Origin of the sequence: Paenibacillus oralis (assembly GCF_003863965.1) — a bacterium.
Lineage (GTDB): Bacteria > Bacillota > Bacilli > Paenibacillales > Paenibacillaceae > Fontibacillus > Fontibacillus oralis.
Genome location: NZ_RRCN01000001.1, coordinates 561,923 through 619,593, shown reverse-complemented (window position 1 = coordinate 619,593; position 57,671 = coordinate 561,923). Strand labels below are relative to the sequence as shown.

Here is a 57,671-nt window from a genome sequence, read left to right as displayed (position 1 = left end):
TTTCCGTCTCGGCCGGGGCCGACTTCGTCAAGACGTCCACCGGGTTTTCGACGGGCGGAGCCACGGTGGAAGCGGTGGCGCTCATGCGCAAAACGGTCGGACCGGACGTGGGCGTGAAAGCTTCCGGCGGCGTCCGCACGCTGGCCGACGCGGAGGCGATGATTCAGGCCGGAGCCACGCGCCTCGGCACGAGCGCAGGCGTGGCGATCGCCCAGGGCCAAAGCGGCGCGAGCGACTATTAAGCAAGGCGGCTGCTGACGAGAGTGTGCAGGGCAACAAACGATAATGCAGGGTGCTATTCCCAAGCGAACGCGGGAATTAGCGCCCTTTTTGCGTATGCACTCAGAAAATTATCAACTTTTCCTTCGCGGATTAAACTTTTTTGCAGCGCACATCGTTACAGGTACAGAAGATTACCTGCGGAGCGATCCGAACTTAACTCGCTGGAAAGAGGAAGGTTATGATTCAAATCGATCATTTATCAAAAAAATATCTGTGGAGCCGCTGGGCGCTTGACGACGTGTCGCTGACGCTGCGGGAAGGCATGGTCGGACTGCTCGGGCCGAACGGAGCCGGAAAGTCGACGTTGATGCGGATTTTGGCCGCGCTGACGGCCCCCACCTCCGGCAAGGCAACCGTGTTTGGCATACCGCTGACCCGCGCGGAAGAGATCCGCCGCATGATCGGATATTTGCCGCAGCAGTTTCAGGCCTATCCCGGACTGACCGGAACGGAATATCTCGATTACGTCGGGGCGTTGAAAGGGATCAAGGACAAGAAACGGAGGAATGCGGAAATCGATGTTTTGCTGGAGCAGGTGAACCTGCAGGATCAAGCCGGAAAAAGAGTGCGGACCTACTCCGGCGGCATGAAGCGCCGCCTCGGCATCGCCCAGGCGCTGCTCGGTTCGCCGCGGGTGCTGATCGTCGATGAACCCACGGCCGGGCTCGACCCGGAAGAACGCGTCCGTTTCCGCAATTTGCTGACCCGGTTCAGCCTCGGGCGGATCGTGCTGCTGTCGACCCACATCGTTGCCGATATCGAGCGCAACTGCCGGCAAATCGCCGTCCTGAACCAAGGCAAGGTTTGCTTGTCCGGCGTACTTGACGACCTGCAGGAGTGCGGGCGCGGCAAAGTGTGGGAGGCGCGTTTGTCCGAGCGGGAGTTCGCCCGGCTTGATCCGCTGTCCGTCGTTTCGACCCGGCCGGCGGCGGGCGGGCTGCTGTGCCGGATCATCGGCGAGGCGCCTCCGGCCGCGGCCGACGTTTCGCCGGTTCAGCCGTCGCTGGAAGACGGTTATTTGGCGCTGCTGCGGACGGGCCTGCCGGAAGGAGCGGCCGGGCGATGAGCCAATGGCGGATGTTGTTTAGGTTTGAGCTACGGATGATTTTCCGTAATCCGTGGTTTTTGACCATGCCGATGCTGTTCGCTTTGCTGCTGGTCTGGTTCGTCGGGCGGGTCTCGGTGCGGGAGGCTGATTTTTACCAGGAAGCCTACACGTATATGGCGCTTTTTCACACGATGACGTTAGGTCTCGTCATGCTGCTCGGCGTGCTCACGGTCCGCCGGGATATCCGGCGCCCTTCCTATGAATGGAGCTCGGCATTGCCGGTAACGTATGCGGCCAAAATTTCCGCGAAGTATGCCGCCGGCTTGCTCTATTTTTCGCTATTTACTTTACTGGCCGGGGCGGTTTACGCCTGGGCGTCCGCGCAAGTCGGCGCAGCTTCCGGGGTGACGCTGGAGTTTACGGGCTATTTCGCCGCCAGCTACGAAGTGTCTTATATCGTTACGCTGGCGCTGGGGATGCTGCTGGCGATTTGCATTCCGAACCGTGCCTGCTACTTGATCGCGTTTTGCGCCTGGATGTTCGGGACCTTTTTTATGGATATATTCCTGCTGGACCGGAATCATTGGTACGTGCTGCGCGCCTTCCATCTCAGTCAATTGGTGATGAACGGCGATTTGGGAATCGATACATGGGGCATACGTTTGATTGCCGATGAGCAGGCCGTCTCCCGCCGTTTTGTGCTGGCTTTTGCGTTGCTGCTGCTTGCGGCCGGAACGGTGATCCTCAACCGGCTGCGGCCGACCGGACGCCGGGCGTATTCCTGGACTGCGGCCGGTATCGCGCTGCTGCTGGCGGCGGGCGCGTTTGTTCCCTACGGATCGATCTGGCAGGAACGGTATGCCGAGTACGAGGCGAAGCTGCTCGACCCTACCATTCCAACGGATAATGAATTTCTTTTCGCCCAAGCTTCCTCCGCTGCCAAGAGTGCCGGGTTTTTGGCAATTACCGATTATGACATTGACCTGAAAAGAACCGCTGACGACCGCCTTCATGTCAACGTCCGGCTGCAAATCCCCGCTGAGCGGCTGCAAGGAAGCCGGGAACTGGCCTTTACATTAAACCGGACTTTCCGCGTTCAGGACGTCCAGGTGGCCGGGGCTGCCGCAACGTTTACGCAGCAAGGGGAGCGGCTGACCGTTAAGCCTGCGGAACCCGTAACCGGGGGACTGCTTCCAGTGGAGATGAAATATAGCGGAGCGATGATAGACTATATGCCCCGGAACCAGGCCCAGGGAGCCTACAATGCTTTTGTCCAAGGAAAAAACGTTGATTTGCCGTGGTATATGGCCTGGTATCCGCTGCCCGGAGACTATCCGGTGTACCTTAAGCTTAAGAAGGGCAAGGCATTTACGCTGCGGCTGGCGGAAGAATTCAGGCTGACGGAGGAATATAGAGAACGCGGATTTTCGCCGATTCATTTCCGCCTGAACGTTTCCGGTTTTGAAACCCCGCTGTTTTCCAACCTGACGGAATCCGCGCGCCGCCGGGACGGGCAAATGTTTGAAAGCGACGTTTTGACCGGCGTCCGCTTAGTCGGTGGGGAATTTGCCGAGCTGGAGCATTCCGGGCTGCCGGTTCGCTTGGTCACGACGCCTTATTCCGTTCGCAGAGCGGAGAAGATGTTCGCTGACCTTAACGAGATGTACCGATATTTTACTTCCTGGATCCCCGATTTCCGGCCCAAGCTGGAACAAGTGCTGGTGCTGCCCATGTACATTCCCTATAACCGTATGAACTTGGAAGACCGGACCTTGCTGATGAACTGGTTGAGCAGGGACCGGGAAGAAGATTCCGAAACGGACGCCGAAATGTTGATGTATCGGATGCTCCTGGGAACGGATGACGGCAAATTTGAGATTACGGATTCGTCCAAGGATGTGCGTCCGCAGATTCGCGCCTTGATGTGGTATGTGTATTGCCTTGAGCAAACGGATTATACGGAAGAGGATATGAAGAAAGGATCCCAGAGCAAAATCCTGTCCGATCTTTTTCAGAATCGCGTGGGACTGCAGATGGTGCGGGAGGTGGAAACCGCCCTGGATGAAGGCAAATCTAATCAGGTCAAGGAAATGCTGAACTATTTTTATAGCCTGGGTTTGGAAATCCCGGGCACGGAATTTGACGCGGACAAGGGCGGTATTACTTATGGGGAATGGCTGCGGGAATGGAAAAAGGTGATGCAGATGAAGGGGGAGGGATGATATGATTTCGGACCAGCTGCTGGTGCAGCGGATGGCGGCGGGGGACCGGGAAGCGTTCGAGCTGCTGGTCATGAGGTATCACGGTCCGCTGCTCAGTTACGTGACCAACCGGCTCAAGGACCGAAGCAAGGCGGAGGACATCGTCCAGGAGACTTTTATCCGGCTGATCCGCCACCTGAAAAGGCAAGGAGAGATGGAACATCTCCGTCCCTGGCTGTATACGGTGGCGCTGAATTTGTGCCGGGATTACTGGCGGAGTGCCGCCTACCGTTCGGAGTACGCCGGTACGGACGAACTCCCGGACGATTTGGATCCTTCGCCGCAGGCGGAAGAACTGGTCGAACGGCAGGAGACGGCCCAGCAGCTTGCCGAATCCTTGGCCTGGCTGCCGCAGGTGCAGCAGGAGGTCGTGCGCATGCGTTTTTTTCACGAACTGAAACTGCATGAAATCGCCGAAATGCTGGAAATGCCGCTAAGTTCGGTGAAATCGAACCTATACAGTGCGTTGCGGAAGCTGAAACGCGTGCTAAGCAGGCCGAAGGGCTCTTCCTCCGCCGGGCCCGGCGAGCAAATGGATACAATTAAGGAAAGCGAGGTGCCGATTCATGGAACACTCCATTGATAAAGAACTGGAACGCTTGGAGCAGGAACTGCGCGAACCGCTGCGGCAGGCTGTGCAGAATGCTCCGACGCCGTCGGAAACGGCGGCGCTGATCGCGGCCTTACAGCCGGAATTTGCCGAACTTCAGGCGCAAAACGCCGCAAAAACGCTCGATTTCAACCCGCACGTCGAAGCGCCTTCGCTGCGCAGATTGCTGCTTAGCCAATTCCGCCTCAACCGCAAAGCGCTCGTTTTGGCCGGCGCGGCCGTATTTTTGATGCTGATTTTGCTGGTTGATCCCAAGCGCCCATTCGCCAATTATTTACTGGGTGAAAATATGCCAAGTTTATTCCCGATGATTACGCCCCTGATGTTGATCGCCTCTATGCTGTACAGCTACCGCTCCTGGGACCCGGGCATGCGCGCGGTCGAGAGCATTACGCCTTATCCGCCGGCCCTTGTCGTCTACAGCCGGATGCTTATGGTAATCGCTCTGGTGCTCGGCTGGGCGCTGATCAGCTCCGTCGTCGTGGGCATCCGCGTGGAGGCGGCTGGTGAGGCAGGGATGCCCTTTGTGCCGTTTTTGCTGCAATGGCTGGGCATTTCGCTGCTGACCGGCGGGACGGCGATGTACGCGCTGTTCCGTTACGGCATGAAACTGGCGCTGTTTTCCGCTTCTGCGATTTACGTGCTTTGGTTCATGCTGGAGATCCAGGCCCAGGCGGGAGGCTGGGCCGCCGGTACGCGGACGGCGCTCGACGCGTTGCTGCTGCTCATCGGGGCGCTGCTGTTGTTCCGCTCGTATTACCGCAGCCGAAGCCTGAAAATAGGCGGAGTGAAGGACGGAGATTACACATGATTACCGTTGAAAATATCGCTGAGCCGTTGGACGGCTTCTCCCTGCACATCGATGCCTTGCGGCTGTATCCGGGCCTAACGCTGCTGGTTGGCGCCAACGGGGCGGGCAAAACGACGCTGCTGGAGCTGCTGGCGTCCGTCAGGATGCCGCGCAGGGGGAGAATTTTGTACCAGCAGCGCTCCGCGCTTGACGACTTGCCGCTGGTGCGCAGTCAAATCGGTTATGTACCCGCGGAAATCGAATTGTACGAAGAAATGACGCCGTTCAAGCTGCTGGCTTATTTGTCCGAACTGAAAGGCGTGACCGGCCTGGACCGGGCGAAAGAGCTGCTTGGCGATTTTAATCTGGAATTCTGCCGGAACACCAAGATCAGACGGTTATCGCTGGGGGTTCAGCGGCGAATTGCCCTTGCCCAATCCCTCTTGGCGGCCCCGAGTTTCCTCTTCCTTGACGAGCCGTTAAACGCGCTGGATTCCGCGGAGCGCAAGCTGGCGATCAACTATTTAAACCGGTACGCCGAAGGGCGGACCGTCATCGCGGCGGTGCACGAAATGAATGAATGGGCGGCCGTGGCCGATTACGTGCTTTGGCTCGATCGGGGCGAGGTTCATTTTTACGACAGGAAATCGTTATGGACGGAAGACCTGCCTTACCCGATCTGGGAAGGGGTCATTCCCCGCGAACGGTTAGGCGAGCTGCCGCCCGAGCGCCTGATCGATATTCGGGAGGTCCGGGAGGGGGTATACGTCAAAATGGTCGCGGAATCTTCCCCGTTTCCCGGCCTCGCCGAAGGGGAACCGCTGCTGGAGGATGCCTATTTCGTGCGGAAATTCAAGGGACGCAAATAAAATATATAATTCGGATAAAAATAATCGGATTTCCTATTTTCAAACGGCATGAGATGTGAGAGAATATGAAAAAACATCGTCATCTCATCATTATCGAGCGATTTGAAGGAGGAATTGTCCATGTCTGAAGAGCGTCAATACGCCCCCGAAACTCTGGCGATCCATGCCGGGCAGGAAATCGATCCGACTACGTATTCCCGGGCGGTGCCGTTGTATCAAACGACTTCCTACGGTTTTCGCGACACCGAGCACGCCGCCAATTTGTTCGGCTTGCAAGAATTCGGAAACATCTACACCCGCATTATGAATCCGACGACCGATGTGTTCGAGAAAAGGGTGGCGGCGCTCGAAGGAGGTGCCGGTGCGCTGGCGACGGCTTCCGGTCAGGCGGCGATCACATTCTCCATTTTGAATATCGCCGGCGCCGGGGATGAGATCGTGTCATCGACTACGCTGTACGGCGGCACCTACAATTTGTTCTCGACGACGCTGCCGAAGCTTGGCATCAAGGTCAAGTTCGTCGATTCCTCGAATCCCGACAATTTCCGCGCGGCCATCACGGACAAGACGAAAGCGCTTTATGCCGAAACGCTCGGCAACCCGAAAGGCGATGTGCTCGATATCGAGGCGGTGGCGGCGATCGCCCATGAGCACGGGATTCCGCTGATCGTCGACAATACGTTCCCAAGCCCTTATCTGCTGCGCCCGATCGATTTTGGCGCGGACGTTGTCGTACATTCGGCCACGAAGTTCATCGGCGGGCACGGCACGTCCATCGGCGGGATCATCGTCGACAGCGGCAACTTCGACTGGTCGGCGAGCGGCAAATTCCCGGGACTGACGGAGCCGGACCCAAGCTATCACGGCATCGTCTACACGGAGGCCGTCGGCCCGCTGGCGTACATCATCAAAGCACGCGTTCAATTGCAGCGCGACCTCGGCGCTCCGCTGTCGCCGTTTAACGCCTGGCTGCTGCTGCAGGGGCTGGAGACGCTGCATTTGCGTGTTGAACGCCACAGCCAAAACGCGCTGAAGGTGGCGCAGTATTTGGAAGCCCACGACAAGGTGGAATGGGTCAGCTACGCCGGGCTGCCGAGCCACGAATCTTACCCGTTGGCGCAAAAATATTTGCCGAAAGGACAGGGGGCGATCCTCACCTTCGGCATTAAGGGCGGCGTAGAAGCCGGGCGCAAGCTGATCGAAAACGTGAAGCTGTTCTCGCACCTGGCCAATGTCGGGGATTCGAAATCGCTGATCATCCATCCGGCCAGCACGACGCACCAGCAGCTTTCGGAAGAGGAACAACTGGCTGCCGGCGTCAATCCGGAACTGGTCCGCCTGTCCGTCGGCACCGAGTCGATCGATGACATCCTGTACGACCTGGAGCAGGCGATTGCCGCCAGCCAGGGATGATCGGACATTTTTATCAATAAAGCGAAAAGCCGCTGTTTCGGGATCGGGTTCACCTCCGGCCGGGCAGCGGTTTTTTGACATTATTTATAAAATTTCGGGTATGGTAGAGGGCGGAACGCAGGTAGAGAGGGGAGGAGAAGAGGAATCAGGGGGCTAAGGGACACCAGAGCCGTTATTTGAGGAAAAACGGAGGTTTGCAAAATGTAACGGACACAGATGTCCTTATTTACCTCAAATCGGCCTGGATGAACGGGTTTAGAGCGAAATAGGGGCGCCTGTGTCCGTTAGCCTGGGAAATACCCGGGAAATGGGCGGATAAGGTCGCTGGTGTCCGTTAGAGCAGCGTCCAAAGTAGAAGTTAGAGCCACATCCTTATTATGAAACAATTGGCAGCGCAGCCGCGTTTAAAATGTAGACAGCTTAGAGTTCATCGAATCCTTGAGGTTGATTGCACATGTTTTGAGGAGGTTGTTTTTTTGAAAAAGATGAAATGGCTGCTCCCGGCCGCGGCTGCCGCCGGACTGCTGCTAGTGAGCTGCTCGCCGGCAAACCGTCCGGTTAACGGGGGAGAAAACGCTGCGCGGGACGCGTCCCGGCAGGTGCCAGGGAATGCGTCGTTGCCGGCTAGTCAGGGAGAGGCAGCACCCGTAAAAGTAGCTGAGCAAGGTGGAGCGCAGGAAACGATGTCGGCACAGAGCGTTAAGCTGGCAAAAGGAGAATTTAGCACAAGCCGGAATGCGAAGGGAGAACTTGTCGCGGTTCCGGCCGGCCTGACGGATTACAGCATCGACTACGGGGCGGTGGTTGAGCTGGAGGGGCAAACGTTGGTTTTGGCCAGTGTGTTTTATGGGGACGATGATGCGATCAAAGTTCTGCTGTCCCATAAAACGGGCGAAGACCAGGTGAAGACCGTCTGGAGCGAGGGGATCACGGACACGAACAACCGTTGGTATAACTCATTTAGCGGACAACTGCTCGTCAAAGTGGATGAGGAACGGGTGCTGTTTTTGGAGCCGGAAATCATAGGTCAAGGCGGAAAGTATCATCTTTCCGAGTATAGTGTGCGGACGGGGGGAATTACGCGGATCAGGGAAGATTTCTGGCCGCTGGCGGAAGATTATGACAATATTTATCAATACCATTGGGACGGCGAGCGGAAGAAATTGTTTTTGCAGAGCTACTTGGGTTTGGTGAGAGTGTTTGATTTGCAGGGCGGGAAAGATGATACTCCGGACCGGTTGTTTCGGGTTATTCCGCACTCGACAAGCGGGGCTCCGTCCCTGTTCCTGTCGCCTGATTTTGAACGGTTTGCCCACGACGATGAGAGCGGAAAGGTGACTTTCTATGACATAAAAGGTAATGCGCTCGGGAAAATCAGGTTGTCCGAGGACAAGTATGTTCCCTCCGAAAAAATCAAGTGGAATCCGTCCGGTTCAATCGCTTGGATGGAGTCCTCGCCCGGGGAACACAACCGGATCAAAGACATCGATATCGATTATCTAAGCATTGCCCCGCAGCGCATTGATTTCTACGACAGAGACGGGGGCGTTTTGGGATCGGTTAAGGCCGATGCGGGTGACGATCGCGCGCTCGATATCGCCGGCTGGCTTGATGACTCTACCGCGCTCGTCAAGTCCTACCGGTTCGAGCCGTACGGCGGAGATTCTTACGGTATTGAAGAGAAGGAACCGGCCTACTTCTACTACGATGTTCACAAGAAAGAAAAACGGCCCGCGAGCGAGGCGGATCTGCCGGAAATGCTCCCGGCAAAAGCGCGCACGTCATGGTCACGGATGGCAGAACCGCACACTTCAGAACCGCAAACCGGGGTCGTTGTAGAACGGAAAGAAATCGTGTTTCCTAAAGAGTAATAGCCCGATTACGTACTTTGAGCTTTCCGTCACAGTGCAGGTTTCCGACAGGTAAAACGTCCCTCGGAAATCTAACGGTTGCAGCAGCCGCTATTTTACGAAAAAAGCCCTTTTCTAAATTCTAACGGTTGCGAGCGCCATTATTTGAGTGAATCTGGGCCCCAATAGCCAGTTTTTAGCGAAATAAAATAAGCGCTATGGCATCCGTTAGCGTTTGAAATCGGCGTTGTTGGAGCAAATAGCGGTTGTGACATCCGTTAGAATGGGGGTGCCGGTTAACAAGCAGGGGCGAGCTTATGCCTGGTGCGGAGGCAGACCGGCCCCGGCTTGTTCCTTGCTCCGTTATTCCAATGTAAAATCACCCGTTGCTGTGGTTGCTTTAGCGCATTATTTGCCGCTCCCCGCTTTTCCCACGATTCCCCGCTCTCCCGCTCCGTCTGGCTGCTGAAATCCATGTCCGGATACCCACTCCAGTTCTCCGGTTACCGTTGTGAACTCCAGCGATAGCGGCTGATGTTCCTTCAAGACGATGCCGATGTCCCCGCAGGAAAATAGCATTTACATACTGCGAAATTAAGTTTAAAATGGAACTAAAGTTTCGTTAACCCAAAATTATTGTACCAATACAAAAATGATTATCGTTCTCAATTGCATGCTGCTCCGGGAGATCCCGGGGCAGCATGTGCCATTTTTAGGGGGTTAACAATAGTATTCATTCTCAATTAGCGACGCCATCCAACATGAAGGGGGAAATATTTATGAGTGCTGTTCACCAAACCTTGCCTGCCGCCGCGAAGCCATCGGCCAATTTGCCTGATCCGGGGAGACGGCGCCGTTCTTCACAGCTCCGTCTGCTGCGGCATCGGGAAATGCTGCTGGCTCTCGCCAGCGGAGTGCTGATGTGCGCCGCTTGGGGGCTTCATGGCTGGCTGCCTTTGTTGTCGGTCGTTCTTTATATAACCGCCTATATTGTCGGCGGGTACGTGAAAGCGCGGGAGGGGCTGGTCACCTTATTTAAAGACAGGGATCTGGACGTAAACTTGCTGATGATCGCGGCCGCGCTTGGAGCGGCATCCATCGGGTACTGGAATGAAGGCGCGATGCTGATCTTCATTTTCGCCTTAAGCGGCGCTCTGGAGTCGTTTGCCGGCGAGCAAAGCCGCAGGGATATCTCGGCGCTGGCCGCGATGAAACCGGAAACGGCCCTGCGGATCGAGGCGGACGGGATGAAGGAGGTGGCGGCCGAAACGCTGGTGATCGGGGATCTGGTCCTGGTAAAACCCGGAGAGGTGATTCCGGCGGACGGAATCGTGAGCAGCGGGGGTTCTTCCGTCAACCAATCCGCGATTACGGGGGAGTCGATGCCGGTGGACAAACGCACCGGCGACGGCGTATATGCCGGAACGATCAACGGTGAAGGGGCGCTGTACGTGGAGGTGACCAGCCCGGCGGAAGGAACGCTGTTTGCCAAAATCATCGCCCTCGTGGAGCAAGCCGAACGGGAGGTGCCGAAAACGGAGCGCTTCATCAAGCGGCTTGAAGGCGTTTATGCCAAGACGGTGCTCGCGGTCACCGCGGCGCTGGTTGCGCTGGCTCCGCTGATTTTGGATTGGAGCTGGGCGGCGGCTTTTTATAAAGCGATGGTGTTTCTCGTCGTGGCCTCGCCTTGCGCGGTCGTATCCTCCGTGATGCCGGCGATGCTGTCGGCGATGTCCAAAAGCGCGAGAAACGGCGTGCTGTTCAAAGGCGCCGCCTATATGGACCTGCTCAGCGGCGCGCGTGTCGTCGCTTTCGATAAGACCGGCACATTGACGGAGGGAACCCCGGCGGTTACCGAGCTGTTCGCAGCTGAAGGATATGACCGGATGCAGGTGCTGGCCGCTTGCGCGGCGGCGGAAAGCTTGTCCGAGCATCCGCTGGCCGAGGCGATCGTACGTAAAGCCGAGGAAGAGGGGCTGGACATCCGGAGCGCGGATGAACTGCAGTCGTTGCCCGGCTGGGGCATTGAGGCCAAGATCGGCGGCGAGGTGTGGAGGGTTGGCAAGGCGGATGAGGACGATCCGAATCTGCCGCCCGAGTTCGCCGAACGGATGCGGGCGTGGATCGCGGAAGGGCATACGGTTTCCGCGATTCAAGTAGGCGGGGACTACGCCGGGCTGATTGCGCTGCGGGACCGGATACGCCCTCAGGCCAAGGCGGCGATCGACCGCCTGCACCGGCTGGGGATCGCCACGGCGATGCTGACCGGTGATCGCGGCGGCACCGCCCGCGCGGTCGGCAGGGAAGCGGGCATCGATCTTGTGTACGGGGATCTGCTGCCCCAGGACAAGGTGGAGCATGTGAAGGCGCTGCGCAGCCGCTACGGCAGCGTCGTCATGGTCGGCGACGGCGTCAATGACGCGCCGGCGCTGGCCGCGGCGACGGTCGGGGTGGCCATGGGCGGCGGCGGAAGCGCCGCAGCGCTGGAGGTTGCGGACGTCGTGCTGATGAACGATAGTCTGGATCGGGTCGCCGATGCGATATCGCTTGCCCGCCGGGCCCGGAGAATCGTCAAGCAAAATCTTGTTTTTGCCGGGGCGGTGATCCTGCTGCTGATCGCGAGCAATTTTCTGCACGGCATCCCCCTGCCGCTTGGCGTCGTGGGACATGAGGGCAGCACGCTCCTCGTTATTTTGAACGGGCTGCGGCTGCTCCGATAGTTCTTCATCATTCCTTCATTTAAACTTCACGGAACCGTTCCGGTACGCTTGTTGACACCATGCTGTCGTTTTAACATAATTGAAGTAGATCATAGATTTTCCATCTTGATAGAAAAAACGGTCACTTTTAGGAGGATGCCATTATGTATAAATCGATTATTATCGGTACCGGTCCGGCCGGACTTACGGCGGCCATTTATTTGGCCCGCGCCAACTTGAACCCGCTGATCATCGAGGGACCGCAGCCGGGCGGACAGCTGACGACGACGACGGAAGTGGAAAATTTCCCGGGTTTTCCGGAAGGAATCATGGGTCCGGAATTGATGGACAACATGCGCAAGCAGGCGGAGCGTTTCGGCGCGGAATTCCGCACCGGCTGGGTCAACAGCGTTGATATGAGCAAACGTCCGTTCAAGCTGCAAGTGGAAGGGATCGGCGAACTCGTTACCGAAACGCTCGTTCTGTCGACCGGCGCGACGGCCAAATATTTGGGAATCCCCGGCGAGCAGGACAATGTCGGACGCGGCGTAAGCACCTGCGCGACTTGCGATGGATTTTTCTTCCGCGGCAAGGAAATCATCGTCATTGGCGGCGGCGACTCCGCACTGGAGGAAGCAGGCTTCCTGACCCGCTTCGCGGCGAAGGTAACGCTCGTCCATCGCCGCGATGAGCTGCGCGGTTCGAAGATCATGCAGGATCGCGCCCGCGCTAACGAGAAGATCGAAATGGCGCTGAACCGCACGCCGCTGGAAGTCATCGCCGGCGAAAACGGCGTAACCGGCCTGAAGGTGCGCAACAACGCGACCGGTGAAGAAGAAGTCCTTAACGCGAGCGGGGTGTTCGTGGCGATCGGCCATCAGCCGAACACGGCGTTCCTGGGCGGGCAAATCGACACGGATGCGAACGGTTATATCGTGGTTAAACCGGGCACATCGGAAACGAACGTACCGGGCGTATTCGCTTGCGGCGACGTTCAGGACAGCCGCTATCGTCAGGCGATCACCGCCGCAGGCAGCGGATGCATGGCCGCGATCGATTGCGAGAAATACATCGAAAACCTCGAGCATGAAACGGCCGCAGCGGCCGCAAAATAAAATAAAATAAAATAAAATCGGAAGAAACCAGTTCCTGATCGGAAGGGAGAAATCATCATGGCAAATGTGATTGTATACACCAGCACCAATTGCCCTCACTGCAAACAAGTGAAAAGCTTTCTGAGCGATAAAGGCGTCGCTTATGAAGAGCGCAACATCGAGCAAAACGACGATTACGCGCAGCAGGTTTGGGACATGGGCATGCGCGCCGTGCCGGTCACGGTGATCGGCGAGCACCGCATTCTGGGCATGAACAAAACCCAGTTCGATAAAGCGCTGGCGGAATTGGCGTAAGTTCAGCCGAAACCAAAAAGAGCACCGCCCTTAGAGCCTGAACGGCCAATAAGGACTGTGCTCTTTTTTTGCACCAACCAAAATCAATTCAACCATCCGGCGATAAGCTGAAAGATCAGATAACCTGCCACCCCGCAGCCGATGAGGGTAAATCCGGCTTTTTTCCGGCCCTGGAACAACCGCATAACTCCCAGGCTCGCCAAAGGGGCGATCAGCAGCAAGAAAAACATGACGGCAACAAACATTTCAACGGAAATATCGGAAGTATCCACGATGGTCATGAGTAAACGCATCTCCATATAAACAATTTATCATTTTTCTGCTATGATTTATGTCACACAATACTATGTTTCTTATTATACTTATATTTTTCAAAAATTGTAATGAGTGAAAGTAGCAAAATTGAGGCGATATTACGTCTTCTTGCGGAACCGCCTAAGGGACGAGGTTCGACAAAACTAGTAAACTTTTTTAACGGAAGCTATGGTACAATAAGTGCGGGATGCTGGAAAAAGCTATCAAGGTTTGATGCACCGACAACAAGCCAGGTATGGAGAAGGAGCTGTTGGTTGTGGAATGGACATCCATGAGAAAATTTGCTGCAGCGGGAATTGCCGGTACATTATTGTTCGGCACGGTATCGGGCGAATGGAAAACCACAATAGCTTACGCCTCGCCTGTGACATCCAGCGTAACATCGGCCAAGGACATACAGGACCAGTTGGCGGCAGGGCTTAAAGCCCGCAAGCCGCAAATCAAACTGTTATATAAAGGGAGTACGGCAAAGCTGGAAAACCTGATGAGCACGGCCATGAACCAAGCTCTGGATCAGGATCCCTATACGAAATACGTGGTGGATCGCTATTCCTACGAATGGGAAGGAACGTCGGAATTCGCGACGGTTTCGGTCAAATTTCAATACCGGGAGACGCTGGAGCAATCCAACTATGTTTTTGCAAAAATAAAAAACATCGTGGCGGAAATCATTCATCCGGAAATGAACGATCACCAAAAAATCAAAGTGATTCATGACTATGTGGTGCGGTATTTGAAATATGACCAGGATTTGCAGAAGTTTACGGCCTTCGAAGGTTTGACAACAAGGGAAGCCGTCTGCCAGGGTTATGCGCTGATGACTTATCGGATGCTAGAGGACGCGGGGATTGATAATTTAATCATCGAAGGTAAAGTGAACAATACCGCGCATGCCTGGAATCTGGTGCAGCTCGACGGCAAATGGTATCATCTTGACACGACTTGGGATGATCCGGTGCCGGACGGGGGCGACCGCGTGCGTTATACGTATTTTTTGCTGACGGACGATCAGATTCGGAAGGACCACAGCTGGACGCTTAATTATCCGGCTGCCGCGACCGCTTACCGGGATGTGTTAAGCTCGCTGATTACCGCAGGCGGAGGGAACACCGGATACTATAAAGAATTATATAAAACGCTGGGATACGATTTGTTTGATAATGGCGCGGTTGTGACGAGCAGGGAAGGGATCCGCAGCAAGGTCGTCGAAGCCCTGAACGACAATCGGTCTTCGGTTACCCTCAGATACGGCGGTTCGCAGCAGAGTTTGCTCCGCCATCTCAGGGAGCTTTATACCTTAAATCTTACAAACATCAAGTATAACGAGGAACGGCTTGAAGGCACAAATGATTTGAAGGTTGAAATCGTGTGGGAGAAATAGCGTTTAATATGAAAAACCGGCTTCACGGGAGAAAGAACTCTTCCAAGAAGCCGGTTTTTTTGAGGTAGGCGTTAACGTTGATCCGGTACTTCGAGATCGCATTTGTCCAGCGGGATCAGCCTGGACTTTTGGGTCCATTTGTACCCGAGCCACACCAGGAGGAACAACGGCACGCTGATATAAGAAACAACGACGCCGTACCAATCGATCGTTTCGCCCGTGAAGGCGGACAGGTTTTGCCCGAGAATGACGATAAAGCAAAGGATGAAGGCGAATATCGGGCCAAACGGGAACCAGCGCGCTTTAAACGGCAGATCGTTCAAGTCGCGGCCTTGGGCCACGTAGGCCCGGCGGAACCGGTAATGGCTGATGGCGATGCCAAGCCAAGTGATGAATCCGCACATGCCTGAAGCGTTCAGCAGCCAGTTGTAGACGACGCCGTCGCCGAACAGCGAAGCGAGGAAAGCCAGCATGCCGACGAGCGTCGTGGCGAGCAGGGCGTTCATCGGGATGCCGCGCCGGTTCAATCTGCCGAGGAATTTCGGCGCCTTGCCGCGCAGGGCCAGGGAATAAAGCACCCGCGAAGAGGCGTACATCCCGGAGTTGCCGGCCGACAGCACGGAAGACAAAATGACCGCGTTCATGACCGAAGCCGCAAAGGCGAGACCGGCTTTTTCGAACACCAGGGTGAAGGGACTGACGCCGATGCTTTCCAGACCGCTTTTGAGCAAATTCGGATTCGTATAAGGGATCAGCAAACCGATCACGAGAATGGCCAAAATGTAAAAAATCAGAATCCGCCAAAAGACCTGCCGGATCGCCCGCGGCACATGCTCGCGCGGATTGTCGCTTTCCCCGGCGGCGACGCCGACCATTTCCGTACCTTGAAACGAGAAGCCGGCGGCCATAAATACGCCGAGGATGGCGAAAAATCCGCCGTTAAACGGCGCATCGCCGATGGTGAAGTTGGTGAAGCCGACCGCTTCACCGCCCATGATTCCGAAGATCATCAGAACGCCGACGACCAGGAAGATGGTGACGACGGTGATTTTGATCGCCGCAAACCAATATTCCGATTCCCCGTAGCCTTTGACCGACAAAATGTTGAGCCCGAGGATCAAGGCCAGGAACAGCACGCTCCACAGGAGGGAAGGGCTGTCCGGGAACCAGTATTTGATAATGAGCGTGGCGGCCGACAGTTCGGCCGCAATCGTAATCGCCCAGTTGTACCAGAAATTCCAGCCCATCGCGAAGCCCAGCGAAGGATCGACGAAACGGGAGGCGTAGGTTTCAAAAGAGCCGGAGTCCGGCATATACGTCGCCAGCTCACCCAAGCTGGTCATCAGAAAATAGACCATGATCCCGACCGCCGCGTAGGCTAGCAGCGCGCCGCCCGGTCCGGCGGATGCGATCGCGCCGCCCGAGGCCAGGAACAACCCCGTGCCGATTGAACCGCCCAATGCGATCATCGTCATGTGGCGGGCTTTTAACCCCGGTTTCAGCCGGCCGCCGGTCTCTGTTTTTTTATTACTCATGAGAAAAACACTCCTTCGGTATCCTAATTTTCCCTCGGCGCGGGGCCGAAGATGCATTCAGGTACAGGCCGAGGCTTGGAGCGAGCAAAAAAGGGCCGCGGAAAGGATTCCGCGGCCTGTTTATACCGTGTATCCCACCATAACATGAAGATAGCTCAACACGAAATTCCCCGGGTGACGGGAACCATCGTGACAGTTCTGTCCCTTTCGGCAACAGCCCCAGCCCATAGCCTTAGAAGCCGGCTTATAAGCTTCGGCGACGGTGCCTTTCCAACCGGATTCCCTGGCGGCTTCTAAGCGCCTCCTCCGGTGTACTCTTCACAATCGCGACCTCTACCTCACCGTTATGATGAGGTTATTTATTCACTTTGCACTTGAACACATTTTAATAGTATAAAACAAGGTTGGACGGGCGGGCAATGCCAAATTATTGACAACCTGCCCCGCCGCAGCGAACTTTCGGTGAATTTTTTAATTCCGGGCTTCGCCGCGGTCCCGGTTCGCCATTTGCTGCCAGACCGTGCCGGCCGCCTGTTCGCCGGATTCGATCCGCTCCACGGCCATTCTCGCCTGCAGGCCGACTTCGAATTCGGGATCGTCCGCCGCTGCCCGCAGCGCCTCCAGCGCGTCGTCGGTTCCGGCCTCGTACAGGAAGCGGGCGGCCCGCCAGCGGACCAGCTTGCTGCTGTCCCGCAGCGCCTCGATCATCGGCCCCGTGGCCGCGGGATCGCCGATGTCGGACAGCGTGTCGCCGGCGGTGCGCCGCACGGCGGCGGAGGAGTCGCGCAGCGCATCATACAGCAGCTCCATCGCCTCCGGCGTGCGCACGTCGCCGAGGTAGACGACGGCGAGCCGGCGGAGCTGCATCTGCGAGTCGCGCAGCGCCTGGGCCAGCAGCGGCAGCGCCTCGGGGCCCGGCTGCTGCAGCGCCTCCAGCGCGGCGTAGCGGATGCGCCAGTCGCTATTTGCGAGCCGCTCGCGGATCTCGTCCAGGCTCAGCTCGCGCCGCTGCTCGACGAACTCCGCCTCGCTGCGGCCGTGGGCGATCGCCTGGGCGACGATCCCCGCAAGCCGCTCGGACGGATACGCCGCTTCGAGCTCCTGCTCGACCTCGCGGGCGATCTCCGCGAGCTCCCCGTAGCGCACGCCGTAATCGGTCAGCTTGCGCTCCTTGATCAGCGTGGCGCTGGCCACCTCCGTAACCGCGCCTACGAACCGCGCGGACAGGGAGATGCGTTCTTCTTTGCTTCCCGCCTTGACCCGGATTTGCATCGGGATGCCGCGGAAAAACTGCACGAATACCTGCGCTTCCCCATAGGCGGCCGCCTCGTCGCTATCCGGGCTCCAGGCGGATTCGACGCCTTCCTGGCCGAATTGCCTTTGTACCTCGGACAGGATAGTGGCCCAGTCGGCGCTGCCTTTCCGGTCCAAAGCGACGAAATCGAGGGTATGGAACACGCTTTTCACTCCGGGAATGCTAAGCAGATTGCGGATCCAGGCAGGAGCGGAGCGTTCATTTTCGGGCGTATATGTTTTTCGAATCCCCGGCTCCAGGCTTTCGTCCAAATGCAGCTTCATCGTATTGGGGCTGGGCGTCGGTTCGATAAATATAATTTTCATAAAAGTTTCACATCTCCTTTCCCGTATATTGTACCTCAACGCTTCCGTTTGCCCAAGCTTTTCGTCCGCCGCTTTAGACCGTCGTCTTGGCTGTCCGTATAGGCAAAGGAATAAAAAGGTACCCTAGCGACACAATAATCTTAGTACATAACATATATTATTCCAGCAACCGGACTTGGCGAATTTGGATTGCCGCCGGGATTGTTTTAGAATAGAAAGAAAGAAATCGGAGAGGAGCACCTGGATCCATGCCGAGAACGCGCTACAACAATCTCGATAACGTGAGCACGGGCAAAAAGTTGAAGCAGTTCAAGCAGTTCAAGCAATGGCGGGATGAGCGCCGCATCAAAAAAAAGGACTATTCCTACGTTATTCCCCATTCGCCTCCCGATCTCGAGTATTTGCACCAAAACCGGAAGGATTCGACGATCACTTGGATTGGACATTCCACTTTTCTCATCCAATATCATGGATTAAATATTGTGACCGATCCGGTATGGGCATGGCGCCTGGGGCATCAGCGGCGGCTGACCGCGCCGGGGATCCCGATCGAAGATGTCCCGGAAATCGACGTCATTCTTATTTCGCATTCCCATTACGATCATATGCACGTCGCCTCCATCCGCCGTTTGTACGGGAGAGACACGCTCCTGCTCGTGCCGGTCGGCCTCGGGTCCAAAATGATCCGCAAAGGCTTTCGGCGGACGCGGGAGCTGAACTGGTGGGAAGACCTGCAGGTGGGAGATGCGAAAATCACGTTTGTGCCGACCCAGCATTGGACCCGGCGTACCCCGTTCGATACGAACACGTCCCATTGGGGGGGCTTCGTTCTGGAGCCGGCCGCGCCCGAACAAGGCGGCCAAGAACAAGGCAGCCCAAAGCCGCAGGTCATCTATTTTGCCGGGGACAGCGGTTATTTTCGCGGGTTCCGGGAAATCGGCGAGCGCTTCGATATCGACGTGGCGCTGCTGCCGATAGGGGCGTATGAGCCGGAATGGTTCATGTCGGGCGAGCACACCACACCGGAGGAGGCGCTGCAGGCTTTCGTCGACGTCAAGGGCAAACTGATGATTCCAATGCATTACGGCACGTTCCCGCTCGCCGACGATACGGCGCGGGAGGCGCTCGACCGCTTGGAGGCGGACCGCAAACGCCGCGGCATTGCCACGGAGACGGTACGGGTTCTGCACCACGGGGAGACGCTGCGTTTGCCGGAGTCATAAGGGAAACCGCGCTACCGGATGCAGCGCAAAATAAAACCCACCGCACAGGCGAAGGGCCTCTGCGGTGGGTTTTCTATTTCTATTGGGGGCATGGCATGGGCGCGCGGAAATAGCGGTGCAAAAGGTCGTTATTTTCGCCGGGGAAGAGGGTTCAGCACAAATAAGGGAATTTTTTGCCGTTATTCACGGCAGGCGAGAGCAATAATGGTGCTTTTTCCATGTTGGGTGCAAAATAGGTACAAAAAATGCCCCTATTCCCCTGATGAGGAGCAAAATATGCAAAATAGCGCCCCAAATTACCGCTATTTTTGGCGAGGAATGTGTCCCCGCCTTACCGCCGCGTCTCCGCGAACCGCTGCGCCAGCTCGCGGTAATTCAGCTCGGCGGTGCTGGGCAGCACGGCGTCCGCTTTCGGGAACTGCGAGCCGCTGCCGATCGCTACCGCGAACATGCCGGCCGCCTTGATCGCGTCGATGCCGGAGACGGCATCCTCGACGCCGATGCACGCGCCGGGCTCCACGCCCAAGGAAGCGGCCGCGGTCACAAAAATTTCCGGATCCGGCTTGTTGTTTTTCAGCCTGGTCACGTCCACGACGGTGTCGAAGCGGCTGGTGACGCCGAGGCTGCGCAGCACCGCCGGAGCGTTTTTGCTGGCGGAAGCGATCCCCGTTTTGATGCCGGCTTCCCGCAACTCGCTCAAAAAAACGTCGATTCCCGGCAGCAGGTCGGCTGGCGTGATGCCTGCGATCAGCTCGACGTACAGCTTGTTTTTGCGATCGGCCAGCTCGTCCATTTCCGCCGCGCTATAGGCCCTGGGCGGATTGGCTTGCCCCAGCAGCAGCTTCAGGGAATCGATCCGGGACACGCCTTTGAGATGTTCGTTAAACTCACGCGTGAACGGAATATTCAACTCCTCCGCGATCGCCTTCCAGGCTTGAAAATGGTATTCCGCGGTGTCCGTAATGACGCCGTCCAGGTCAAAAATGACCGCCTGCAAAGTCTGGTTCATCTGCACAAAACTCCTTTGGGTGAATCCTTTAATTTGCTTATTGCAAGCTACTGCCGCAACTCCCGGGTAACCGCACCGCCCGGCTGCAGTGTCACGGCTTCATCGTACAGCTTAAGTCCGATCGCTTCGCCTTCGGCGAGTTCCAGGACGACGCTCTCTTGGCTGATACGGACGTCGATCAGGCGGCCGCGGAACGTCAGGCGGAAGGCATATTGCTCCCAGTCCTGCGGAATGGCCGGGGCCAGCGAAAGGCCGGATTCCTTGAGGCGCATGCCGGCAAAGCCGTACACGATGGACATCCATGTTCCGCCCATGTTGGCCAGGTGCAAGCCGTCCTTCGTATTGCCGTGCGTATTGTCGAGATCGAGCCGCGCGGTTTCGATGAAGTACTCGTACGCTTTTTCCATATTGCCGATTTTGCACGCCATGATGCTGAAAATGCAGGAGGACAAGGACGAATCATGGGTCGTAATTTTTTCATAGTAATCGTAAGAACGGCGGATCGTTGCAAAATCCTGCTCGTCCTCCAGCAAAAAATGCGCGAGCACGGTATCGGCCTGCTTGCACACCTGATAACGGTAAATCGTCAGCGGGTGGTAGTGCAGCAGCAGCGGATAGTTTTCCTTTGGCGTGTTTTCGAAATCCCATACCGCTTTGCGCAGAAACGTGTCGTCCTGCGGGTTAATGCCTAGGCTGGCGTCATACGGCAGCAGCATCGCTGCGGCGGCTTTGTCCCAAGCGGCGATTTCCGCCTCCGTCACCCCGAGGCGTTCGCAAAGCGCGCGGCAGGCGGCCGGATCGTAGTCCTTCAGAATGGCGCAGCTCTTGGCGGCCCACTTCAAGTTATGCTTGGCCATGACGTTCGTGTAATAGTTGTTGTTGACGCAGCAGGTGTACTCGTCCGGCCCGGTCACTTCATCGATATGGAAAGCGCCCTCGTAATAATGGCCGATGCCGGCCCACAAGCGGGCGGTTTCGACCAGCATTTCGGCCCCGTAGTTCAGCAGAAAATCTTTATCCTGCGCGGCGAGATAATATTGAACGTAGCTGTAGGCGATATCCGCGCTGATATGGTACTGTGCCGTTCCCGACGGGAAAAAGGAGGAGCATTCCGTTCCGGCAATGGTGCGCCAAGGGAACAAAGCCCCCTGCTTGTGCCCCATTTGCCGCGCTCTCGCTCTGGCGTCGTCCAGCTTGGAGTAACGGTACAGCAGCAATTGGCGGGCAATGTCCGGCCGGGTCATCAAAAACAACGGGAACATATAGATTTCCGTATCCCAGAAGTAATGGCCTTCGTAACCTTCCCCGCTGAGGCCCTTGGCGGAAATATTGCTGTGCTCGTCGCGGCCGGCCGATTGCAGCAGTTGGTACAGGTTGAAACGGATGCCTTCCTGCAGCTTATCGTCGTTTTGAATGACGCAGTCCGCCGAATTCCAGTAGCTTCCCATATATTCGGCCTGCTCGGCCAGCAGGTTATCAAAGGACAGGCCCGACAGTGTTTCGTGCAGCTGCAGCGCCCGATCCAAGAAGCCGCCGCCGTGGCGCAAATTGTCGGTATATACGTTGTATTTCGTAAAATGCACCGGCCCGTTCAGGGACAAATCGGCCGTATACGTCACTTCGCCGTGGTTCGCCCCGCTGCCGGCTTCAAGCGCGACGGAGGCTTCGCCGTCCAGCAGATGGCGCGTAACGCAGGCGGCTTTCATTTTGGACACCATCGTTTCGTCGACGACATAACCGTATTCGCCCTTGACCCCGGTATCCGCGATCGTCATCCGCTTGGCATGGCCGGCGCCAACCCGGGGATCGTTCGGATTGGTGTAATTTTCGACCTTGCCGTTTACGGTGGACACGATCCTCAATTTGCCGGTGAAATTGACGGGCTCGATGGCGATATGAACCGCAAACAATTCGCGGCGCGTAAAAGACACCAGACGCCGGAACATCAATTTGATCTCTTTTCCTTGCGGGGATCTCCACTGTACGACTCGCTCGGCATACCCTTTGTCCATATGCAGGGTCCGTTCGAATCCGGTAATCGTCCCATGATCGAGCCGGAACGGGACCTTATCGTCGTCGAAATAAAGCAGCACCGTTTGCGCGTCGATATTGTTCACCAGCTTTTGCTGCGTATCCGGAAAGGCAAACAGTTTTTCGCCGTAAGGAATTTCGATCACGTCGTGAAAAGCGTTCAAATAGGTGCCGCGAATGCTGGTCATATCCGGGCCGTAGGTTTCCTCAAAGTTCCCCCGCACACCGAGATATCCGTTGCCCAGCGCAAAAACGCTTTCCAAATTGAGCAGCTCGGACTGGGTTAAGGCGGAATTGGCGATTTTCCAGGTCATGGGTTATGCTCCTCTCAGGCAAGTTTATGGTTGAATTTTAGAATCTTAAAAGGTAATGTTATACTAAATATTTTGGATTTTTATCAAAATTTTTAGGTGGGGATAAAGATATGAATCGAATGCAGTACCTGCGGGAAAATTTCGTGCATCCCCCCGTCGATTATGAGGAAGAACTGCTGGAAGCGATCCGGATGGGCAACGAACAAGGGGCCAAGGAAGCGCTGGGCAAAATCAACGAGCTGGAGGCCGCCGTGCTGGCCGTTTATCCGCTTCGCTCGAAAAAAAATGCGCTCATCGCCTCATGCACGTTGTTTACCCGGGCGATCATCAAAGGCGGCGTCAATCCGGAAATCGCCTTCCACCTCAGCGACAAGATTATTTTGGACATCGAAAAAATCGGGGATGTGGAGCGCCTCGTCCAGTTCGAATACGAAATGCTGGTGCAATTCGTGTCGGTGGTTCGCCGGGAACAGGAAGAGCTGCCCTACTCCCACCTTGTCAACCTGGCGATTTATTATATCCGGCAAAATATTTTTGCAGACTTGAGCCTGCCCGAAATCGCGGCTCATTTAAACGTGAATCCCAGCTATTTATCGGACCGGTTCGGCCGTGAGACCGGCATGTCCCTGACCCATTACGTCAACAGCCGAAAGATCGAGGAATCGAAGCATATGCTGCTCTATACGAACCGTCCGATCTCGGAAATCGCTTTTACGTTCAAGTTTTGCAGCCAAAGTTATTATACGCAACTGTTCAAAAAATTTACGGGAATGACCCCCAGGCAGTTCAGGACAAGCCGGGCGCAACTTAGCGCATCTTCTTGAAGTCTATCAAAATGCGGACAACCAGGAGGGAATAGGGGTGTTTTTTGGGCGAAATGGTTGCCAATCCCGGGTAAATCGCCGCCAAGGTTCAATTTATGCTTGAATCTATGATATAATCTAAAGCCAGTAGTGCGATTAATAATAAAGGATGGTAATGCCTAACATGATCAGTACAAATGGTGTAACGCTCCGCTACGGAAAACGGGCACTTTTCGAAGATGTAAATATAAAATTTACGCCAGGCAACTGCTATGGCCTGATTGGCGCGAACGGTGCGGGGAAATCGACGTTCCTGAAAATTTTGTCCGGTGAAATCGAACCGAACCAGGGCGAAGTGTTCATGACGCCGGGGGAAAGACTTGCCGTGCTCAAGCAGAACCATTTCGAGTATGACGAGTATCCGGTGCTGGAGACGGTCATTATGGGCCACGGAAGACTTTACTCGATTATGAAAGAGAAGGACGCTTTGTATGCCAAAGCGGATTTCTCCGAAGAGGACGGCATGCGCGCCGGGGAATTGGAAGGCGAGTTCGCCGAGCTGAACGGTTGGGACGCCGAGCCGGACGCGGCCGCGCTGCTGATCGGCCTTGGCATTCCGCGCGAGCTGCATGATAAGAAGATGGCCGAACTGAGCGGCAATGAGAAGGTCCGCGTATTGCTTGCCCAAGCTTTGTTTGGCAACCCGCAAAATCTGCTGCTCGACGAACCGACGAACCACTTGGACCTTGAATCGATCCAGTGGCTGGAAAACTTTCTGATGGATTATGAAGGCACCGTTATCGTCGTATCCCACGACCGCCACTTCCTGAACAAGGTGTGCACGCAAATCGCGGATATCGACTTCGGCAAAATCCAGATGTACGTCGGCAACTACGATTTCTGGTACGAATCGAGCCAGTTGGCGCTGCAACTGCAGCGGGACGCCAACAAGAAGAAGGAAGAGAAAATCAAGGAGCTGCAGGCGTTTATTCAGCGGTTTTCCGCCAACGCTTCGAAATCGAAGCAGGCGACCTCGCGGAAGAAGCAACTGGACAAAATCACGCTGGAGGACATCCGTCCGTCCAACCGGAAATATCCGTTCCTGCACTTTAAAGCGGAGCGGGAAGCGGGCAAGCAGCTGCTGACGGTCGAAGGGCTGACGAAAACGGTGGAAGGCGAAAAGGTGCTGGAGGGCGTCAGCTTCGTCGTGAACAAAGGCGACAAAATCGCTTTCGTGGGCCCGAACGGCCTGCCGAAAACGACGCTGTTCCAGGTCCTCATGGGCGAGCTGGAAGCGGACGGCGGGGAGTACAGCTGGGGCGTAACGACTTCGCAGGCTTATTTCCCGAAAGACAACTCCGAGTATTTTGACGGGGTGGAGCTTAATCTGGTTGACTGGCTGCGCCAATATTCAAACGATCAGGACGAGACGTTCCTGCGCGGGTTCCTGGGCCGGATGCTGTTCTCCGGCGAGGAAGCGCTGAAGAAGGCGAGCGTGTTGTCCGGGGGCGAAAAGGTGCGCTGCATGCTGGCGAAAATGATGCTGAACGGCGCCAACGTGCTGCTGTTCGACGAACCGACCAACCACCTCGATCTGGAATCGATCACTGCGCTCAACAACGGGCTGATCGATTTCGACGGGACGATTTTGTTCACATCGCATGACCATCAGTTCATCCAGACGATCGCCAACCGCATCATCGAAATTACGCCAAACGGCATCATTGACCGCGTCATGACGTACGATGAATATCTGGAAAGCGAAGAAATCCAAAATCTGCGCAAATCGATGTATCCGGAAGAGGTTAAAGCGTAAGTTGCAGAATTTGTTGTGTATTCAAGCCGCATGGGAGTCCGCCGGACGCCTGTGCGGCTTTTTATTTTGCGGGGAAAGTGGGGAAAGGCTGCCGGTGGAGCGGAGTGTGTGCAGAAATAACGGTAAAAAAGGTTCTTATTTTGGCTGGATGATGGGGATGAGTGAAATAAAGGTATTTTATGGCGTTATTTATGGGCGCACCCGGTAAAAGTCAGGTTTTCTTGGGGGGAGCAGGGAAATAAGGACCCAAATGTCCTCTATTGCCGGGGATTGGCCGAAAATTTGAAAAATAGCGACAAAAATGTCCGCTATCCGGACGGGGCCGAGGCGGGCGGCAAAAATTTTGCGCGGGTTAGCGGGTCGCGTGGCCTAACTAAGGCCGGCAGCCCATAGCCGGAAGGCTCGCAGCGCGGCAGCCGCGGGTGTGCCGCATCCTGGCATGGCAGCCCGCGCCCGCTGGGCCGGGAGACTGGCACCCGGATAGCCCGTATCGCGGCATCGGTATTCCAGCGCGGCATCCGGCGGGGCCTAGCGGCCGCAAAGGCAGCCCGCACCAGGAGAAGCGGCACGAAAAAAGGCACGGGGCTCCCGTGCCTTTATGCGCTGCGGCAACTTTTTGCCGGGCGAATTGCCCTAAGCGCCGCCTTGCGAACCACCCTACGAGCCGCCCGTACGGCGGCGCTGGTTGTTGGGCTTTTTGTTGTTTTGGCTTTTCAGCGCTTTGGTCTGAAAGCCATCCTTCATTCCCGGCTTGCCTGCGGCTTGCTGCTGCTGTTTTTTCTGGGCCAGCTTTTGCCGCATCGCTTCGGCCAAGTCGATTTTGCGTGGTTCATTATTTTCGCTCACGGTGATCATCTCCTCGAAATTAGGAAAGGGGCTGTTCCTATTCTATACGTTTTTAAAAGCGTGTACAACGGGAATAATGAGCCTAGAGCGCTTTTGCCTCGGCCAACACTGTTTCTCTGGACTCACATGGAGGTTATTTGTTAGTATGATTAAACGTTTTTATTCCTGACTGGTTCGGGAGAGGTCTGGAGGTGCAGGACTTGGTGGATATATATGAAGATATTCGAAAAGGGGAACGCGGGGCCTGGGTCAGCATTGCCGCTTATTTGGTGCTGTCCGCCTTCAAGCTGAGCAGCGGTTTTTATTTTGCTTCCAGCGCGCTGCTTGCCGATGGGTTTAACAACTTGACGGATATCGTGGCGTCGGTGGCGGTGCTGATCGGACTGAAAATTTCGCAGAAGCCGCCGGATTCCGATCACGCTTATGGCCATTTCCGGGCTGAAACGATCGCGGCGCTGGTCGCTTCCTTTATTATGGCCATGGTCGGCATTCAGGTGATCGTTGACGCGGTCCGCGCCCTGGCGGCCGGCAAACAAACCGAGCCGGATGTGCGCTCGGCGCTGATCGCCCTGGTATGCGCCGCCGCGATGGGCGGCGTCTATTGGTTCAACCGGCGATTGGCGAAGCAGATCAACAATCAGGCGCTGATGGCGGCGGCCAAGGACAATTTGTCCGACGCCCTGGTTAGCGTAGGGGCGGCCGTGGGCATTTTCGGGGCCCAATTTGGGTTGCCCTGGCTGGACACCGTAGCGGCCATCGCCGTCGGCATATTGATTTGCAAAACGGCCTGGGACATTTTTCGCGATTCCACGCACAATTTGACGGACGGATTTGACGAAAAAGAACTGCGTGATCTGCGCAGCACCATCTCGCGAATTCCCGGAGTAGAGGGGATTAAGGACTTAAAAGCCCGCGTGCACGGAAATCATGTGCTCGTAGACGTCGTTATTGAAGTGGATCCCCACCTGACGGTTATTGAAAGCCATGAAATCAGCGACCGCGTGGAGGATCGGATGCGGCGAATCCAAAATGTGATGCATGTCCATGTGCATGTGGAGCCGAAGGGAACGGCCTGATCGGACTGGATTGCGGTAAGTACATATTCTGTTCATGCGGGCAAGCGGCCGCCGCCTGATCAGGGGAGGGATTTTTTACCGCTATTTTGCGCAGAGAAGGGAAAATCTCAAAATAGCGACTTTCTCCGCTTCCGAGGACTTCCAACAAACGTCCTAAAAGATAGGACTTTTGGGAACCAATCCAAATTTACCCACATGGGAATATCCATTTCGTAATAAACTCGTCGGCAAGTCAACGCCCCCAACGATTGGCGAGGATTGTTGGCGGCTTCTCGTCGATTGGGTAGAACGCGGAATGATAGGACGGGGGCCTCTTTTTTAGCAGGCTATTTAGGAAATATGTCTTTGAATGCGCTTTCTCATAATGTGAGAATCGACCGATTTAGACATCTTTCGACAAGGGATATAATGGGGACAAGTCCAAAGAAAGGAGAAATGAACTAAAACTAGAGACATCAAGAACTGCACAAGGAGGCACAATCTATGAAACGAGGCATCACGATTGCTTTATTAAGCGCCATTTTACTATCTTCCTATACAGCGTTACCGGATCAAGTATCCGCAGCATCCGCGTCGGCAACCGCCGGGGCGGTCACCAAAGGACATATCAACAGCGGGGTGAACTTGCGCTCCAAGCCATCCCTTTCCGGGAAGGTGGTTGGCCAGGTGAAAAAAGGCTCCGAGGTTACCATTTTGGGTCAAAGCACCAAGTACTTCTATAAGGTGAAGACGCAAAGCGGAACGGTTGGTTATGTCAGCGCAAACCCGAAATACATTACGGTTTCCTCCGGCTCTTCCGCTCCGGCGCCAAAGCCCGAGACCTCGGGTTCCGTGAGCCAGCAAATCGAGCAGGTGATTCAAACCGGCATGAAGTATCTCGGGACGCCGTACGAGTTCGGTTCGAACCGGAGTACGACGACGACGTTTGACTGCTCGGATTTCGTCAGACAAGCCTATAAGGAGGCGCTCGGCCTAACCCTGCCGTCCGATTCGCGCAAACAGGGCGCCTGGATCAAAAACAACGGCACGGCCGTTTACGACATCGGCAGCCTGAAGCGGGGCGATCTCGTTTTCTTTATGAGCTACAAAGGTTCGAAGGCTTCCGCCTACGCGGGTATCGACAAGCAAAGCCAGCGGATTACGCATGTGGCGATGTATCTCGGCAACGGGCAACTGCTTCATACCTATTCGACCAAGTCGGGCGGCGTAAAGGTTGACCAGCTTGACGGGGCGTGGGTGCACCGCTTTATGTTTGGCGGAAGCGTCCTGAAATAAGCTGGCTTTAGGCCGCTCCCCCGAATTCATAAATCTCGTTTTCTCGGCCCTTTCTTATACTAAGAAGGGGCCGATTCGCATTTCGGCGTTAACAAGCCCGCCCCCACATGATAACCATCCTCGGCACATAGATTGAATTATGGCATGGTTGCCCGGACCGCCGGGGGGGAATTTGGATCATGGGAGCGAAAGCGAGGGGACGGATATGATTTGGGAAATCAGCGTGGCTTGCATTGCGGCGGGATTTGCGGTGCTTGTCGTTTTTTTGGCGAGAGCCTTGAGGACGGCGGAACGCTCTATGCGGCAAGCGGTGGAAACGCTAAACGTTATGCAAAACACGGTTGCCGATCTAAGCTCGGACGTCAAGCGGCTTGTGCACCAGGCGAATGATCTGGCCGCCGATGCGCAGCGTCAGCTGAAGCTGCTGGAACCGGTGCTGGAATCGGTTCACCTGGCCGGCGAAGCGTTGGGTGAGACGGCGCTGACGGCCAAACAGGTGTCTGCGGCGCTTGCCGGTATTCTTCGAAGCCGTTCCAAAACGGCCAAAGCTGCCGATCCGGCCATGGCCGAAAAGGGAACGGACGCCGGCCCCGAGGAGGCCGGTTGGGTCAAATGGGCGGATATTGCCGCCGAGATGTGGCAGAAATACCGGGGGTGACCTGATGGAGATGATTACCGAGCATAACGCTCGAAAGCCATCCGGAGCTTTTTCGGTTTCAATTTCGGCCGGGGCGGGTAATGTAAACGAGTAGTTCGCTATATTTTTAAGGGAGATATATATGAGAATTTTAATCGTCGACGACAATCCGACTAACATAATCATCATTCGGGAAATTTTGAAAAAAGAAAAATACCGGAACACCGTGTCCGTTTCCTCGACGAAGGAGATGTTTGAACGTTTGGGAGTGCGAAGTCTGGAGCGGATCGAGGAGAGCGGTCCGTCCGACATCGATTTGATTTTGCTGGATATGATGATGCCCGAAATGGACGGGCTGGAGGCCTGCCGCCTGCTGCAGCGGTCCGAGCATTTGAAGGAAATTCCGATCATTATGGTTACGGCGATCGGCGATTCGAACAAGCTGGCGGAGGCTTTGGATGCGGGGGCGAATGACTACGTCACCAAACCTATTAACAAAGTGGAGCTGATGGCCCGAATCCGTACGGCGCTGCGGCTGAAGCTGGAAAAGGACTGGCACAGGAACCGGGACCAGCGGATTCAGGAGGAATTGAAGCTGGCGGCGCTTGTGCAGAGTGCGGTGCTCAGCACCCCGATCCATGATCAGCATTTTGAAATCGATGCCATCTATAAACCTTCCAATGAATTGGCCGGGGATTTGTATGCCTGGTATTCGCTTGGCGAAGGAAGGTACGGGATTATTTTGCTGGACATGATGGGACATGGCATTTCCTCGTCTTTGTTCTGCATGTTTATCTCCTCGGTCATGAGAGACACCGTTCATAACTATGTCGAGCCGGAAAAAGTCATTCAGGAATTAAACCGGCAATTTAACCAATTACATATCGTAAGCAAGCTCATTCAATATTATTTTACGGCGATTTATCTTGTGGTGGACACGCAGCGGAAAAAAATCGACTACGTGAACGCGGGGCATCCGCCGGCGCTATTCTACAAGCATGACGGGTCGCTCGTCAAGATGGACCGGATCGGCCCGCCGGTCGGTTTGTTTGACGAAATGGAGGTGCATCCTCAAACGCTCTATTACGAAGAAGGCGGGCATATCGTGCTTTACACGGACGGGCTGGCCGACGCGCAAAGAGGCACCTTGGAGGAGCGCCAGGCCTGGCTGGAACATTCGCTGAAGGGCAGCGGCCATCGCTTCAACCGGGAGGAAATGAAACGGCTGTTTTTTGACGAAGGTTTGCCGCGTGAGCGGGAAGACGACAAATGCCTCGTTTGGATTTACTTGAAATGAGGCGCCGGAGGGCGGCCTTTTTTGTTTCAGTGCCGGACAGGCTGGGTTATCTTGTAGTAAGTAAACTTATTTCAGGAGAGAGTTAGCGATGAATACGAGAAAAAGTGAAAAGTTTTCCGCAACGCCGCAATTTGAAAACGGGGTACGCACTGTATTTTTGCGCGGAGAGTTGGATTTGTCCGTTGCTCCCGATTTGCGGAAAGTGCTGGAACCTCTGGTGGGGAACGAAGATGAGGATCTGATCATTAATTTGAAGGAGCTAAAATACATCGACAGTACCGGCATCGGGATTCTGCTGTCCATTTTGAAGGCAAGACAAGGGATGTCCGGCCGATTTTTCGTCAGAGAAATCCCCGATCACATTCACAAGCTGTTTGAATTGACCGGGATTGCGAAATTTTTTGCGGAATAGGAGAATTCCCATTAAGGAAAGGATCGAGTATCATGATAGAGGAAGCAGAGAGAATCATCATCAGTTTGCCGGCAACCGCGGAATACGTGGATATCGTCAGGTTAAATTTGTATGGTGTAGCCTCGAAAATGGGTTTTTCGTACGAACAAATCGAAGATATGAAAGTCGCCGTCTCCGAGGCCTGCAACAATTCCGTGCTTTACGCTTACAAGCAGAGGGCGGGAATGATGGAAGTCACGTTCGAAGTTTTGGCCGATGCTTTGTCGATTACGGTCAAGGACGAAGGGGAGAGCTTTGAACCGTGGAGCAAGCCGGGAAATCGCGTCAGTCTGCATGATAAAGAGCTAAGCGAGGTGACGGTTGGCGGATTGGGCTTTTATTTGATGCAGGCGCTGATGGATGATGTCATTGTGGAGAGCAAAGTCGGACACGGAACGAAGGTGATGATGCTGCGCCGGCTCCAGAAGAGTGAGGAAAAGGTATGACCGACAAGCAGACTCCCCATGAGTCGTGGCAAGCATCGGTTTGTCTGATCAGAATTTATCAGGAAACGAAAGACAATGAGGTCGCAACGGAATTGATCCGGAAATACGATCCCATGGTCAAAACGGCCGCCAGCAAAATTGCCCGGAACCGGCCCGACTTGTATGAAGACCTGTATCAGGTTGGAGAAATGGCCTTGATCCGGCTGCTTCAACAGTATGACACCAGTCTCGGAATACCGTTTGAGCCCTATGCGATGAAAAGCATGATCGGCCATATGAAAAACTATTTGCGGGACAAGTCCTGGTATATCCAGGTGCCGCGCAGAATCAAGGAAAAAGGCGCGCTTGTGCAGCAGGCCATCGACGAGTTGACCGTACAGCTTGAACGATCGCCCAATGTAAAAGATATCGCCGAATATTTGGAGCTGTCGGTCGAGGAAACAGTCGAAGTGCTCGCCGGACGCGAATGTTATCATTATGTATCTCTGGATTCACCGCTTTCTCAGGAGGAAAGCGCGGCAACGCTGGGGGAACTGCTTAGCTCGGAAACGAATGACTATGAAACGTTGGAGAAACGGATGGATTTGCAGCAGGCGCTCTCGTATTTGAAAATGCAGGAACAGCAGGTGCTGCTGCTTGCTTTTCAGGAGGGGCAGTCGCAGAGAACGATCGCCCGTAAGCTGGGCATGTCACAGATGAGCGTTTCCCGCATTCAGAAACGGGCGACGGAAAAGCTCAAACAAATCATGGATCAAATGAATACGAATTAACACCCTGACATACTAACTTACGAGAACCCGCGCCGCCCTTCCGGAAGGAAGGCGGCGTTTTTGGCTTTATTCCTCTACTGCTGGGGGTCGGGTTTAAGCCCGTCCTGCAGATCTTCGCTGCCCGTTGCCATCTGTTCCATGTCCTCGCCAAGCTGGATCAAATCCTCCATATCGTTGACCATCGAACCGTTTTCGGCCTCGGAAATCTCCTTATGGTCGGGAAACTCGCCGGAAGCGGCGTCCTTTATTTGTCCGCTGACGTATTGCTCCTGCTTGTCTTCAGGTTTCATGGCCGGTTTGCCTCCTAATTGTGTGTGGGGGGATGACAAGTAGTTTGCGCTGATTTCGCGGATCACATGTATAAGTTGAACTAAAGAAAAAGCGGGAGTTAGGCTAGAGGGGCAATATTCTAAATAATACACACTTTAGAATATTATAACTCAACTTTCGCAGCAAAAAATCCGGCAGACAAGCCTTAATTTAGCTGGGTAAAGCAGCAATCCATTCGGAGTTGACGCTGAATCATAGGCGGACAGTGTCTTCCCTAAACCGGACAAGCAACTTGACCGCTTTGCTGCGATTCCGCTCAAACATGGAAGCATGGAAGCGTCAACGATGAAGAGGGCGTCACGATCCGCCGAGGTCAGCGTATCTACCTTTTGTACCGTAGCCGTTTCGAGCAGTGTCACAAATCGACGCCAGGTGAGGGGGCTGTCTAAAGGGTTCGTGTGTTCGTGTCTTCGTGTCTTCGTGTCTTCGTGTCCCTGCCTGCTGCTTGCCTTTGCACGATTATCCCTTTTGTTCAGAGAGCGGGGGGTGGGGGCTAGAGTAAGGGTTCCAAAAAAAGAGAGAAAAAGAGATGAGGAAAAAAAATGAGGCGGTTCAGGTGAGATTTTCGGCTTGATTAGGGAACGTATGTTTGGTATAATAAAATAAATCGAACTCACGTTCGTGTATAATTGATTCGGGGGCGAGCGAACATGGAGGTCAATACGGGAACGGAACTTCAATCATTCAGCAGCCGTTATAACAGCGAGCAGGCCTGCATGGAGGCGGTGATCGCGATGAAGTGGCCGAACGGCTTCGTCTGCCCGCGCTGTGCTCACACCCGGTGCAGTCGTCTGACTTCCCGGCATATCCCCTTGTTCGAGTGCGGAAAGTGCAAGCATCAAACGTCGGCTTTGGTCGGCACGATTTTTGAACGAACGCATCTGCCCCTGCTCAAGTGGTTCAAAGCGCTGGAGTTGTTCCTACTCCCTGACGGCGTCTCGGCGATGCGGCTGAGCCAGGTGATCCGAGTCACCTACAAAACCGCCTGGTTGCTGCTGCACAAAATACGCCATGCCGCCCTAGAATTCGATGCCCGGGAGCTGCTCTGCGGAGACGTGAAGGTGAACAGCGATCTGTATGGGCGTAATCCGTCCCGGTTTCAGCTTTCGCATCCGTATGCCTCGGCGGTCGTAGCGGGATGCACGGTCACAGAGTCGGGCGAGCCGGAGCAGGTCAAAATCCGCCTGGTGCCGCATAAGAGAGGAGACGGACAAAGGGCAAACCGTCACGAACTCGCCGCGTTCATCAACGAGCATGTGGATGTCCGTACATCGGCGGTAGAGTCGTTTCCTCTAGCCTATCGGCTGTATGCGCCCTTGCGGAAAGTGGTGAGAGAGGCGTGGGAATCGCTGAAGAGTACATATATAGCCTTGGGACTGAAGCATCTGCAGGTGTACCTGAACGAGTACACCGTACGCCGCTCGCTGCGCCGGCCCGGAGCGGAAGAAACGATGCGGCAGAAGTTGCTGCGCATGTGTGTGGCGATTCGGGCGATCCCTTACCGCCGGCTGATCGCGCACCAACCGAACCAGCCCCTTGCGGCTGCGGCCTGATCGAGACGCTGGAACGGAATAAGTTAGCTTAATGCGGATCAACTTGATTGGTGTGGGTTAGCATGAACAGTCCGGGCGTTGCTGCAAATGGAAGGGTTCTACAGCAAAAACACGGTCTTTTCGTTTCCCTCGCGTCTTGTCCTTGATCTCTTGACTTGATTTTTTGTCCGGCCTGTTTCACCTCCCCTAAACCCGATTCCTTCTCCTAAGCCCGTCTAAATTATCTTGAACCTATCTGCTTCTCCACCAAATATTATCTTCTCCCGAGCTTGTCTGTTTCTCTGCTACCTGATCAAACGGGATAATCGTGCAAAGCGTCCGGACAGCGAGTGTTGATCTGCCGCCCACCCCAAGAAAAGATTACTTTAAATAGAGGGATCCATAGCCTTTGCGGTAACACTATACTATACTGTAGGGATGGAATCCGGAAGATAAGGAGATAACGAACCATATGGAAACAGTACTGGTGAACGAATACCGTGGGGGCTTATTGGAGTGCACCCACTTTGGTCATATTTGCATCGTGAACGGCCGGGGCGAGGTGCTAAAACAGGCGGGGAATCCGCATCAGATCGTGTTCACGCGGTCGGCGGCCAAGCCGATTCAGGCGATTCCGGGAATTCGGGCGGGCATCGTAGAGGCGTTTGGCCTCAGCGATGCGGAGGTTGCAATCATGACCGCGTCCCACCGGGCCGAAGAAGCGCACGTCGAAACGCTGGAGCAGCTGCTGGACAAAACCGGGCTTAAGGAAGAAGCCCTTGTTTGCGCACCAAGCCTGCCGTTGGATGAAAAGGCCAAGGAACGGGTACTGCGCCAAGGCGGCAGCCGGAGACGGTTATACCACAACTGCGCGGGGAAGCATCTGGGTGTCTTGGCCTACTGCAAGCTGAAAGGCTATCCCCTGGACGGCTACAATCGGCCGGAGCATCCGGTGCAGAAAGAGATTCTGGCAACGTTGGCGGGGCTCGCCGGCTGCGCGCAGGACGACATTTCGCTCGGCACGGACGGCTGCGGGTTCCCCGTTTTTGCCCTGCCGCTGTCCGCATTGGCGACCGCCTACGTCAAGCTGGCCTGCCCGTCATTGATTGGCGATTCAAAAACGGCGGAGGCCGCCGCTTTTATCGCCTCCGCCATGAACCGCCATCCCCAGCTTGTGGCCGGTTCGGGGCGAATCGATTCGATTTTGCTGGAGGATCCGGATATCGTCGCCAAAGGCGGCTTTAAAGGGGTGTATGCCTTTGCTTTGCGCAAACAGCAGCTTGGCATTACGTTTAAAGTGCTGGACGGTTCGGAGGAGGAATGGGGCCTGATCGCCACGGCCATTCTGGAGCAGATCGGTTACGGCAACGAAGAAACGCTCCGCAAGCTGCGGAGCGCCTTTCCGTCCTCGATTAAAAATGATGAAGGCTGGGAGGTCGGCCATGCGGAGACGGCCTTTTCGTTGCGGAATCCGGGTTGACGGGTAGAGGATTCGATTCGGGTAAGGCCACCCCTCATAAAATAGCGGAACTTTATGGTCTTATTTTCTGGATTGAGCATGTTCGTCACCAAATAGCGGAATTTTATGTCCTTATTTTCCAATACACGGGCAAAATTCGGTCATCTCCTCGTGATTCGGGAAATAGCGCCATTTTTTTCCCTTATGTTTTAGAGAAGGGCTTACGCTTTTATAGGAGCTGTCTTCTAGGCCTTGCTGCGCAGCCGGCCCAACTCCTGGGCAAGCGCTTCGACCTCGGAAATGCTGAGGCGATCCTTGCTCATCACGATATCGTACACATCCCGGATGTCGTCGTATTGCTCCACGTTGAACGCCGTTGCCGACATAGCTGCTCCGGACGCCATTTTCAGCTTCGTTTTGATCGCCTCGATCATAAATTCGATATTGGCCTGGCTTTTTATGGACAAATCCATCTTCTTCATCCTTTCATAACCTTCGTAGTCGTATAATACGTGACCTCTCTGTGCTATTGTATCATGCCGGGGCAAAATTCATGAACCTTTGCGGTGATCCGCCGCAATGCGTTACAATCAGGGTACTATATACCGGGAGGGGGCGAGCAGGGGTACGTGGAGGAATGGAAGGTATGGCCGCAAGCCGGTTTGGAGCAAACCAAGCTGAGCGGCGGCGAGTTGGACTCTTTTTTTCGAAAAATTTATACCAGGCATCAAGGGAAAACGATCACGTTTCTGTGCATCGGTACGGACCGGTCTACGGGTGACGCGCTGGGCCCGCTCGTCGGTACGAAGCTGGAGGAGCGGGGAATGACGGCGGTCGTCGGCACGCTCCGGGAGCCTTGCGATGCGGGGAACCTGAAGGAACGCCTGGCTGCCATACCGCCGGAAAATATCGTTGTGGCCATCGACGCCTGTCTGGGTGCTCCGGGATCGGTAGGTTATTACCTCGTTTCGGAGCAGCCGCTGCAACCGGCGCAATCGGTGGGCCGCAGCCTGCCTGCGGTTGGGCATTACAGCGTGGCTGCCGTCGTGAATGTGAAAGGACCCAAGCCTTACTGGACACTGCAGATGACCTCACTGTACAAAGTGATGCAAATGGCGGATGAAATCGCGGCCGCGGCGTCTGCGTCTGTTGGAGAATAAAACCTTGGAGAAAGAAGGTAGTGTCATGGACAAGATAACGGTTAACGGATTAACGATCGCCTATGAGCGGCAGGGAGCAGGCGAAACGGTAGTGCTGCTGCACGGATTTATCGGCAGCTCCGCGTACTGGGAGAAGGTTCAGCCGCTGCTTGCCGGACAATATCAAGTGATTGCCCCGGACTTGAGGGGACACGGCTCTACGGATGCTCCGATGGGGGCTTATTCCATCGATAAAATGGCTGATGACGTGGCCGGCCTCATGGAGGCGCTTGGCATTCCGAGGTACACGCTGCTTGGGCACTCCATGGGAGGGTACGTAACGCTGTCTCTGGCGGAGCGGTACGCTTCGAGGCTGGATGGATTCGGGCTTATTCATTCCACGGGATTCCCGGACAGCGAGGAAGCCAAGGAGAAGCGGCTGCAGGCAGTATCGCTCATCCGCGCCGAAGGGATGACCGCGTTTGCGGACGGGCTCGTTCCGGGCCTGTTCGCCGCGGAAACGGCGGCGAAGTCTCCGGCCGACGTGGACCGGGCGAAGGAGATCGGCTACCGTACGCCTCCGCAAGGCGCGGCCGGAGCCGCCCTGGCGATGCGGGAACGCCCCGACCGCCGGAACGTGATGGCCGATACTTCGCTGCCGCTGCTGCTGGTGGCCGGCGAAAACGATGCGGTCGTTCCGCCAGCGCGGTTATTTACGGCGGAAGGCCCGAACGTGACCAAAGCGGTCATCCCAGGGGCCGGCCATATGAGTATGTATGAGGCGCCGGAGCAGCTCCACACGGTCGTTGCTGATTTCCTGCGGCATGTATACGCCGGCGGGAAATAAGCGGAAGACCGGGCTGCTTTCAAGGCCGCCGGAAAGGATTGGAGAGACATGCTGCGGAGAGATTACCTGGTTCGCATGATCGAGGATATGACGGAGATCTTGGGAAAAGTATTTGCGCTTAAACAGGAGAAAAAGTCGGTGGAGGCGCGCACCGAGCTGGACGAACTGTACAAAAGGCACTTCCGGCTGAATGCGCAGCTGCTCGGGACCTTATCGGCCAAGGATATCGTGCAGATGTTCCGCACCGGCGGAGAGATTGAGGCCGATAAACTGCAGAGCCTTGCCCGGCTGCTGAAGGAAGAAGGCGATTTGCTCGCCTCTTCCGGCGAGCCGGACGAAGGGATATCGCGCTGGCTGAAATCGCTGCATCTGTATTTAACGTCAGCGCTGAGCGGAGCGGACCGTTCGTTATGGGATTGGGAGGACAAAATCGCCGAGCTAAGGTCGCTGCTGCAGGATTACCGCCTCCCCGCCGAAACCGGGAGGCTGGTCTTCCGTTACGAAGAGCAGGAGGGCCGTTTCGATCAGGCCGAAAACGTCTTGTTCCGGCTTCTGGAGGAGGAGGAAATCTCTAAAGACGAAGGACTTGCCTTCTACCAACGGTTGTTGCGGCTACCGCCGGAACGATTGGAAGCGGGCGGGCTGCCGGAAGAAGAAGTCCGGGAAGGGCTCGCCGAGCTGGAAAGCCGATTTTAGCGGGATCCGGCGTTTGGAGTTGGCGCCCCTATATGAGAAATAAATGGAAGAATAATTAAGTCAGAAAGGCAGCTGGCATCGAATATGGAATCACTGCAGAGTCTCGCAGGCCAACTGGCCGGGCAGGGCAGCCTGATTACGGCGACGATCAGCGGGCGCCGCAAACCGGGCGAAACCGAATACAGCAAGGTGCAAATCAAGCCCGTGGAATTGAAGCAGCGTCTGCATTATCAGTTTGCTTATCACTATCCGAACAAGGTCATCCACCGGAATATTCCGGCCGAATCGTTTGCGGACGAGCTGATGAAATTGTTTGAGGAAACGTTCCGGCAAGGTTTGCTTTGTACGGCGGAGGCCGACTATCAGGTGCTCATCAGCAAGAAGTTCAAAGTGACCATTCTGAAAAAAGCTCCTTCCCGCAAACCTTTGGGCACGCTGACGCATAACCGCCGCAAACAATACGTGCTTGAAGAGGGGACGCCCGTGCCGTTTCTGGTTGAGCTGGGCATCATGAACGCGGAAGGCAAAGTACTGGCGAAAAAATATGATAAATTCAGGCAGATCAACCGTTTCCTCGAAATGGTGCAGGACGTGCTCCCTCATCTGCCGCAAGGCCGTCCGCTGACGATCATCGATTTCGGCTGCGGTAAATCGTATTTGACGTTTGCGCTGTATCATTATTTGGCGGTGCAGCAGCAGCGGAAGCTGAAAATCGTCGGGCTCGATCTGAAGTCGGACGTCATCGAGCACTGCGGTGCGCTGGCCCGCAAGCTGAACTATGACGATCTGCGGTTTCTTGTCGGCGACATTGCCGATTACGATGAATTAAGCGAAGTGGATATGGTCGTCACCCTGCATGCGTGCGACACCGCTACCGACGCGGCGCTGGAAAAAGCGGTCCGCTGGAACGCCTCGGTCATTTTGTCGGTCCCCTGCTGCCAGCACGAGCTGTACAATCAAGTGGACAGCCCCGTAATGGAGCCGCTGCTTGGCCACGGTATCCTGAAAGAGCGTTTCTCGGCGCTCGCCACGGATGCCATCCGCGCCAAGCTGCTCGACGTCATGGGCTACAAGACGCAGCTGCTTGAGTTTATCGACATGGAGCATACGCCGAAAAACATCCTGATCCGGGCCGTCAAATCGCCGGGCGGGGATACGGACAAGCTGTGGCAGGAGTATGCCGCTTTCCGCGATTTTTTGAGCGCCTCCCCTTACCTGGAGCGGGCGTGCCGGGATTTGCTGCCGGGCCTTGCGGTTCAAGAGGAGCGCTGATTCCGGCCGGATAAGCGGTCGGTGGCACGGATAAGTATATAGATAGGCTAAAAAGGGAGCCGCTTCATGGCTCCTTTTTTAGTTAATTTGCGGGGATTCTAGCGGACTCGGCTCCTATCGTTAGCTTCCAACTGCAAAAGTGCAGTTATTTCGAGTGAATGTGGTAAAATATGGTTATATAGCGAAAATGAACTGCATTTTTACATCTGAACCCCTATTGCCGGAGCTTTTTCACAAAATGGCCTGCACTTTTGCACCTCGTTGAGGTAACCACACCGCGACATGGTGGTTTCATCTTACTTATCGGGCAATCCACATTACTCTAACCAACATCTAGTCAACAATATGTAACCCACATTAAGCAGCCTCGTTATGCATCCCTCGCAGAGTTCATTTCGATTTCTCAGTTCACAAAAGTGCATTCTGATTATCCCGTTTTCACCGCGTTCCCCGTATGCCGTATCGCCGCATCGCACCAGGGAAATAAATTAAGAATACGTTTCAACGGATCGGACAATGACTGTAGGTATGAACATGGACGGTGGATGCCGTACGGAAACACGTATTGGAAAAGCGTTAAAAGTGTGAGTTCAAAAGGTCAGGTTTTCAGCACCGAAGCGTATGTTTCCGAAGTGCGTTTTTTCAAAACGCTTTAGGTCGGATGAAGCTAGGGATCGGGTAGCGGAGCGTACGCTTTGGGTACGTGAGCAACTGAAATGTTTCCGTAGGAAACATACTTCGAAAGCATATGCTAGGCCCGGCTGAATTCAAGATTCGACGCCGAGTCCACTTCTTGACCTGCTTCGTGATTAAAAGATGACTTTTTGAACTACCTCTAAAAAAGGGGAGGAGCGCGAATGAGCAGAATCGGGTCATATGGGCCGGCGGTCGCGGTTTGCGGGACGGGTTTGGCGCTTTGCGGGTTGAACGGGTTGTTTTTTATGGATACGGTGGCCGCTCTGCTGCTCGTTTCGGGATGGCTGGCCGTATCGGCCGCGGTGGCGGGGGCTTGGGCTTTAAGATGGAAAAAAGCGGAGCGGCATCGTTTGTTATCCGAAAGACGATGGGATGGCTGGCTGCAGGCGGGCCCGTTTGTCTTGGCTGCCCTGTACGGATTAACATTGCTTGCCGCCAATGCCTTGTCGGTTCAGGCAACGTTCGAGGCCATTTTGAGCTGGGCTTTTTACGGTGTCTTAGGCGTTGCTGTTTACTTGGCGGCGGGAGAGAAAGGCAGCAGGCGCTTGTTGGAAATGGGCTGGCTGGCGATCGGCGGGCTGCTGGCCGTAACGGGGCTGGCAGCCGTATACGGCTTGCTGCCGCTGCCGGGAGCTGTTTTGCGGACCGCCGACCGGGAGATCGCCGCTGCGGGGGCGAGGCTCGGCGGTTTGCTGCAATATCCGAACACTTACGGCGCGGTCATGGCCGCGTTTCTGCTGGAGCGCCTGGTCAGGCTGTCCGGCTGGAGTGCGGCGGATTTTAGCCGGGAGCGCCGTTGGCGCGGATATTGGGCGTCCGGCTGGGCGCTGCTTTACGCGCTCTGCCTGCTGCTCAGCGAGTCGCGCGGGGCCTATGCGGCCGGGCTGGCCGGTTGGGCGGCGGGATTCGCCTTGCTGCGCGGGCCCGCGCGGCGGCGCTACATGCTCCACAGCGGCGCTATCGCCGCCGCCGGAGCCGCGCTCGCCCGCCAGCTCGCCGCCGCGCAGCTGGCCCCGGCGCCGCTGCCGGGGCTGCTGGCGCTGGCCGCGATGCTGGCGGCGGCGCTGCTGCTGGCGGGGCGGGCCGCCCGCTGGGGCCAGCCGCGCAGCCCCGGCGCAGAGCCGCGCCGCAGCGGGGCCGTCCGCGCCGCCGCCTGCGGCGGAGCCGCGCTGCTGCTCGCGGCGCCGCTTGCGGCGCTGGTGTCCGCCGGTTTCCTAGGGCGGCTGTTCCGCCCGGAAACGTGGTTTGCCCGCGCCGCGATGTACGGCGACGCCGCGTTGCTGCTGCGGCAGTCGCCGTGGCTTGGCCAGGGCGGCGATGCCTGGCGCCAGGCGTTCCGCAGCGTGCAAAGCCATCCTTACGTCGGCAATGAAGTGCACAACGGCTACCTGGACATCGCCCTCGATCTTGGCTTGCTGGGCCTCGCCATCATGCTGCTTTGGCTTGGCGCCGCCGCCGTCCGCCTGTTCCGGGCGAGAAGCCCCCTGCTTCCGCCCTTTGCGGCGCTGCTCCTGCATAGCGCCATCGACTTTGATATGAGCTACGGCATCGTTTGGCTGCTCATCATCGGGATGATCGGCATGATGGGAGCAGGAGCCACCGCCCAAACGGAGTCCGGGGAGGAGCACGGGAGCGATAAGCAGACGGGCGCTTCGGGAAGGAACCGGACTTTAGAAGTACACGCCAAAGCGCCCAGGAACAAGCGCGGGGCAGACATAATACGAAATGCGCGAACGGTGAAAAATTTACCGCGGTTCATTCGTCCCGTTTTCGGCGTTTTGCTCTGTGCACTGCTGCTTGCGGTAAGCGCGGCCGGCTTTCTACAGGCCGAGAGCCTTCGCTTGTACCAGTCAGCCTTGTCCATGGAGGAAACGGCGAGTTCGGCGGCTGACGATTGGCGCGCTAAGCATGAATTGCACGATGCGCCGAATGCAGCGCAAAACCGCCAGGCCGCCCTGCTTGAACGGTCGCTGGCCTATTGGCCGTACCGGACACCGGCGCGGCTGGCGCTGGCCGGCTTGTCCGCTCCTCCCGAAGCGGAGGCCATCCTGCGCCCCGGGCTCGCTTACGATGCGGCCGACCCCGCTTTGTGGCTGGCGCTCGGCGACGCTTTGGCCCGCCGGATGGACCTTGGCGCCGCCGTCGCCATGAACCGGGCGCTTGAACTGGACCGGTTCGATCCGCATACCCAAACCGCCGCCCTGCGCGGTTTGGAGCAACTGGCCCGGCGCCTGTCGGAGCAGGGGCGGCCGCGGCAGGCCAAAGCGGCCGCTGCAGCGGGAGCGCGGCTCTACAACCGCTACGCCGAGCTGGCCGACTCGGTCAAAACGTCTGTGCGGCGAAACGATCGGCGGTTTCGCCTAACCGCCGAAGCCGTCATCCTGGGCGAAGCGTTGCGGCAAATCGCCGATTCCGCCGCTTCCTCCCAGGCGCGGCTGAATTAGCCCAAGCCATCGGTTGTTCCGCCCCGCCGAATGTCCCGACCATGTCCAGGCGCCCGGAAGACTCCTCCCTCGCTTCGCTCAACCCCCAAAAGCCGCCCGGAACGCCGCCGCCAGCTTTTCCCGGTCGATCTGCCACAGCTCCGCCAGCTCCCCGCTGACTTCCTGATCCCACCAGTCGGCGAGCACTTTCCGGTTGCTGTGGTTTTCGTGGATCCAAAGCAGGTTGCCGATCACTTTTTTGTAATACAGCGTTTCGCCCTCCCGAACCAGGTTTTCGGGAATATATACGCCAAGCCTTTTAATGGCGCGGTACAGCTCATTGCTGCAGCTCCGGCGGATTTTGCGCGGACTCGGGAGGGACTCCTGATGTTTTGCGGAGAAGTTGCCTGCCATATTGCACGGCCTCCTTTTTCACCAACATATGCACCCGCTCCCGCTAGAGTTCGTTTTGGCCTAAGCCGAAGTAGAATGCATGTCCCCCGCTGTGATAGAATAGACTTTGATCATAGGGATATTTTTGCAGGGCGGACAAGAAAACAAGAAGCGACGAGGAAAGAGGACGAAACGGTGGAGTGGATATCAAATCTAATCAGCACACTATTGGATTGGGTTCAGCAATTGGGGTACTTCGGCATTATGCTCGGTTTGATGATCGAGATCATTCCCAGCGAAATCGTGCTGGCTTACGGCGGATATTTGGTGCATATGGGCAACATTAATTTCGTGGGGGCGGTGTTTTTCGGCGTTGTCGGCGGCGTTATCGCCCAGTTGTTCATTTACTGGATCGGCCGTTACGGCGGCAGACCGATTTTGGAAAAGTACGGGAAGTACATTTTGATTAAGAAAAAACATATCGACGTGTCCGAAGCCTGGTTTTTGAAATACGGTTCAGGCGTCATTTTTACCGCCCGGTTTATTCCGGTGGCGCGGCATGCGATTTCGATTCCGGCCGGGATGGCCAAAATGCCCGTCGGCAAGTTTTTGCTGCTGACCACGCTGGCGGTGATTCCCTGGTCGATCCTGTTCGTGTATTTGGGGATGCTGCTCGGCGAGCAATGGCAGCATGTCGATGAGAAGGCGGGCCCTTACATCATGCCGATTCTGCTTGGCGCTTTGGCCTTGCTGATCGTGTACGTGGTCGTTAAAATGTTCAGCAACAAGAAAAAAGCAGCGAAATAAGGACTAATCGAGAACAATGGAAGAAGGCGGAAGGTATGCTGAAAATAGAAACATTTATGTTGGGGCCGCTGCAAACGAACGCTTACCTGGTCCGGGGCGACGATGAGAAGCGGGCGATCGTGATCGACCCGGGCATGAACCCGGGCCCGCTGCTGCGCGCCGTCGAAGGGCTGGAGATCGAAGCGATCCTGCTCACGCACGCGCATTTTGACCATATCGGCGGGGTCGACGAAATCCGCAAGCTGAAAAAATGCCCGGTGTACGTCCATCCGCTCGAGAGCGAATGGCTGACCACGCCGAAGCTGAACGGTTCGCTGATGTGGCCGGAGGTGTCGCCGCCGCTCTCGACCGATCCGGCCGAATACGATCTGGCCGAGGGGCAGAAGCTCCGGCTGATCGGGCACGATTTTACCGTCTATCATACGCCGGGACATTCGCCGGGCAGCGTTAGTTTTTTGTGCGGGGACGAGCTGTTTTCCGGAGACGTGCTGTTTCGTTTAAGCGTCGGACGGACCGATTTGCCGGGCGGCCGGGAAGCGGATTTGTACAATTCGATCCGCGGCAAGCTGTTCCGGATGCCGGATGAGGTTAAGGTTTACCCGGGGCATGGCCTCAAAACGACCATCGGCTTCGAACGGGCCAACAACCCTTACATTTCCTGAAAACCGTGTAGGAAAACGTCTGCTTGACGTATTCTCAAGGAACTGACCGCGGTTAGCGGAAATAGAATGGTTCAACAAGGACGGCCCGGCGAGATATCAACTGCAAAAGTGCATTCTATTTTCCACGAATCACCACTTTAGAGCGATTGAAATGCAAAAATACATCTCATTTAGGGCTATGCGATAAAAAAGTAACTTTTGGCCGGAAATGAACTGCACTTTTGCATTTGAAGTACCGGTTTAGAGGAGGTTCGACAAAAACCGCATGCACTTTTGCATTTCGTGGGAGTTTCCCCTCTTCCATATATCGCAAGTGTTGCAAATTCTATAATCTTCAAATCAGCGGTGTCGAATCAGCGCCGGTTGAGCGGAATTTTCAACGTTCCCGTGCATCTAAAGCGAAATTGCAACAAGTTCCCTGAAAAAGTGCAAAAATAGTGGACAAAAGTGCATAGCTTTGGTAGGATGTACTTAATTAAAACATTGTAACTTTTGCGAAGCACGCAAGCTGTGGAATCATCCCGGTTTGCGTTCTTTTTTTTGTATTTTTTGCCAATTGGTATGTTCGCCGCTTTCCTTTGCCGTTTTAATTTTGTTAAAATAAGGATGAAAGTAGAGTAACAGGCTGTAAGGTTGCCTATCTTTCATTTTTTTAGTAGGATAATAAAATAACTTATTATTGAATGAATCAGGGAGGTAGACGATGCTTCATTTGGGAGAGAAAATTGTGATCGTCGGCGATGCCTTTGAGCAGAATCTTCCTGTTGGGGAATATGGCTTCGTAATTGCTTATGACCGCAATCCGGATAACGCTTTTGACTATGTCATCAGATCTCCTAAGACGGGGCGGAATTATTTTGTTCCGCAGAGCGATGTAGAATCCGAAGAACGGCTGATTGAGCAGGAAGTAGAGCGAAGAACACAGGAAGCATTGATCGATTACGCTTTGGCTACGCACAACGAGAAGCTTTTCCGGCAAATTATGAACGGCGAAAGCAACGATGCAGGCGAGCAAAATGAATCAACAAAGGAAGTAATGTCCCAGGCGGAATTCATCAAACAGGTGAATTTGCGGGCATGGATATAAAGAGTCGGCGTTGCCGGCTCTTTTTCTGTTTTACGCCGGCAGTGGCGCTGGTCAGAGCGTATGCGGCTAACGGATTGAATTGACTGTGATTCTACAATATAATTTAAATCAATTGTATGGACATGGTAGAATGGAGCAATCAGGTTTTCCTGGCTTGAATAAAGGAGGGCAACAAAGTGAGTATCCAAATGAAGGACGTTGAACATGTGGCCAAGCTGGCCCGCTTGCATTTGACCGACGAGGAGCGGGAAATGTTCACGGAACAATTGAACGCTATTTTACAATATGCCGAAAAGTTAAACGAGCTGGACACCGATCAAATCGCGCCGACGACGCATGTGCTGCATCTCAGCAACGTCATGCGGGAGGATGTGGTCAAAGAGAGCCTGCCGCCGGAGAAAGTATTCCTTAACGCGCCGGACGAAGAGGACGGGCAGTTCAAAGTTCCGGCCGTGCTGGAATAGGAATAGGAATAGGTCCTGCATTCGGACTGGCATTCGTTCGGGCTGACATTTAGGTGAAACGTGAAAATTGAAGGAGGAAACAAGTTTGGCGCTGTTTGATTTGCGTTTGCAGGAGATACATAATCAACTGCACAACAAGGAGCTGTCTGTATCCGATCTGGTCGGCGAAGCTTTCGCCAAAATTCGCGAGCGCGACGAGAAGATCGGGGCGTTTTTGACGCTGAATGAAGAAGGAGCCCGGGCCGAGGCCTCGCGGCTTGACGATAAGCTGGCTTCGGGAGAGCCGCGGGGACTGCTGTTCGGTTTGCCGATCGGCATCAAGGACAATATGGTGACGGAAGGGCTGCTCACAACCTGCGGCAGCCAGTTTTTGAAAAACTACAACCCGATTTACGATGCAACGGCCGTGACGAAGCTGAAGCAAGCGGAAGCGGTGACGATCGGCAAACTGAACATGGACGAATTCGCCATGGGCGGTTCGAACGAGAACTCCAGCTTTCATCCTGTCCGCAATCCGTGGGATTTAAGCCGCGTTCCCGGCGGTTCGAGCGGCGGCTCGGCGGCGGCGGTAGCGGCCGGCGAAGCGTTTTTTGCGCTGGGCTCCGATACCGGCGGTTCGATCCGCCAACCGGCTTCGTACTGCGGCGTCGTTGGCCTTAAGCCGACCTATGGCCGCGTATCGAGATACGGGCTGGTGGCGTTCGCTTCCTCGCTGGATCAAATCGGCCCGATTACGAAAAATGTCGAGGATTCCGCTTACGTGCTGCAAGCGATCGCCGGACACGACCCCAAAGACTCCACTTCGGCGGATGTCGAGGTTCCGGATTACCTGTCGGCGCTGACCGGGGAAATTTCCGGGCTGAAAATCGCCGTGCCGAAGGAGTACCTGGAGGGCGTCGACCCGCAGGTCAAAGCCGCGGTGCTGGAAGCGTTGCGCGTGCTGGAAAGCCTTGGCGCCGTATGGGAAGAGGTTTCGCTGCCGCATACCGAATACGCCGTGGCCGCTTACTACCTGCTCGCGTCCTCCGAAGCGTCGTCCAACCTGTCGCGGTTTGACGGCGTCCGTTACGGCGTGCGCGCGGACCATGCCGGAAGCCTGCTCGATCTCTATTACGATTCGCGCAGCCAGGGCTTTGGTCCGGAAGTGAAGCGCCGCATTATGCTGGGGACTTACGCGCTCAGTTCGGGCTATTATGATGCCTATTACTTGAAAGCCCAGAAGGTCAGAACGCTGATCAAGCAGGACTTCGACCAGACCTTTGCGAAATACGACGTCATTATCGGCCCGACGGCGCCGACGACGGCCTTCCCGCTGGGCTCGCAAGTCGACGATCCGCTGACGATGTATTTGAACGACATTTTGACGATTCCGGTCAGCTTGGCCGGCGTTCCTGCGCTGAGCGTGCCGTGCGGTTTTGCCGAGGGAATGCCGGTCGGCTTGCAGATCATCGGCAAGCCTTTTGACGAGAGCACGCTCCTGCGCGTGGCCCACGCGTTCGAAGCGAATACGGATCATCATCTAAAGCGTCCGGCGTTGTAAGATCCTATAGAATCCATTCAAAGTTTGCAGGAGGACAGGCCATGTCAATATCCAATTATGAAACGGTGATCGGGCTGGAGGTGCACGTGGAGCTGCACACGAAGACGAAAATTTTCTGCGGCTGTTCCACCGAATTCGGCGCCCCGCCGAACACGCATACCTGCCCGGTATGTCTCGGGCATCCCGGCGTTTTGCCCGTGCTGAACCGCCAGGCCGTCGACTACGCGATGAAGGCGGCGATGGCGCTGAACTGCGAAATCGGCGATGTGAGCAAATTCGACCGGAAAAATTACTTCTATCCCGACTCGCCGAAAGCATATCAAATTTCGCAATACGATCAGCCGATCGGCTTGAACGGATATATCGATATTGAAGTGGACGGGCGGACGAAACGGATCGGCATTACCCGTCTGCATTTGGAGGAGGATGCCGGCAAGCTGACGCACGTTGATGGCGGGTTTGCCTCGCTGGTCGATTTTAACCGCGTCGGCACACCGCTGGTTGAAATCGTGTCCGAGCCGGACATCTCTTCGCCGGAGGAAGCCAGAGCTTATCTGGAGAAACTGCGGGCGATCATGCTGTATTGCGAAGTGTCCGACGTGAAGATGGAAGAAGGTTCGATGCGCTGCGACGCCAACATCAGCTTGCGTCCGCACGGGCAGAAGGAATTCGGCACCCGGGCCGAGCTCAAAAACATGAACTCGTTCCGCGGCGTGGTCCGCGGACTGGAATATGAACAGCTTCGCCAGGCGGAGATTTTGGACGAGGGCGGGGAAGTGGTGCAGGAGACGCGCCGTTGGGACGAGTCCCAAGGCAAGACGTTTTCGATGCGCGGCAAAGAGGAAGCGCATGACTACCGTTATTTCCCGGACCCGGATCTCGTGACTTTGCATATCGATCAAGCCTGGAAGGACCGGATCCGGGCGTCGATTCCGGAGCTGCCCGATGCGCGGAAGGCGCGGTACACTGCGGAATACGGGCTGCCGGAATATGACGCGGGCGTGATTACGTCTTCCAAGGCGCTGGCCGATCTGTTCGAGAACAGCCTGGAATATACAAAGGACGCCAAAGCGGTATCCAACTGGATCATGGGCGATTTGCTCGGCTATTTGAACACCAATGGCCTGGAGCTGGCGGATGTGAAATTGACGGGGCAGGGGCTTGGCGAAATGATCGGGCTGCTGGAAAAAGGCACGATCAGCTCGAAAATCGCCAAAACCGTGTTCAAGGAAATGCTGCAAAGCGGCAAGCTGCCGCAGCAAATCGTCGAGGAGCAGGGCCTCGTGCAAATCAGCGACGAAGGCGCGATCAAGGCGATCGTGGACGAGGTGATCGCGGGCAACCCGGCTTCCGTCGAAGATTACAAGGCGGGCAAGGAGAAAGCGATTGGCTTCCTGGTCGGCCAGGTGATGAAGCAAAGCAAAGGGAAAGCGAACCCGGGGCTTGTCAACAAGCTGCTGGTGGAAGCGCTGAAAGGATAAGCAAGCCGGATTGCGGGCGGCGAGCGGCGAGCGAAGCAAGCTGCAATCCGGCACGCCGCAAGGCCAAGGGGGAATTCGATGATCGCGAGATTGCCGCTGGAGGATGCCGATATCGTGGAGCAAATCTGGAGTCTGCAGCATCAAGCCTACAGGCTCGAGGCCAGAGCTGTAGGGCTCGCGGAGGCTCCGCCCCTGCCGGATACGTTCGATTCGATCCGCAGCAGCGGGGATGTTTTTTACGGCGTGCTGTCGGAGGACGGGGAGCTGCTGGGGGCTATTGCCGTTCGCAGCGAAGCTCCTGGCGTTTTGAACATTACCCGCCTGATGGTGCATCCCGAACGCTTGCGGCAGGGCATCGGCTCCTATTTAGTGCAGTACGTCTTGGATAACCATCCGGAAGCGGGGCGGTTTACGGTGGCCGCCAGCACGCAAAACGCCGCAGCGGTCGCTTTATACCGCCGCAGCGGCTTTGTGCCGGCCGAAACGGTTAGCTCCGCCGCCGGTGTGGAGCTGACGTTGTTCCGTATGGATAGATAGGCGGCTCCCGGAAAATGTATATCCCTTGGCAAGAGATTGCCGGCACCTCGTAAAAGCGCGGGTGGCAGGAGTTTAGCGGCTTCTGCACCTGCGCTTTTTCTTTTCGGCCCATTTCATTCCATGTTACAGGAAGTAGCGATATCGGTTATTATAAAAAGATAGAGAAACTCCCGTACGGATATGACAGGCTCATAGAAAGGGGGAGGGAGAGATGACACCGGATATGGTGCCGATGCAGCCGCCGGCCGGGCGTGAACGGCCGAAGGGCTACAAGCCGCGGCGGCGTAAACGCAAAACGATTGCCTGTTTGCTGTCCGCCCTGTTTCCGGGTTTGGGCCATCTGTATTTGCGCCTGTTTTTTCGAGCCATCGCTTTTATTTATTTTGTGCTTATCGACGCGTCCGCGCTGATTTACTTTTCAACCGTGCGGATGGCCATTAACGTACCGCTGCTCGTGGTGCTGGGATTGCTGATTCCCGCAGCTTATTTCTACAGCATTTATGATGTGCTTCAATCCACCGACGTGCTGAACGCCCGTTTAAGAAAAGAGCCGGTAGCGGGCGAGGATCGATCGGCGGAAGCAGGCCGGAAACCGGACTCTGGACTGGGCCAGGGGATTCGCGCTAGCATCCTGCTGGCAGGCGGGGGCGCCCTGATGTTTCTGCTCCGGCAAAAGCCGCTTTGGCTGCAAGAGCTGATTCAAATCGGCGCGGAGTACATCGTGGCGGCCGCTTTGATCATAACGGCGCTGATCTTGGTGATCCGCGAAGGGCGGCGCCGTTATTGGCGTTCGGGGCGCTTGACGGCTGCGGTGCTGCTCCTGTCGGTTGCCGTTCTTTTGCTGATCGACAAGTTTACCGGCATGGACGATATGCTGCTTCTGCGCAAGTGGTGGCCGCTCCTGTTCGTGTTTTGGGGACTCGAGCATATTTTGGCGCTGATTTGGAACGTTAGAAAAAAGCTCCGTCCGAAGCGCTTGCTTCGAGTGGATGCCCAGGGGCTGCTAATCTCTATGTTTGTGGCCTTTTCCGTGTTTGCCGTGACCCAGCAGGATCACTATATGCATCTATGGAACCGGGTAAGCCTCGATTTGACGGCGGCCGGGACGGAATTCAGCGCGCAGGAGGGCTACCGGGTCGAGAAGCCGGAGCTTGAAATCCCGATTGACCTGGATACCGGCAAAATCGCGATCGACGGAATCAACGGGGACATCGAAGTGAAAAAGGCGAGCATTGAAAATGTCATCGTCAAATATACGGTTTGGGTAGACCAGTTGGAAACGGAGGATGCCCGGAAAATCGCCGCCGAGACTTCCGTTGCCGGCAATGAGGGGAGCACGCTGGGACTCTCCGTGCAAGACAAGGCGTATGGGGAGAGCGGCCGCCGCCACCCGCGTGTAGATCTGACCGTCGTGCTGCCGGAAAACCGCTTTTTGGATCTGGATATTTCCACCTCCAGCGGCGGCATTACGCTGACAGGGGTTCAGGCCATGAAGCAGGTCAAGCTGCAGACCGGGAACGGGGATTTGCGGCTGTGGGATGTCATCGGCGATGTCTCGGCGAAAACGCTGAACGGCGACATTGAGCTGTATCGGATTTTCGGCGACGCCCAGGCCGATACCCAGGGAGGCAATGTAAAAGGCAGAGGGATTACCGGAAAAGCTTCCTTGTCTACCCTCGTTGGCGATATTACGCTGACGGAGGCGCAGGATGCGATCAAAACGAACACGAAAAACGGGAATATTCGCGTAGACGGTGTGCCAGCGGAGCTTCAGGCCGAATCCTTGAACGGCAAAGTGCATATTTCTTCCTCGTCGGTAGGGGGAGATTGGGACGTGTACAGCGCGGTCGGGGAGATACGCTTCGATCTTCCGGAGGTTGGCGATTACACTTTGGAAGGTTCCAGCGGATATGGGGATATTTTTACCGAAATGCCGTTTACCGTAGGGGATAAGGAAATTAAAGGGGCCGTCGGCACCGGAAAATACCGGGTGAAAGTCGATGGGAACAGCAATTTGATCGTGAACCGGAACTGAAGATTTTCAAAATAGTTCTTTTGTTCGGGAAGGCCTGGTTTATACTGCGTTGACAAAAGTTTTATCCTAAACGTACAATAAAATTACAGATTCTTGGAAAGTTGCTTGATCTGGAATGAGCTTATTTGAAGGCGGTGGACCTATTGACAACGCGCGTACAGCATGCTTTGGAGCAGCTGAAAAATAACGGTGTCCGCATTACGCCGCAGCGCCACGCCATACTGACGTATCTTATGGAATCGCTGAGCCATCCTACTGCGGATGAAATCTACCGCTCCTTGGAACCCCGTTTTCCGAACATGAGCGTGGCCACGGTTTATAATAATTTGAAAATGTTAATGGAAGCCGGCATGGTTCGCGAACTGACCTATGGCGACAATTCGAGCCGCTTTGATGCCGATGTATCCGACCATTACCATGTGATTTGCGAACGATGCGGCAAAATCAAGGATTTCAGCTACCCTTCGCTGGAGGATGTGGAACGCAAAGCGGAGGAAGCGACCGGGTTTCAAATCCGCGGGCATCGGCTGGAGCTGTACGGTGTCTGCAGCGAATGCCGGATGGAGCATTAATATAAGCGATTTGTTTAATGACCTGCGGGTGTTGGATAACGTGCGGGATTCCCAGGGGAATTCTTCACGTTTTTATTTTTAGCAAGCAGCGGGAAAATCTAGTATGCGGAGGTAGGGCATTGAGGAGCAGGAGAAACACTTATCGCCGAAAAAGACGTGGCGGCAAGCTGAAATGGTGGTTAGGACTCGTTATTGTGGTTGCAGGTATCTATTGGATGGCTACGGCATTGCTGCCTAACCGCAGCCATGTCAACCCGGAATGGTACGGGAAGGTGGAGAAACCGGTATTCCTCGGCGGGGAGCTGATGAAAGGGCCGGCCTTGGGGGAGGGGGATGGTTTGAAGCTGCCGCTTCCCGTCATTCAAACGGCCATTGATCCGGATATCCGGTATGAGGAGGAGACGAAATCCGTCATTCTGACCACGCCGCGGAAGTTGGTTTTCCTTAAGGCGAACGAAAAAATCGCCAAAATCAACAACAAGCCGACGGAGCTGCTGTTTGCTCCGGAGGAGAAGGACGGGGTTCTTTACCTGCCGGCCCATTTGCTTGAGGAGATCTACGGGGCCAAGGTGCAGGAAGACCCGGAATCGGGAGCTGTCCTGCTGGCCAAAGCCGGTGAGAGCGTGCAGCAAGCCAGCGTGCAGACGTCATCGCGGAACAAGGATGCCAAGGTTCCTCTGCGCACCGGCCCGAGCATTCACCAGCCGATCCTGGCGGATATGAAGCCGGATACCGAACTGCGCATCCTGCAGCCGGCCGCCGATGGTTGGTATTATGTCCAGATGAACAACGGGTATACAGGATATGTACGCGAAAAGAACGTGCTTATCGGCGAGAAAAGGACGGTTCCGGAACTGAAGTTGGAGCTCTCCGCGGACAAGCAAAAGCGGATGTCCAAGAAGATCAACATGACCTGGGAAGCCGTTTATCAGGTCGCGCCTAATCCCGCCGCCATCGGCAAGCTGCCGGGCGTGAATGTGGTGAGTCCGACCTGGTTTTCGCTGGCGGATAATGAAGGGAATGTGCAAAGCAAGGCCGACATCGCTTATGTGAAATGGGCTCATGCCCAAGGGATGCAGGTGTGGGGACTGTTTAGCAACAGCTTTGATCCGGATCGGACGACGGAAGCGCTGGCGAATTTCGACCGGCGGCTGACGACGATTTTGCAAATGCTTCACTACGCCAAAATTTACGATCTGGACGGCATTAATATCGATTATGAAAACGTATATACGGAGGATAAGGAAAATCTGAACCAGTTCGTTCGCGAGCTGCGCCCGCTCGCTGAGGAGCAAGGACTGATCGTCTCGATCGACGTCACCCCGAAATCGAACAGCGAGATGTGGTCCGCTTTTCTGGATCGCGCGAAGCTTGGGGAAGCCGTGGACTATATGATTTTGATGGCTTATGACGAGCACTGGGCAGCCAGCCCGGTTTCCGGCTCGGTCGCTTCGCTCCCTTGGGCCGAATCCTCCGCTACCCGAATTTTACAGGAGGACGGAGTTCCTCCGGAGAAGCTGATCCTCGGCGTCCCGCTTTATACGCGGATCTGGACGGAAACCGAAAAGGACGGCAAAACGGAGGTCAGCTCTAAAGCAATCGGCATGAAGCGGGCCCAGGAAATTATCGCGGAAAAGAAGCTAAAGCCCCGTTTGTCTGAAGAAACCGGGCAAAATTATGTGGAGTACAGCGATAAGGAAGGCCTTCACCGGATATGGCTGGAGGATGCAACGTCTCTGGCCCGGCGCGTGGAGCTGGCCAAATCGCTTGACCTGGCGGGCATCGCCGCCTGGAACCGAAGTTTTGCGTCGGATGACGCCTGGGATGTGCTTGGTGAAATCATAAAATAGTTTATAGCAAAAAAAGCGGATCGCTCCTCAAAGCGGCCCGCTTTTTTTAGTTTAAGATTATAGAATTTATAAGTTCTAAGCGGAGCTGAGCAATTGTATAATCGTGGGGAAAAACTACCTTTAAACGTGGTCTGGCTTTCTTGAGGAGAAGAGGAATCAGGAGGCTAAGGGACACCAGAGCCGTTATTTTCGAAAATACGGGAGTTTGCAAAATGTAACGGACACAGAAGACCTTATTTACCTCAAATCGGCCTGGATGAACGGGTTTAGAGCGAAATAGGGTCGCCTGTGTCCGTTAGGCTGGGAAATACCCGGGAAATAGGCGGTTAAGGTCGCTGGTGTCCCTTAGAGTAACGTCCAAAGTAGAAGTCAGAGCCATTAAAGGACGCCGTCGGGCGTTTTTCTTAAATGTATTAGTATAGCCTAACTCTTGGCCGTCGTAGCGGGCTCTTGCTGCTCCAGTTGATCCGCCGTGATGTTGGCTTTCGTAGGGTCCAAAGTAAGAATCGTTTTGCAGAACATGCAGCGGTCGGTTTTCCCCAGCATTTTGGTCAGTTTATGGCATTCCGGACATTCCAATTGAACGGCCGAGGTCGATAGCATGCCGGCCCAAAAATAGACGGCAAGGCTGCCCAGCATCGATATTAACCCGATGACCAGGCCGATGCCGGCAACGATTTTGCCGGATTGTCCCCAAAATACGATTCCCGCAGTCCCAAGCACCATCAAACCCATACCAAGCATGGTAAGCAGCAAACCCCAAAGCCGGAATTCATTGATTTTACTTGATTTAAAAAACATTGGGCTAACCTCGATTCCTCATAAATTGCTCCGGAATTTGTATCCGGCGTGTCCCCGTCCAAAACCTTCACCAGCCAAAAAATGCTAGAAGGAAACTTTAACTAGGCGTAGAACTATATTATAACGAATTGGCAGGAATACGCCAAGGTGGGAGGCTATCCGTGGAACCAACCATTTTTTCGATAATGGACGAAGAGAAGGCAGGCCGTCAGGCGATCGGAGCGATCGGATATCGCCAGGATAACGGAAGTTCTCACGATACGCTGCTGCACGATTTCGAATTTCTGATTTTGGTTGTGCATCATGGATTAGAGGAGCGGACGGTTCGGATCGAGCATTGCCTAAGCGGGGATGTGCATTATCAACTTGTGCACGTCGATTGCATCGACATCGAGGACTGGGTCATTGCCGGGGATAACCGGGAGTTGGTCAAGTCGTTTTTGCATGGGGAGATTATTTGGGACATCGCCGGGGAATTGGCGGCTTTCCGTTCACATATTAATCAGTTTGAAGACCGCATCCGGGAAAAACGCAAGTTGAAAGAGTTCGCGAAGTTTCTCAAAATGTACAGCGAAGCCAAAAAGCTTACTGCGGCGCAGGAATTGCTGGATGCCTATTACAGCGTACTGCAGGCGCTCAAACATTTTGCACGGCTCGAATTGATCGAACAGGGGATTTTGCCGGAGAGCCGCGTGTGGGAACAGGTGCGTTCCCTGAATTCGGTCGTTTACAAATTATTCGATGAACTGACGGATAATTCGGAGACGCTCGAGCAGCGCATCCAGCTTGTTCTGCTGGCTTGCGAGTTCTCTTTGACGAGCAAAATGGAAAGCTGCTGTTCGTTGCTCTTGCGCATATTAGGCAGCCGCAAGGAAGCCTGGAGCATTCAGGAGCTGATGAAGCTTTCCGAACTTGCTCATATGAAGGACGAGCTTCCCCTCGTGCTCAGAAGGTTGGTGTATCGGGGATTGGCCAAAGAGTCCGCCAAGACGCAAAAAGAAAGCAAAGGGGAACATCGCGAATTGCGATATTGGGTTTGAAGAGGGTATTTGCCGTTGCCATATAATTCCTGCTACTTACGGGTTGACTCCTGCATTGATTCTGTGATACATTATATCTCGCCCTTAAAAAGGCAATGAAGTTCTGAAGCGTAAATCGGCATTATGGCTGAATGAATTTTCAAAAAAACTTCTTGACTTAATAAAGGGCAATGTGATATATTAAAAAGGTCGCTGCTGAAATGAAATTGGCGACGAAATATGATGAAATTGAGTTTGATCTTTGAAAACTGAACAACGAGTGAGTATTAAATGAGAATTAATTTTCTCGTCAGTTTTTCTAAATGAGCAAGTCAAACACTTTTCGATGGAACACCTCATGCCTTCGGGTACGAGACTCCTTCCATCTTTATTGGAGAGTTTGATCCTGGCTCAGGACGAACGCTGGCGGCGTGCCTAATACATGCAAGTCGAGCGGAGTTAATCGGGAGCTTGCTCCTGGTTGACTTAGCGGCGGACGGGTGAGTAACACGTAGGCAACCTGCCCGTAAGACCGGGATAACTACCGGAAACGGTAGCTAATACCGGATAATCAAGTTTCTCGCATGAGAGGCTTGGGAAAGGCGGAGCAATCTGTCACTTACGGATGGGCCTGCGGCGCATTAGCTAGTTGGTGGGGTAACGGCTCACCAAGGCGACGATGCGTAGCCGACCTGAGAGGGTGAACGGCCACACTGGGACTGAGACACGGCCCAGACTCCTACGGGAGGCAGCAGTAGGGAATCTTCCGCAATGGACGAAAGTCTGACGGAGCAACGCCGCGTGAGTGATGAAGGTTTTCGGATCGTAAAGCTCTGTTGCCAGGGAAGAACGTCTTCTGGAGTAACTGCCAGGAGAGTGACGGTACCTGAGAAGAAAGCCCCGGCTAACTACGTGCCAGCAGCCGCGGTAATACGTAGGGGGCAAGCGTTGTCCGGAATTATTGGGCGTAAAGCGCGCGCAGGCGGCTGTTTAAGTCTGGTGTTTAATCCTGGGGCTCAACTCCGGGTCGCACTGGAAACTGGATGGCTTGAGTGCAGAAGAGGAGAGTGGAATTCCACGTGTAGCGGTGAAATGCGTAGAGATGTGGAGGAACACCAGTGGCGAAGGCGACTCTCTGGGCTGTAACTGACGCTGAGGCGCGAAAGCGTGGGGAGCAAACAGGATTAGATACCCTGGTAGTCCACGCCGTAAACGATGAGTGCTAGGTGTTAGGGGTTTCGATACCCTTGGTGCCGAAGTAAACACATTAAGCACTCCGCCTGGGGAGTACGGTCGCAAGACTGAAACTCAAAGGAATTGACGGGGACCCGCACAAGCAGTGGAGTATGTGGTTTAATTCGAAGCAACGCGAAGAACCTTACCAGGTCTTGACATCCCTCTGACCGGTACAGAGATGTACCTTTCCTTCGGGACAGAGGAGACAGGTGGTGCATGGTTGTCGTCAGCTCGTGTCGTGAGATGTTGGGTTAAGTCCCGCAACGAGCGCAACCCTTGACTTTAGTTGCCAGCAAGTAAGGTTGGGCACTCTAGAGTGACTGCCGGTGACAAACCGGAGGAAGGTGGGGATGACGTCAAATCATCATGCCCCTTATGACCTGGGCTACACACGTACTACAATGGCCGGTACAACGGGAAGCGAAGGAGCGATCTGGAGCGAATCCTAGAAAAGCCGGTCTCAGTTCGGATTGCAGGCTGCAACTCGCCTGCATGAAGTCGGAATTGCTAGTAATCGCGGATCAGCATGCCGCGGTGAATACGTTCCCGGGTCTTGTACACACCGCCCGTCACACCACGAGAGTTTACAACACCCGAAGTCGGTGAGGTAACCGCAAGGGGCCAGCCGCCGAAGGTGGGGTAGATGATTGGGGTGAAGTCGTAACAAGGTAGCCGTATCGGAAGGTGCGGCTGGATCACCTCCTTTCTATGGAGTAC

General features: G+C 55.3%; 52 protein-coding genes, 1 pseudogene, 1 riboswitch and 1 other annotated feature (2 of these 55 running past the window's edge). Of the genes and pseudogenes, 41 read left to right on the top strand and 12 right to left on the bottom strand.

Annotated elements, in window-relative coordinates; genetic code table 11:
• The 8 genes from deoC to EHV15_RS02915 all read left to right on the top strand — a co-directional run.
• Positions 1-242: the 3' portion of a deoxyribose-phosphate aldolase gene (gene deoC / locus EHV15_RS02950; RefSeq protein WP_218571266.1), read on the top strand. 409 nt of this gene lie to the left of the window's left edge; 242 of the gene's 651 nt are visible here — the last part of the coding sequence; its start codon lies beyond the left edge, outside the window; the stop codon is at positions 240-242.
• Between the two features lie 218 nt (positions 243-460).
• Positions 461-1,348, top strand: coding sequence for an ABC transporter ATP-binding protein (locus EHV15_RS02945; protein ID WP_128629955.1), 888 nt, complete (start codon positions 461-463; stop codon positions 1,346-1,348).
• Positions 1,345-3,552, top strand: a complete 2,208-nt coding sequence (locus EHV15_RS02940; protein WP_128629954.1) for an ABC transporter permease/M1 family aminopeptidase — start codon at positions 1,345-1,347, stop codon at positions 3,550-3,552. Before EHV15_RS02945 ends, EHV15_RS02940 begins: the two co-directional genes overlap by 4 nt.
• A 1-nt stretch (position 3,553) precedes the next feature.
• Complete coding sequence (locus tag EHV15_RS02935; protein ID WP_128629953.1) at positions 3,554-4,174, top strand: RNA polymerase sigma factor; 621 nt, start codon at positions 3,554-3,556, stop codon at positions 4,172-4,174.
• The gene (locus EHV15_RS02930) at positions 4,158-5,012 is read left to right on the top strand and encodes a hypothetical protein (RefSeq protein ID WP_128629952.1); all 855 of its coding nucleotides are present in this window, start codon (positions 4,158-4,160) and stop codon (positions 5,010-5,012) included. The genes EHV15_RS02935 and EHV15_RS02930 overlap by 17 nt, the downstream gene beginning before the upstream one ends.
• Complete coding sequence (locus tag EHV15_RS02925) at positions 5,009-5,860, top strand: ATP-binding cassette domain-containing protein (protein WP_128629951.1); 852 nt, start codon at positions 5,009-5,011, stop codon at positions 5,858-5,860. The genes EHV15_RS02930 and EHV15_RS02925 overlap by 4 nt, the downstream gene beginning before the upstream one ends.
• 120 nt (positions 5,861-5,980) lie before the next feature.
• The gene (locus EHV15_RS02920) at positions 5,981-7,273 is read left to right on the top strand and encodes a homocysteine synthase (RefSeq protein WP_128629950.1); all 1,293 of its coding nucleotides are present in this window, start codon (positions 5,981-5,983) and stop codon (positions 7,271-7,273) included.
• Between the two features lie 476 nt (positions 7,274-7,749).
• On the top strand, positions 7,750-9,144 hold the full coding sequence (locus EHV15_RS02915) for a WD40 repeat domain-containing protein (RefSeq protein WP_128629949.1): 1,395 nt from the start codon (positions 7,750-7,752) through the stop codon (positions 9,142-9,144).
• Between the two features lie 387 nt (positions 9,145-9,531).
• On the opposite strand, the gene EHV15_RS36295 is transcribed toward EHV15_RS02915, so the two are convergent.
• Positions 9,532-9,702, bottom strand: a complete 171-nt coding sequence (locus EHV15_RS36295; RefSeq protein ID WP_178075743.1) for a hypothetical protein — start codon at positions 9,700-9,702, stop codon at positions 9,532-9,534.
• Positions 9,703-9,902: 200 nt separating this feature from the next.
• On the opposite strand from EHV15_RS36295, the gene EHV15_RS02910 reads away from it, so the two are divergent.
• From EHV15_RS02910 to EHV15_RS02900, 3 genes are all read left to right on the top strand, one after another.
• The gene (locus tag EHV15_RS02910; RefSeq protein WP_128629948.1) at positions 9,903-11,843 is read left to right on the top strand and encodes a heavy metal translocating P-type ATPase; all 1,941 of its coding nucleotides are present in this window, start codon (positions 9,903-9,905) and stop codon (positions 11,841-11,843) included.
• Between the two features lie 143 nt (positions 11,844-11,986).
• Entirely contained in the window at positions 11,987-12,937 is a 951-nt protein-coding gene (trxB, locus tag EHV15_RS02905; protein WP_128629947.1) for a thioredoxin-disulfide reductase, read from the top strand.
• Positions 12,938-12,994: 57 nt separating this feature from the next.
• Entirely contained in the window at positions 12,995-13,231 is a 237-nt protein-coding gene (locus tag EHV15_RS02900; RefSeq protein WP_128629946.1) for a glutaredoxin family protein, read from the top strand.
• Positions 13,232-13,314: 83 nt separating this feature from the next.
• On the opposite strand, the gene EHV15_RS02895 is transcribed toward EHV15_RS02900, so the two are convergent.
• The gene (locus EHV15_RS02895) at positions 13,315-13,512 is read right to left on the bottom strand and encodes a hypothetical protein (RefSeq protein ID WP_128629945.1); all 198 of its coding nucleotides are present in this window, start codon (positions 13,510-13,512) and stop codon (positions 13,315-13,317) included.
• Between the two features lie 290 nt (positions 13,513-13,802).
• Here EHV15_RS02895 and EHV15_RS02890 point away from each other — a divergent pair, with 290 nt between their 5' ends.
• Positions 13,803-14,927, top strand: a complete 1,125-nt coding sequence (locus EHV15_RS02890; RefSeq protein ID WP_178075741.1) for a transglutaminase domain-containing protein — start codon at positions 13,803-13,805, stop codon at positions 14,925-14,927.
• Positions 14,928-14,998: 71 nt separating this feature from the next.
• On the opposite strand, the gene EHV15_RS02885 is transcribed toward EHV15_RS02890, so the two are convergent.
• Together EHV15_RS02885 and EHV15_RS02880 are read right to left on the bottom strand one after the other, a co-directional pair.
• On the bottom strand, positions 14,999-16,462 hold the full coding sequence (locus EHV15_RS02885; RefSeq protein ID WP_128629943.1) for an amino acid permease: 1,464 nt from the start codon (positions 16,460-16,462) through the stop codon (positions 14,999-15,001).
• 143 nt (positions 16,463-16,605) lie between these two features.
• Positions 16,606-16,806, bottom strand: a riboswitch (Lysine riboswitch).
• A 127-nt stretch (positions 16,807-16,933) separates the two neighbouring features.
• The gene (locus EHV15_RS02880) at positions 16,934-18,082 is read right to left on the bottom strand and encodes a virulence factor (protein WP_128629942.1); all 1,149 of its coding nucleotides are present in this window, start codon (positions 18,080-18,082) and stop codon (positions 16,934-16,936) included.
• Between the two features lie 248 nt (positions 18,083-18,330).
• Between EHV15_RS02880 and EHV15_RS02875 the strand changes: the two genes are divergently transcribed.
• A complete protein-coding gene (locus EHV15_RS02875) occupies positions 18,331-19,305 on the top strand; it encodes an MBL fold metallo-hydrolase (protein WP_128629941.1) in 975 nt (324 codons plus the stop codon).
• A gap of 331 nt (positions 19,306-19,636) precedes the next feature.
• Here the strand turns inward: EHV15_RS02875 and pgmB are convergent, their stop codons facing one another.
• Both pgmB and EHV15_RS02865 read right to left on the bottom strand, forming a co-directional pair.
• Complete coding sequence (gene pgmB / locus EHV15_RS02870; RefSeq protein ID WP_128629940.1) at positions 19,637-20,314, bottom strand: beta-phosphoglucomutase; 678 nt, start codon at positions 20,312-20,314, stop codon at positions 19,637-19,639.
• A gap of 47 nt (positions 20,315-20,361) precedes the next feature.
• A complete protein-coding gene (locus EHV15_RS02865; RefSeq protein WP_128629939.1) occupies positions 20,362-22,659 on the bottom strand; it encodes a glycoside hydrolase family 65 protein in 2,298 nt (765 codons plus the stop codon).
• A 119-nt stretch (positions 22,660-22,778) separates the two neighbouring features.
• Here EHV15_RS02865 and EHV15_RS02860 point away from each other — a divergent pair, with 119 nt between their 5' ends.
• From EHV15_RS02860 to EHV15_RS02850, 3 genes are all read left to right on the top strand, one after another.
• Positions 22,779-23,483, top strand: a complete 705-nt coding sequence (locus EHV15_RS02860) for a helix-turn-helix domain-containing protein (protein ID WP_128635138.1) — start codon at positions 22,779-22,781, stop codon at positions 23,481-23,483.
• 163 nt (positions 23,484-23,646) lie between these two features.
• Positions 23,647-25,278 carry an ABC-F family ATP-binding cassette domain-containing protein gene (locus EHV15_RS02855; protein ID WP_128629938.1) on the top strand — a complete coding sequence of 544 codons (1,632 nt, stop codon included), beginning with the start codon at positions 23,647-23,649 and terminating at the stop codon, positions 25,276-25,278.
• Between the two features lies 1 nt (position 25,279).
• Positions 25,280-25,486 carry a hypothetical protein gene (locus tag EHV15_RS02850; protein ID WP_128629937.1) on the top strand — a complete coding sequence of 69 codons (207 nt, stop codon included), beginning with the start codon at positions 25,280-25,282 and terminating at the stop codon, positions 25,484-25,486.
• A gap of 449 nt (positions 25,487-25,935) precedes the next feature.
• Here EHV15_RS02850 and EHV15_RS02845 read toward each other — a convergent pair whose 3' ends face one another.
• Positions 25,936-26,124, bottom strand: a complete 189-nt coding sequence (locus tag EHV15_RS02845) for a hypothetical protein (RefSeq protein ID WP_128629936.1) — start codon at positions 26,122-26,124, stop codon at positions 25,936-25,938.
• 203 nt (positions 26,125-26,327) lie between these two features.
• On the opposite strand from EHV15_RS02845, the gene EHV15_RS02840 reads away from it, so the two are divergent.
• The 7 genes from EHV15_RS02840 to EHV15_RS02810 all read left to right on the top strand — a co-directional run bounded on the left by EHV15_RS02840 (position 26,328) and on the right by EHV15_RS02810 (position 32,076).
• The gene (locus tag EHV15_RS02840; RefSeq protein ID WP_178075740.1) at positions 26,328-27,200 is read left to right on the top strand and encodes a cation diffusion facilitator family transporter; all 873 of its coding nucleotides are present in this window, start codon (positions 26,328-26,330) and stop codon (positions 27,198-27,200) included.
• A gap of 483 nt (positions 27,201-27,683) precedes the next feature.
• Positions 27,684-28,475, top strand: coding sequence for a C40 family peptidase (locus EHV15_RS02835; protein WP_128629934.1), 792 nt, complete (start codon positions 27,684-27,686; stop codon positions 28,473-28,475).
• Positions 28,476-28,647: 172 nt separating this feature from the next.
• On the top strand, positions 28,648-29,133 hold the full coding sequence (locus EHV15_RS02830; RefSeq protein WP_246061268.1) for a DUF948 domain-containing protein: 486 nt from the start codon (positions 28,648-28,650) through the stop codon (positions 29,131-29,133).
• 121 nt (positions 29,134-29,254) lie between these two features.
• Entirely contained in the window at positions 29,255-30,409 is a 1,155-nt protein-coding gene (locus EHV15_RS02825) for a SpoIIE family protein phosphatase (RefSeq protein ID WP_128629933.1), read from the top strand.
• 88 nt (positions 30,410-30,497) lie between these two features.
• Positions 30,498-30,821: an STAS domain-containing protein gene (locus EHV15_RS02820; RefSeq protein ID WP_128629932.1), complete on the top strand. Its 324-nt coding sequence runs from the start codon at positions 30,498-30,500 to the stop codon at positions 30,819-30,821.
• 32 nt (positions 30,822-30,853) lie between these two features.
• The gene (gene rsbW, locus EHV15_RS02815; RefSeq protein ID WP_128629931.1) at positions 30,854-31,306 is read left to right on the top strand and encodes an anti-sigma B factor RsbW; all 453 of its coding nucleotides are present in this window, start codon (positions 30,854-30,856) and stop codon (positions 31,304-31,306) included.
• On the top strand, positions 31,303-32,076 hold the full coding sequence (locus tag EHV15_RS02810; RefSeq protein WP_128629930.1) for a sigma-70 family RNA polymerase sigma factor: 774 nt from the start codon (positions 31,303-31,305) through the stop codon (positions 32,074-32,076). Before rsbW ends, EHV15_RS02810 begins: the two co-directional genes overlap by 4 nt.
• 74 nt (positions 32,077-32,150) lie before the next feature.
• Here the strand turns inward: EHV15_RS02810 and EHV15_RS02805 are convergent, their stop codons facing one another.
• Entirely contained in the window at positions 32,151-32,366 is a 216-nt protein-coding gene (locus EHV15_RS02805) for a hypothetical protein (protein WP_128629929.1), read from the bottom strand.
• 250 nt (positions 32,367-32,616) lie between these two features.
• Positions 32,617-32,777: pseudogene (locus EHV15_RS38185) on the bottom strand (IS4 family transposase); the annotation flags it as partial.
• A gap of 279 nt (positions 32,778-33,056) precedes the next feature.
• Between EHV15_RS38185 and EHV15_RS02795 the strand changes: the two are divergent.
• On the top strand, positions 33,057-33,959 hold the full coding sequence (locus tag EHV15_RS02795; RefSeq protein ID WP_128629928.1) for a transposase: 903 nt from the start codon (positions 33,057-33,059) through the stop codon (positions 33,957-33,959).
• Positions 33,960-34,410: 451 nt separating this feature from the next.
• The gene (locus tag EHV15_RS02790) at positions 34,411-35,418 is read left to right on the top strand and encodes an asparaginase (RefSeq protein ID WP_128629927.1); all 1,008 of its coding nucleotides are present in this window, start codon (positions 34,411-34,413) and stop codon (positions 35,416-35,418) included.
• Between the two features lie 224 nt (positions 35,419-35,642).
• Here the strand turns inward: EHV15_RS02790 and EHV15_RS02785 are convergent, their stop codons facing one another.
• Positions 35,643-35,870: a DUF1128 domain-containing protein gene (locus EHV15_RS02785; RefSeq protein ID WP_128635136.1), complete on the bottom strand. Its 228-nt coding sequence runs from the start codon at positions 35,868-35,870 to the stop codon at positions 35,643-35,645.
• Between the two features lie 156 nt (positions 35,871-36,026).
• Between EHV15_RS02785 and yyaC the strand changes: the two genes are divergently transcribed.
• From yyaC to EHV15_RS02760, 5 genes are all read left to right on the top strand, one after another.
• Entirely contained in the window at positions 36,027-36,557 is a 531-nt protein-coding gene (yyaC, locus tag EHV15_RS02780) for a spore protease YyaC (RefSeq protein ID WP_128629926.1), read from the top strand.
• 25 nt (positions 36,558-36,582) lie between these two features.
• Complete coding sequence (locus EHV15_RS02775; protein WP_128629925.1) at positions 36,583-37,383, top strand: alpha/beta fold hydrolase; 801 nt, start codon at positions 36,583-36,585, stop codon at positions 37,381-37,383.
• Between the two features lie 48 nt (positions 37,384-37,431).
• A complete protein-coding gene (locus tag EHV15_RS02770) occupies positions 37,432-38,079 on the top strand; it encodes a DUF6483 family protein (RefSeq protein WP_128629924.1) in 648 nt (215 codons plus the stop codon).
• 84 nt (positions 38,080-38,163) lie between these two features.
• Positions 38,164-39,351 carry a class I SAM-dependent methyltransferase gene (locus EHV15_RS02765; protein WP_128629923.1) on the top strand — a complete coding sequence of 396 codons (1,188 nt, stop codon included), beginning with the start codon at positions 38,164-38,166 and terminating at the stop codon, positions 39,349-39,351.
• Between the two features lie 857 nt (positions 39,352-40,208).
• Positions 40,209-42,491, top strand: a complete 2,283-nt coding sequence (locus EHV15_RS02760) for an O-antigen ligase family protein (RefSeq protein WP_128629922.1) — start codon at positions 40,209-40,211, stop codon at positions 42,489-42,491.
• A 78-nt stretch (positions 42,492-42,569) separates the two neighbouring features.
• Here EHV15_RS02760 and EHV15_RS02755 read toward each other — a convergent pair whose 3' ends face one another.
• A complete protein-coding gene (locus EHV15_RS02755) occupies positions 42,570-42,884 on the bottom strand; it encodes a dehydrogenase (protein ID WP_128629921.1) in 315 nt (104 codons plus the stop codon).
• Between the two features lie 174 nt (positions 42,885-43,058).
• Between EHV15_RS02755 and uptA the strand changes: the two genes are divergently transcribed.
• The 10 genes from uptA (at position 43,059) to EHV15_RS02705 (ending at position 53,898) form a co-directional block, all read left to right on the top strand.
• Positions 43,059-43,670, top strand: coding sequence for an undecaprenyl phosphate transporter UptA (gene uptA, locus EHV15_RS02750; RefSeq protein WP_128629920.1), 612 nt, complete (start codon positions 43,059-43,061; stop codon positions 43,668-43,670).
• 35 nt (positions 43,671-43,705) lie between these two features.
• Positions 43,706-44,332, top strand: a complete 627-nt coding sequence (locus tag EHV15_RS02745) for an MBL fold metallo-hydrolase (RefSeq protein WP_128629919.1) — start codon at positions 43,706-43,708, stop codon at positions 44,330-44,332.
• A gap of 703 nt (positions 44,333-45,035) precedes the next feature.
• Entirely contained in the window at positions 45,036-45,419 is a 384-nt protein-coding gene (locus EHV15_RS02740) for an ATPase (protein ID WP_128629918.1), read from the top strand.
• A gap of 176 nt (positions 45,420-45,595) precedes the next feature.
• Positions 45,596-45,883 carry an Asp-tRNA(Asn)/Glu-tRNA(Gln) amidotransferase subunit GatC gene (gene gatC, locus EHV15_RS02735; protein ID WP_128629917.1) on the top strand — a complete coding sequence of 96 codons (288 nt, stop codon included), beginning with the start codon at positions 45,596-45,598 and terminating at the stop codon, positions 45,881-45,883.
• Between the two features lie 85 nt (positions 45,884-45,968).
• Positions 45,969-47,423: an Asp-tRNA(Asn)/Glu-tRNA(Gln) amidotransferase subunit GatA gene (gene gatA / locus EHV15_RS02730; protein ID WP_128629916.1), complete on the top strand. Its 1,455-nt coding sequence runs from the start codon at positions 45,969-45,971 to the stop codon at positions 47,421-47,423.
• A 41-nt stretch (positions 47,424-47,464) separates the two neighbouring features.
• Positions 47,465-48,904 (top strand): Asp-tRNA(Asn)/Glu-tRNA(Gln) amidotransferase subunit GatB, encoded by a 1,440-nt coding sequence (gatB, locus tag EHV15_RS02725; protein ID WP_128629915.1) that lies wholly within the window; start codon positions 47,465-47,467, stop codon positions 48,902-48,904.
• A 78-nt stretch (positions 48,905-48,982) separates the two neighbouring features.
• Positions 48,983-49,441, top strand: a complete 459-nt coding sequence (locus EHV15_RS02720) for a GNAT family N-acetyltransferase (protein WP_128629914.1) — start codon at positions 48,983-48,985, stop codon at positions 49,439-49,441.
• 211 nt (positions 49,442-49,652) lie between these two features.
• The gene (locus tag EHV15_RS02715; protein WP_128629913.1) at positions 49,653-51,476 is read left to right on the top strand and encodes a DUF4097 family beta strand repeat-containing protein; all 1,824 of its coding nucleotides are present in this window, start codon (positions 49,653-49,655) and stop codon (positions 51,474-51,476) included.
• 143 nt (positions 51,477-51,619) lie between these two features.
• Positions 51,620-52,048 (top strand): peroxide-responsive transcriptional repressor PerR, encoded by a 429-nt coding sequence (gene perR, locus EHV15_RS02710; protein ID WP_036619751.1) that lies wholly within the window; start codon positions 51,620-51,622, stop codon positions 52,046-52,048.
• 215 nt (positions 52,049-52,263) lie between these two features.
• Complete coding sequence (locus EHV15_RS02705; RefSeq protein ID WP_246061887.1) at positions 52,264-53,898, top strand: glycosyl hydrolase family 18 protein; 1,635 nt, start codon at positions 52,264-52,266, stop codon at positions 53,896-53,898.
• 423 nt (positions 53,899-54,321) lie between these two features.
• On the opposite strand, the gene EHV15_RS02700 is transcribed toward EHV15_RS02705, so the two are convergent.
• Entirely contained in the window at positions 54,322-54,699 is a 378-nt protein-coding gene (locus EHV15_RS02700) for a DUF2614 family zinc ribbon-containing protein (protein ID WP_128629911.1), read from the bottom strand.
• Between the two features lie 161 nt (positions 54,700-54,860).
• On the opposite strand from EHV15_RS02700, the gene EHV15_RS02695 reads away from it, so the two are divergent.
• Positions 54,861-55,739: a nucleotidyltransferase-like protein gene (locus EHV15_RS02695; RefSeq protein ID WP_128629910.1), complete on the top strand. Its 879-nt coding sequence runs from the start codon at positions 54,861-54,863 to the stop codon at positions 55,737-55,739.
• 367 nt (positions 55,740-56,106) lie between these two features.
• Positions 56,107-57,671: a sequence feature (most likely nonfunctional fraction of RNA operon), on the top strand; it runs 112 nt beyond the window's last position.

What these genes read in the sequence shown, in the direction of transcription:
- gatB (WP_128629915.1), top strand. Translation starts at nt 47,465, where the DNA reads ATGTCAATATCCAATTATGAAACGGTGATCGGGCTGGAGGTGCACGTG.
- EHV15_RS02880 (WP_128629942.1), bottom strand. Translation starts at nt 18,082, where the DNA reads ATGAAAATTATATTTATCGAACCGACGCCCAGCCCCAATACGATGAAG.
- EHV15_RS02700 (WP_128629911.1), bottom strand. Translation starts at nt 54,699, where the DNA reads ATGTTTTTTAAATCAAGTAAAATCAATGAATTCCGGCTTTGGGGTTTG.
- EHV15_RS02755 (WP_128629921.1), bottom strand. Translation starts at nt 42,884, where the DNA reads ATGGCAGGCAACTTCTCCGCAAAACATCAGGAGTCCCTCCCGAGTCCG.
- EHV15_RS02855 (WP_128629938.1), top strand. Translation starts at nt 23,647, where the DNA reads ATGATCAGTACAAATGGTGTAACGCTCCGCTACGGAAAACGGGCACTT.
- EHV15_RS02900 (WP_128629946.1), top strand. Translation starts at nt 12,995, where the DNA reads ATGGCAAATGTGATTGTATACACCAGCACCAATTGCCCTCACTGCAAA.
- EHV15_RS02925 (WP_128629951.1), top strand. Translation starts at nt 5,009, where the DNA reads ATGATTACCGTTGAAAATATCGCTGAGCCGTTGGACGGCTTCTCCCTG.
- EHV15_RS02920 (WP_128629950.1), top strand. Translation starts at nt 5,981, where the DNA reads ATGTCTGAAGAGCGTCAATACGCCCCCGAAACTCTGGCGATCCATGCC.
- EHV15_RS02790 (WP_128629927.1), top strand. Translation starts at nt 34,411, where the DNA reads ATGGAAACAGTACTGGTGAACGAATACCGTGGGGGCTTATTGGAGTGC.
- EHV15_RS02940 (WP_128629954.1), top strand. Translation starts at nt 1,345, where the DNA reads ATGAGCCAATGGCGGATGTTGTTTAGGTTTGAGCTACGGATGATTTTC.
- EHV15_RS02805 (WP_128629929.1), bottom strand. Translation starts at nt 32,366, where the DNA reads ATGAAACCTGAAGACAAGCAGGAGCAATACGTCAGCGGACAAATAAAG.
- EHV15_RS02765 (WP_128629923.1), top strand. Translation starts at nt 38,164, where the DNA reads ATGGAATCACTGCAGAGTCTCGCAGGCCAACTGGCCGGGCAGGGCAGC.
- EHV15_RS02785 (WP_128635136.1), bottom strand. Translation starts at nt 35,870, where the DNA reads ATGGATTTGTCCATAAAAAGCCAGGCCAATATCGAATTTATGATCGAG.
- EHV15_RS02740 (WP_128629918.1), top strand. Translation starts at nt 45,036, where the DNA reads ATGCTTCATTTGGGAGAGAAAATTGTGATCGTCGGCGATGCCTTTGAG.
- EHV15_RS02885 (WP_128629943.1), bottom strand. Translation starts at nt 16,462, where the DNA reads ATGAGTAATAAAAAAACAGAGACCGGCGGCCGGCTGAAACCGGGGTTA.
- EHV15_RS02895 (WP_128629945.1), bottom strand. Translation starts at nt 13,512, where the DNA reads ATGACCATCGTGGATACTTCCGATATTTCCGTTGAAATGTTTGTTGCC.
- EHV15_RS02825 (WP_128629933.1), top strand. Translation starts at nt 29,255, where the DNA reads ATGAGAATTTTAATCGTCGACGACAATCCGACTAACATAATCATCATT.
- EHV15_RS02810 (WP_128629930.1), top strand. Translation starts at nt 31,303, where the DNA reads ATGACCGACAAGCAGACTCCCCATGAGTCGTGGCAAGCATCGGTTTGT.
- EHV15_RS36295 (WP_178075743.1), bottom strand. Translation starts at nt 9,702, where the DNA reads ATGCTATTTTCCTGCGGGGACATCGGCATCGTCTTGAAGGAACATCAG.
- EHV15_RS02910 (WP_128629948.1), top strand. Translation starts at nt 9,903, where the DNA reads ATGAGTGCTGTTCACCAAACCTTGCCTGCCGCCGCGAAGCCATCGGCC.
- EHV15_RS02865 (WP_128629939.1), bottom strand. Translation starts at nt 22,659, where the DNA reads ATGACCTGGAAAATCGCCAATTCCGCCTTAACCCAGTCCGAGCTGCTC.
- EHV15_RS02705 (WP_246061887.1), top strand. Translation starts at nt 52,264, where the DNA reads ATGGCTACGGCATTGCTGCCTAACCGCAGCCATGTCAACCCGGAATGG.
- EHV15_RS02860 (WP_128635138.1), top strand. Translation starts at nt 22,779, where the DNA reads ATGCAGTACCTGCGGGAAAATTTCGTGCATCCCCCCGTCGATTATGAG.
- EHV15_RS02745 (WP_128629919.1), top strand. Translation starts at nt 43,706, where the DNA reads ATGCTGAAAATAGAAACATTTATGTTGGGGCCGCTGCAAACGAACGCT.
- EHV15_RS02795 (WP_128629928.1), top strand. Translation starts at nt 33,057, where the DNA reads ATGGAGGTCAATACGGGAACGGAACTTCAATCATTCAGCAGCCGTTAT.
- EHV15_RS02720 (WP_128629914.1), top strand. Translation starts at nt 48,983, where the DNA reads ATGATCGCGAGATTGCCGCTGGAGGATGCCGATATCGTGGAGCAAATC.
- trxB (WP_128629947.1), top strand. Translation starts at nt 11,987, where the DNA reads ATGTATAAATCGATTATTATCGGTACCGGTCCGGCCGGACTTACGGCG.
- EHV15_RS02820 (WP_128629932.1), top strand. Translation starts at nt 30,498, where the DNA reads ATGAATACGAGAAAAAGTGAAAAGTTTTCCGCAACGCCGCAATTTGAA.
- rsbW (WP_128629931.1), top strand. Translation starts at nt 30,854, where the DNA reads ATGATAGAGGAAGCAGAGAGAATCATCATCAGTTTGCCGGCAACCGCG.
- EHV15_RS02835 (WP_128629934.1), top strand. Translation starts at nt 27,684, where the DNA reads ATGAAACGAGGCATCACGATTGCTTTATTAAGCGCCATTTTACTATCT.
- EHV15_RS02760 (WP_128629922.1), top strand. Translation starts at nt 40,209, where the DNA reads ATGAGCAGAATCGGGTCATATGGGCCGGCGGTCGCGGTTTGCGGGACG.
- EHV15_RS02935 (WP_128629953.1), top strand. Translation starts at nt 3,554, where the DNA reads ATGATTTCGGACCAGCTGCTGGTGCAGCGGATGGCGGCGGGGGACCGG.
- EHV15_RS02715 (WP_128629913.1), top strand. Translation starts at nt 49,653, where the DNA reads ATGACACCGGATATGGTGCCGATGCAGCCGCCGGCCGGGCGTGAACGG.
- EHV15_RS02945 (WP_128629955.1), top strand. Translation starts at nt 461, where the DNA reads ATGATTCAAATCGATCATTTATCAAAAAAATATCTGTGGAGCCGCTGG.
- EHV15_RS02775 (WP_128629925.1), top strand. Translation starts at nt 36,583, where the DNA reads ATGGACAAGATAACGGTTAACGGATTAACGATCGCCTATGAGCGGCAG.
- pgmB (WP_128629940.1), bottom strand. Translation starts at nt 20,314, where the DNA reads ATGAACCAGACTTTGCAGGCGGTCATTTTTGACCTGGACGGCGTCATT.
- EHV15_RS02930 (WP_128629952.1), top strand. Translation starts at nt 4,158, where the DNA reads ATGGAACACTCCATTGATAAAGAACTGGAACGCTTGGAGCAGGAACTG.
- EHV15_RS02875 (WP_128629941.1), top strand. Translation starts at nt 18,331, where the DNA reads ATGCCGAGAACGCGCTACAACAATCTCGATAACGTGAGCACGGGCAAA.
- EHV15_RS02770 (WP_128629924.1), top strand. Translation starts at nt 37,432, where the DNA reads ATGCTGCGGAGAGATTACCTGGTTCGCATGATCGAGGATATGACGGAG.